General features: G+C 63.6%; 56 protein-coding genes (1 of these 56 running past the window's edge). 21 read left to right on the forward strand and 35 right to left on the reverse strand.

Going from position 1 to position 55595, the window contains the following annotated elements:
- Positions 1–31: 31 nt before the first annotated feature.
- Positions 32–1045, reverse strand: a complete 1014-nt coding sequence (locus tag AC04SH_RS04390; protein ID WP_488574072.1) for a substrate-binding domain-containing protein — start codon at positions 1043–1045, stop codon at positions 32–34.
- 203 nt (positions 1046–1248) lie between these two features.
- Here AC04SH_RS04390 and AC04SH_RS04395 point away from each other — a divergent pair, with 203 nt between their 5' ends.
- From AC04SH_RS04395 to AC04SH_RS04425, 7 genes are all read left to right on the forward strand, one after another.
- Positions 1249–3660 carry a glucan 1,4-alpha-glucosidase gene (locus AC04SH_RS04395; RefSeq protein ID WP_488574073.1) on the forward strand — a complete coding sequence of 804 codons (2412 nt, stop codon included), beginning with the start codon at positions 1249–1251 and terminating at the stop codon, positions 3658–3660.
- A gap of 90 nt (positions 3661–3750) precedes the next feature.
- Positions 3751–4764, forward strand: coding sequence for a phosphogluconate dehydrogenase (NAD(+)-dependent, decarboxylating) (gene gnd / locus AC04SH_RS04400; RefSeq protein ID WP_477235420.1), 1014 nt, complete (start codon positions 3751–3753; stop codon positions 4762–4764).
- A gap of 22 nt (positions 4765–4786) precedes the next feature.
- Entirely contained in the window at positions 4787–6163 is a 1377-nt protein-coding gene (gene zwf / locus AC04SH_RS04405) for a glucose-6-phosphate dehydrogenase (RefSeq protein WP_488574074.1), read from the forward strand.
- Positions 6164–6177: 14 nt separating this feature from the next.
- A complete protein-coding gene (locus AC04SH_RS04410) occupies positions 6178–6882 on the forward strand; it encodes an ROK family protein (protein WP_488574075.1) in 705 nt (234 codons plus the stop codon).
- Positions 6883–7096: 214 nt separating this feature from the next.
- Entirely contained in the window at positions 7097–7561 is a 465-nt protein-coding gene (locus tag AC04SH_RS04415; RefSeq protein ID WP_477235426.1) for a Ros/MucR family transcriptional regulator, read from the forward strand.
- Positions 7562–7685: 124 nt separating this feature from the next.
- Positions 7686–8786, forward strand: coding sequence for an aminotransferase class I/II-fold pyridoxal phosphate-dependent enzyme (locus AC04SH_RS04420; protein WP_488574076.1), 1101 nt, complete (start codon positions 7686–7688; stop codon positions 8784–8786).
- Between the two features lie 153 nt (positions 8787–8939).
- Positions 8940–10178, forward strand: coding sequence for an MFS transporter (locus AC04SH_RS04425; protein WP_488574077.1), 1239 nt, complete (start codon positions 8940–8942; stop codon positions 10176–10178).
- Between the two features lie 162 nt (positions 10179–10340).
- Here the strand turns inward: AC04SH_RS04425 and AC04SH_RS04430 are convergent, their stop codons facing one another.
- The 9 genes from AC04SH_RS04430 to hemC all read right to left on the reverse strand — a co-directional run bounded on the left by AC04SH_RS04430 (position 10341) and on the right by hemC (position 20768).
- On the reverse strand, positions 10341–11942 hold the full coding sequence (locus AC04SH_RS04430) for a DUF1963 domain-containing protein (protein WP_488574078.1): 1602 nt from the start codon (positions 11940–11942) through the stop codon (positions 10341–10343).
- A gap of 341 nt (positions 11943–12283) precedes the next feature.
- Positions 12284–12406, reverse strand: a complete 123-nt coding sequence (locus AC04SH_RS04435) for a hypothetical protein (protein WP_488574257.1) — start codon at positions 12404–12406, stop codon at positions 12284–12286.
- Positions 12396–14201 carry a TPR end-of-group domain-containing protein gene (locus tag AC04SH_RS04440; protein ID WP_488574249.1) on the reverse strand — a complete coding sequence of 602 codons (1806 nt, stop codon included), beginning with the start codon at positions 14199–14201 and terminating at the stop codon, positions 12396–12398. Before AC04SH_RS04440 ends, AC04SH_RS04435 begins: the two co-directional genes overlap by 11 nt.
- A 460-nt stretch (positions 14202–14661) precedes the next feature.
- Positions 14662–15378: a glutamine amidotransferase gene (locus AC04SH_RS04445; RefSeq protein WP_488574079.1), complete on the reverse strand. Its 717-nt coding sequence runs from the start codon at positions 15376–15378 to the stop codon at positions 14662–14664.
- A 14-nt stretch (positions 15379–15392) separates the two neighbouring features.
- Complete coding sequence (locus tag AC04SH_RS04450; protein ID WP_488574080.1) at positions 15393–15872, reverse strand: tellurite resistance TerB family protein; 480 nt, start codon at positions 15870–15872, stop codon at positions 15393–15395.
- A gap of 22 nt (positions 15873–15894) precedes the next feature.
- Positions 15895–17502 carry a heme biosynthesis HemY N-terminal domain-containing protein gene (locus AC04SH_RS04455; protein ID WP_488574081.1) on the reverse strand — a complete coding sequence of 536 codons (1608 nt, stop codon included), beginning with the start codon at positions 17500–17502 and terminating at the stop codon, positions 15895–15897.
- A gap of 10 nt (positions 17503–17512) precedes the next feature.
- A complete protein-coding gene (locus tag AC04SH_RS04460; RefSeq protein ID WP_488574082.1) occupies positions 17513–19018 on the reverse strand; it encodes a COG4223 family protein in 1506 nt (501 codons plus the stop codon).
- Between the two features lie 111 nt (positions 19019–19129).
- A complete protein-coding gene (locus AC04SH_RS04465; protein WP_488574083.1) occupies positions 19130–19843 on the reverse strand; it encodes a uroporphyrinogen-III synthase in 714 nt (237 codons plus the stop codon).
- A 1-nt stretch (position 19844) separates the two neighbouring features.
- Positions 19845–20768 carry a hydroxymethylbilane synthase gene (hemC, locus tag AC04SH_RS04470; protein WP_488574084.1) on the reverse strand — a complete coding sequence of 308 codons (924 nt, stop codon included), beginning with the start codon at positions 20766–20768 and terminating at the stop codon, positions 19845–19847.
- A gap of 120 nt (positions 20769–20888) precedes the next feature.
- On the opposite strand from hemC, the gene tsaD reads away from it, so the two are divergent.
- From tsaD to AC04SH_RS04500, 6 genes are all read left to right on the forward strand, one after another.
- Positions 20889–21974 carry a tRNA (adenosine(37)-N6)-threonylcarbamoyltransferase complex transferase subunit TsaD gene (gene tsaD / locus AC04SH_RS04475; RefSeq protein WP_488574250.1) on the forward strand — a complete coding sequence of 362 codons (1086 nt, stop codon included), beginning with the start codon at positions 20889–20891 and terminating at the stop codon, positions 21972–21974.
- Complete coding sequence (locus AC04SH_RS04480) at positions 21971–22972, forward strand: NAD(P)H-dependent glycerol-3-phosphate dehydrogenase (RefSeq protein ID WP_488574085.1); 1002 nt, start codon at positions 21971–21973, stop codon at positions 22970–22972. The genes tsaD and AC04SH_RS04480 overlap by 4 nt, the downstream gene beginning before the upstream one ends.
- Before the next feature lie 27 nt (positions 22973–22999).
- Positions 23000–23296, forward strand: a complete 297-nt coding sequence (locus AC04SH_RS04485; RefSeq protein WP_477235464.1) for a YciI-like protein — start codon at positions 23000–23002, stop codon at positions 23294–23296.
- A 29-nt stretch (positions 23297–23325) separates the two neighbouring features.
- Positions 23326–23751 carry an EVE domain-containing protein gene (locus AC04SH_RS04490; RefSeq protein ID WP_112621800.1) on the forward strand — a complete coding sequence of 142 codons (426 nt, stop codon included), beginning with the start codon at positions 23326–23328 and terminating at the stop codon, positions 23749–23751.
- A complete protein-coding gene (locus tag AC04SH_RS04495) occupies positions 23706–24404 on the forward strand; it encodes a class I SAM-dependent methyltransferase (RefSeq protein WP_488574086.1) in 699 nt (232 codons plus the stop codon). Before AC04SH_RS04490 ends, AC04SH_RS04495 begins: the two co-directional genes overlap by 46 nt.
- 108 nt (positions 24405–24512) lie before the next feature.
- Positions 24513–24935, forward strand: coding sequence for a DUF1761 domain-containing protein (locus tag AC04SH_RS04500; protein ID WP_488574087.1), 423 nt, complete (start codon positions 24513–24515; stop codon positions 24933–24935).
- A 25-nt stretch (positions 24936–24960) separates the two neighbouring features.
- Here the strand turns inward: AC04SH_RS04500 and gcvA are convergent, their stop codons facing one another.
- Positions 24961–25911, reverse strand: coding sequence for a transcriptional regulator GcvA (gene gcvA, locus AC04SH_RS04505; RefSeq protein WP_488574088.1), 951 nt, complete (start codon positions 25909–25911; stop codon positions 24961–24963).
- Positions 25912–26041: 130 nt separating this feature from the next.
- Here gcvA and AC04SH_RS04510 point away from each other — a divergent pair, with 130 nt between their 5' ends.
- A complete protein-coding gene (locus tag AC04SH_RS04510; RefSeq protein ID WP_352586498.1) occupies positions 26042–26296 on the forward strand; it encodes a hypothetical protein in 255 nt (84 codons plus the stop codon).
- Positions 26297–26346: 50 nt separating this feature from the next.
- Here AC04SH_RS04510 and AC04SH_RS04515 read toward each other — a convergent pair whose 3' ends face one another.
- Positions 26347–26883 (reverse strand): L,D-transpeptidase family protein, encoded by a 537-nt coding sequence (locus tag AC04SH_RS04515; protein ID WP_488574251.1) that lies wholly within the window; start codon positions 26881–26883, stop codon positions 26347–26349.
- Between the two features lie 145 nt (positions 26884–27028).
- Here AC04SH_RS04515 and AC04SH_RS04520 point away from each other — a divergent pair, with 145 nt between their 5' ends.
- Together AC04SH_RS04520 and AC04SH_RS04525 are read left to right on the forward strand one after the other, a co-directional pair.
- A complete protein-coding gene (locus AC04SH_RS04520) occupies positions 27029–27712 on the forward strand; it encodes a response regulator transcription factor (RefSeq protein WP_112561232.1) in 684 nt (227 codons plus the stop codon).
- 216 nt (positions 27713–27928) lie between these two features.
- Entirely contained in the window at positions 27929–28384 is a 456-nt protein-coding gene (locus tag AC04SH_RS04525) for a cyclic nucleotide-binding domain-containing protein (RefSeq protein ID WP_488574089.1), read from the forward strand.
- Between the two features lie 31 nt (positions 28385–28415).
- On the opposite strand, the gene AC04SH_RS04530 is transcribed toward AC04SH_RS04525, so the two are convergent.
- The 6 genes from AC04SH_RS04530 to tesB form a co-directional block, all read right to left on the reverse strand.
- On the reverse strand, positions 28416–29222 hold the full coding sequence (locus AC04SH_RS04530) for an exodeoxyribonuclease III (protein WP_488574090.1): 807 nt from the start codon (positions 29220–29222) through the stop codon (positions 28416–28418).
- A 159-nt stretch (positions 29223–29381) separates the two neighbouring features.
- Positions 29382–30053, reverse strand: coding sequence for an outer-membrane lipoprotein carrier protein LolA (locus AC04SH_RS04535; RefSeq protein ID WP_477235478.1), 672 nt, complete (start codon positions 30051–30053; stop codon positions 29382–29384).
- A gap of 140 nt (positions 30054–30193) precedes the next feature.
- On the reverse strand, positions 30194–32860 hold the full coding sequence (locus tag AC04SH_RS04540; protein WP_488574091.1) for a DNA translocase FtsK: 2667 nt from the start codon (positions 32858–32860) through the stop codon (positions 30194–30196).
- 551 nt (positions 32861–33411) lie between these two features.
- Positions 33412–34767, reverse strand: coding sequence for an ammonium transporter (locus tag AC04SH_RS04545; protein WP_477235482.1), 1356 nt, complete (start codon positions 34765–34767; stop codon positions 33412–33414).
- A 31-nt stretch (positions 34768–34798) separates the two neighbouring features.
- Positions 34799–35137, reverse strand: a complete 339-nt coding sequence (locus tag AC04SH_RS04550; protein ID WP_023670499.1) for a P-II family nitrogen regulator — start codon at positions 35135–35137, stop codon at positions 34799–34801.
- Between the two features lie 218 nt (positions 35138–35355).
- A complete protein-coding gene (tesB, locus tag AC04SH_RS04555; RefSeq protein ID WP_192254745.1) occupies positions 35356–36231 on the reverse strand; it encodes an acyl-CoA thioesterase II in 876 nt (291 codons plus the stop codon).
- Between the two features lie 113 nt (positions 36232–36344).
- Between tesB and AC04SH_RS04560 the strand changes: the two genes are divergently transcribed.
- The gene (locus tag AC04SH_RS04560) at positions 36345–37601 is read left to right on the forward strand and encodes a ubiquinone biosynthesis hydroxylase (protein WP_488574092.1); all 1257 of its coding nucleotides are present in this window, start codon (positions 36345–36347) and stop codon (positions 37599–37601) included.
- A gap of 268 nt (positions 37602–37869) precedes the next feature.
- Here the strand turns inward: AC04SH_RS04560 and AC04SH_RS04565 are convergent, their stop codons facing one another.
- Positions 37870–38400 carry a hypothetical protein gene (locus AC04SH_RS04565; protein WP_477235489.1) on the reverse strand — a complete coding sequence of 177 codons (531 nt, stop codon included), beginning with the start codon at positions 38398–38400 and terminating at the stop codon, positions 37870–37872.
- Between the two features lie 259 nt (positions 38401–38659).
- On the opposite strand from AC04SH_RS04565, the gene AC04SH_RS04570 reads away from it, so the two are divergent.
- The gene (locus tag AC04SH_RS04570) at positions 38660–40267 is read left to right on the forward strand and encodes a GMC family oxidoreductase (protein ID WP_488574093.1); all 1608 of its coding nucleotides are present in this window, start codon (positions 38660–38662) and stop codon (positions 40265–40267) included.
- A gap of 18 nt (positions 40268–40285) precedes the next feature.
- Here AC04SH_RS04570 and AC04SH_RS04575 read toward each other — a convergent pair whose 3' ends face one another.
- Together AC04SH_RS04575 and AC04SH_RS04580 are read right to left on the reverse strand one after the other, a co-directional pair.
- A complete protein-coding gene (locus AC04SH_RS04575) occupies positions 40286–40642 on the reverse strand; it encodes a YciI family protein (protein WP_488574094.1) in 357 nt (118 codons plus the stop codon).
- On the reverse strand, positions 40639–40848 hold the full coding sequence (locus AC04SH_RS04580) for a hypothetical protein (RefSeq protein ID WP_488574095.1): 210 nt from the start codon (positions 40846–40848) through the stop codon (positions 40639–40641). Before AC04SH_RS04580 ends, AC04SH_RS04575 begins: the two co-directional genes overlap by 4 nt.
- 220 nt (positions 40849–41068) lie before the next feature.
- Here AC04SH_RS04580 and AC04SH_RS04585 point away from each other — a divergent pair, with 220 nt between their 5' ends.
- Positions 41069–41494 carry an OsmC family protein gene (locus AC04SH_RS04585; RefSeq protein ID WP_112560053.1) on the forward strand — a complete coding sequence of 142 codons (426 nt, stop codon included), beginning with the start codon at positions 41069–41071 and terminating at the stop codon, positions 41492–41494.
- 216 nt (positions 41495–41710) lie between these two features.
- Here AC04SH_RS04585 and AC04SH_RS04590 read toward each other — a convergent pair whose 3' ends face one another.
- The 9 genes from AC04SH_RS04590 to AC04SH_RS04630 form a co-directional block, all read right to left on the reverse strand.
- The gene (locus tag AC04SH_RS04590; RefSeq protein WP_488574096.1) at positions 41711–42343 is read right to left on the reverse strand and encodes a YceH family protein; all 633 of its coding nucleotides are present in this window, start codon (positions 42341–42343) and stop codon (positions 41711–41713) included.
- Between the two features lie 13 nt (positions 42344–42356).
- Positions 42357–43136, reverse strand: coding sequence for a succinate dehydrogenase iron-sulfur subunit (locus AC04SH_RS04595; RefSeq protein ID WP_111548527.1), 780 nt, complete (start codon positions 43134–43136; stop codon positions 42357–42359).
- Positions 43136–43573, reverse strand: coding sequence for a DUF3052 family protein (locus tag AC04SH_RS04600; protein ID WP_488574097.1), 438 nt, complete (start codon positions 43571–43573; stop codon positions 43136–43138). Before AC04SH_RS04600 ends, AC04SH_RS04595 begins: the two co-directional genes overlap by 1 nt.
- 2 nt (positions 43574–43575) lie before the next feature.
- Positions 43576–45414: a succinate dehydrogenase flavoprotein subunit gene (gene sdhA, locus AC04SH_RS04605; RefSeq protein WP_488574098.1), complete on the reverse strand. Its 1839-nt coding sequence runs from the start codon at positions 45412–45414 to the stop codon at positions 43576–43578.
- Between the two features lies 1 nt (position 45415).
- Complete coding sequence (sdhD, locus tag AC04SH_RS04610; RefSeq protein ID WP_192254711.1) at positions 45416–45811, reverse strand: succinate dehydrogenase, hydrophobic membrane anchor protein; 396 nt, start codon at positions 45809–45811, stop codon at positions 45416–45418.
- Complete coding sequence (gene sdhC, locus AC04SH_RS04615; protein WP_477341360.1) at positions 45811–46230, reverse strand: succinate dehydrogenase, cytochrome b556 subunit; 420 nt, start codon at positions 46228–46230, stop codon at positions 45811–45813. The genes sdhD and sdhC overlap by 1 nt, the downstream gene beginning before the upstream one ends.
- Before the next feature lie 385 nt (positions 46231–46615).
- On the reverse strand, positions 46616–47215 hold the full coding sequence (locus AC04SH_RS04620; protein ID WP_488574099.1) for a DUF1236 domain-containing protein: 600 nt from the start codon (positions 47213–47215) through the stop codon (positions 46616–46618).
- A gap of 64 nt (positions 47216–47279) precedes the next feature.
- Positions 47280–48377: a zinc-binding metallopeptidase family protein gene (locus AC04SH_RS04625; RefSeq protein ID WP_488574100.1), complete on the reverse strand. Its 1098-nt coding sequence runs from the start codon at positions 48375–48377 to the stop codon at positions 47280–47282.
- A gap of 90 nt (positions 48378–48467) precedes the next feature.
- A complete protein-coding gene (locus tag AC04SH_RS04630; RefSeq protein WP_488574101.1) occupies positions 48468–49715 on the reverse strand; it encodes a flavin monoamine oxidase family protein in 1248 nt (415 codons plus the stop codon).
- Between the two features lie 141 nt (positions 49716–49856).
- Between AC04SH_RS04630 and AC04SH_RS04635 the strand changes: the two genes are divergently transcribed.
- Positions 49857–50654 (forward strand): lytic murein transglycosylase, encoded by a 798-nt coding sequence (locus AC04SH_RS04635; protein ID WP_477235515.1) that lies wholly within the window; start codon positions 49857–49859, stop codon positions 50652–50654.
- Between the two features lie 92 nt (positions 50655–50746).
- On the opposite strand, the gene AC04SH_RS04640 is transcribed toward AC04SH_RS04635, so the two are convergent.
- Positions 50747–51331 (reverse strand): hypothetical protein, encoded by a 585-nt coding sequence (locus AC04SH_RS04640; RefSeq protein ID WP_477235517.1) that lies wholly within the window; start codon positions 51329–51331, stop codon positions 50747–50749.
- A 150-nt stretch (positions 51332–51481) separates the two neighbouring features.
- Positions 51482–52705, reverse strand: a complete 1224-nt coding sequence (locus AC04SH_RS04645) for an argininosuccinate synthase (protein ID WP_142867235.1) — start codon at positions 52703–52705, stop codon at positions 51482–51484.
- A 227-nt stretch (positions 52706–52932) separates the two neighbouring features.
- Here AC04SH_RS04645 and AC04SH_RS04650 point away from each other — a divergent pair, with 227 nt between their 5' ends.
- Positions 52933–53574: a LysE family translocator gene (locus tag AC04SH_RS04650; RefSeq protein ID WP_488574102.1), complete on the forward strand. Its 642-nt coding sequence runs from the start codon at positions 52933–52935 to the stop codon at positions 53572–53574.
- Here the strand turns inward: AC04SH_RS04650 and AC04SH_RS04655 are convergent.
- The 3 genes from AC04SH_RS04655 to AC04SH_RS04665 form a co-directional block, all read right to left on the reverse strand.
- On the reverse strand, positions 53546–54019 hold the full coding sequence (locus tag AC04SH_RS04655) for a hypothetical protein (protein ID WP_477235521.1): 474 nt from the start codon (positions 54017–54019) through the stop codon (positions 53546–53548). The genes AC04SH_RS04650 and AC04SH_RS04655 overlap by 29 nt on opposite strands.
- On the reverse strand, positions 54016–55251 hold the full coding sequence (gene rlmN / locus AC04SH_RS04660) for a dual-specificity RNA methyltransferase RlmN (protein WP_488574103.1): 1236 nt from the start codon (positions 55249–55251) through the stop codon (positions 54016–54018). The genes AC04SH_RS04655 and rlmN overlap by 4 nt, the downstream gene beginning before the upstream one ends.
- A 106-nt stretch (positions 55252–55357) precedes the next feature.
- Positions 55358–55595, reverse strand: the 3' portion of a protein-coding gene (locus tag AC04SH_RS04665) for a hypothetical protein (protein WP_488574104.1). It continues 5 nt past the right edge of the window; 238 of the gene's 243 nt are visible here — the last part of the coding sequence; its start codon lies off the right edge, out of view; the stop codon is at positions 55358–55360.

Below are 55595 nucleotides of genomic sequence, written 5' to 3' on the forward strand. Positions count from 1 at the left end.
GGCGATGCGTACGGCAATGCGATCATCATTGTTATTTGATATTGGCCTTGATAGCGGCGATAGCCTCTTCCTGCGTGTATTCGTGGGTGGCGACGCCGCCTTCCTTGATCTTCGGCAGCGCGGCCTCGAAATCGTCCTGGGTGAAGGCGAGATAGGGAACCAGGAGGTCGTGCGGGATGTCCTTGCGGCCGTCGAGCACCTGCTGCGCCACCCAGAAGGCGAGCGTCGACACGCCGGGCGCGATCGAGGCCGACCAGGTCTTGTAGCCGTCCTTCTCCTTCTGCTCCTTCCACCACTTCAGCTCATCCTGGCGGTTACCCATGATGATGGTCGGGCGCGGCTTGCCGGCGGCGGCGAAGGCTTGCGCGGCGCCGTAGCCGTCACCGCCCTGGTCGACGATCCCGACGACATCGGGCAGCGACGGCAGGATGGTCGCGACCGCCTTCTGCGCCGTCGTCTGATCCCAGTCGCCGGTGACCGAACCGACGATCTTGAACTCGGGATGGGCAGCAATTCCCTCAAGGATGCCGGCGTGGATGGCATCGTCGATCGACGTGCCGGCCAGGCCGCGGATTTCCAGAAGATTGCCGCCCTTGGGCTGGAACTTGGCCATCTGCTCGACTTCCTGCTTGCCCATATCCTTGAAGTCGACGACGACGCGATAGGCGCAAGGTTCGGTGACGATGCCGTCGAAGGAGACGACGACGATGCCCGCGTCGCAGGCCTGCTTGATGGCGCCGTTGAGCGCATCCGGCGAGGCGGCGTTGATGACGATGGCGTCGTAGCCCTGCAGGATCAGGTTCTGCACCTGCGCTGCCTGGGTCGGCACTTCCTTGTCGGCCGTGGTGAAGATGTCGGCGGCGCCAACGATCTTGTCCTCGACCGCCTTCTTGGTGACGATGCCGTAGCTGTCGAGCATCGCCTGGCGCCACGAATTGCCGGCGTAGTTGTTGGAGAAGGCGATCTTCTTGCCGCTGGTGTCGGCGAGCGCAGTGCCCGAGGCGAGCATTGCCGCGAGCGCGCTCAGGACGAGCAGTTTCTTCATGTCATTATCCTCCCATGGATCGTCGGCCCCGCCGACTGTTGCTGATGGTTTTGGCGTTGGCTGCCTGTTTTTTATCTATTGTCAGACAAATGCAGATACGCCCGCTTGTCAACTGCGATCGGCCCCGCTTTGGCGATCAACTTCAGGTGCGATGATTGAAAAGCCTTCGTATGCTGGTCTAGGGAAGGTCCAGGAGAGCATGCATGGCAGCGACGCCGCCGACCCTAGCCGAAGGCGCGCCCGGAATTCCGGCGCGCTGGACGTCGAGCGCCAAGAGCGGCGTTGGCGCAGCGCTGTCGCCGGCGAGCCGCATGTGGTTCACGCTCAGCCACGGCATCGTAAACGAGGTCTATTATCCCGGCCTCGACAGCGCCTGCACGCGCGACATGGGGCTGCTGGTCACCGGCCCCGGCGGCTGGTTCTCCGAGGAGAAGCGCGACGCCACGCATGTCATCGACCCGTTCGAGGACGGCGTGCCCGCCTACCGGCTGGTCAACACCACGCTCCGCTACCGGATCGAAAAGCGCATCCTGGCCGATCCGGCGCGCCCGGCGCTGCTGCAGGAGACCAGCTTCACGCCGCTAAAGGGCAATGCCGCCGACTACCGCGTCTATGCCCTGCTGGCGCCGCATCTCGTCAATGCCGGCATGGGCAACACCGCCTGGGCCGGCGAGCACAAGGGCAAGCCGATGCTGTTCGCCTCCGGGCGCGGCACCTGCCTGGCGCTGGCCTCGTCGCTGCCCTGGGGCGATCGCTCGGCCGGCTATGTCGGCTTTTCCGACGGCTGGCAGCAGCTCAGCCGCGACGGCCGGCTCGATCCGGCCGACCAAAGAGCCGAGGACGGCAATGTCGCGCTGACCGGCGAGATCGGTTTTTCCTCAGGCAACAACACCGCCCTGTTGGCGCTCGGCTTCGGTTCGACCCCCGACGAAGCCGCCGAAAACGCCACCGCCAGCCTGAAGCGCGGGTTTGAGCCGGCGGCAAAGGCCTATGTCGCGAAATGGCAGAAATGGCAGGCTGGGCTGCTGCCGCTCGACCACCACGATGCATCCGGCCTCAACACCTACCGCGTCAGCACAGCGGTGCTGGCGACGCACCTGTCGCTGGCCAAGCCCGGTGCGGCCGTCGCCAGCCTGTCGATCCCGTGGGGGGCGAGCAAGGGCGATGACGACCTCGGCGGCTATCACCTTGTCTGGCCGCGTGACCTCGTTGAAACCGCGGGCGGCTTCCTCGCCGCCGGCGATCCCGCGCAGGCGTTGCAGATCCTCACCTATCTCCGTTCGATCCAGCAGCCGGACGGCCATTGGCCGCAGAATGTGTGGCTTGACGGCTCGCCCTATTGGCCAGGCATCCAGATGGACGAATGCGCCTTTCCGCTGCTGCTGGCCGATGCTTTGCACCGTGCCGGCCATCTGCCGCGCGCCAAACTCGCCGCTTTCATGCCGATGATCGAGAAGGCGGCGTCCTATGTCGTGCGCAACGGCCCCGTTACCGGGCAGGACCGCTGGGAAGAGGATGCCGGCTACAGCCCGTTCACGCTTGCCGTCGAGATATCGGCGCTGCTTGGCGCCGCCGATCTGTTCGAAGCCTCGGGCATGGCGGAGCCGGCTAACTATTTGCGCGAGGTCGCCGACTGCTGGAACGACCAGATCGAGCGCTGGACCTACGTCAGCGGCACGCCGGAGTGCCAGAAGACCGGCGTCGACGGCTACTATGTCCGCATCGCGCCGGCCGACGATGCTGGCGCTCCATCGCCGAAGGACGGTTTCGTGCCGATCAAGAACCGGCCGCCGGCCGATACCGACAAGCCCGCCGAGGCGATCGTCAGCCCGGACGCGCTGGCGCTGGTCCGCTTTGGCCTCAGAGCCGCGGATGATCCGCGCATCGTCGACACGGTCACGATCATCGACGCGCAATTGCGCTGCGACCTGCCGCAAGGACCTCTCTGGTATCGCTACACCAGCGACGGCTATGGCGAACACGCCGACGGCGCGCCCTTCGATGGCACCGGCGAGGGCCGCCCCTGGCCGCTGCTCGCCGGCGAACGCGCCCACTACGAATTGGCCGCCGGAAACAAGGACAAAGCGGCAAGCCTGCTGAGGACATTCGAGGCGTCCGCCGGGCAAGGCGGCCTGCTGCCGGAACAGGTCTGGGACGGCGCCGATTTGCCGGAACGCGAATTGTGGCTGGGCAAGCCGTCGGGCAGCGCCATGCCGCTGGTTTGGGCGCATTCCGAACACATCAAGCTGTTGCGTTCGCTGCGCGACGGCGCCGTCTTCGACATGCCGCCGCAAGGCGTCAAGCGCTACATCGAGGGCAAGACCGGCTCGCCGCTGAGGATATGGCGCTTCAACAACAAGCTGCGCACCATGGATGCCGGCAAGACGTTGCGTGTGGAATTGCTGCAGCCGGCGGTGATCCGCTGGAGCAGCGACCATTGGCAGACCATCCACGAAATCGACACAGCCGAAAACGCTCTGGGCGTTCATCTGGCTGACTTGCCCGTGGCCGATATTCCGCCAGGTAACACGATCATCTTCACTTTTTTCTGGCCCGACGGCGACCGTTGGGAGAATGTCGACTTCACCGTCGGCATTGAAGAACCAGGAGCATGATCCCGAAAAGTGGGGACCGGTTTTCGGAAAAGATCATGCTCAAACAAAAGAGCCAGTAATTTTCTTTCCTCCAGCGACTAGGACAACACCATGCAGATCGGAATGATGGGACTGGGCAGGATGGGCGCCAACATGGTGCGCCGCCTGATGCGCGACGGCCATGAATGCGTCGTCTACGACATCAACCCGGCAAGCGTTGCCGGCCTGGTCGCCGACGGCGCCATCGGCGCCGCCTCAATGGAGGAGTTCGTCGGCAAGCTGTCGAAGCCGCGCAGCGCCTGGCTGATGCTGCCGGCGGCGATCACCGGCAAGATCGCCGACCAGGTGGCGGCACTGATGGAACCCGGCGACATCATCATCGACGGCGGCAACTCCTACTACCACGACGCGGTCGACCAAGCGGCCGAGCTCGCGGCCAAGGGCCTGCACTATGTCGATGTCGGCACCAGCGGCGGCGTCTGGGGCCTGGAGCGCGGCTACTGCCTGATGATCGGTGGCCCCGACGTTGCGGTCAAACATCTGGATCCGATCTTCGCCACGCTGGCGCCCGGCGCCGATGCCGGCGCCACGCCGGACAAGGCTGCGGGGACCGCGCCGTTCGGCTATCTGCACTGCGGACCGAGCGGCGCCGGCCACTTCGTCAAGATGATCCACAACGGCATCGAATACGGCGTCATGGCCGCCTACGCCGAAGGCATGAACATCCTGAAATCGGCCAATGCCGGCAAAAGGCAGCGCACGGCAGACGCCGAAACCAGCCCGCTGGAAAACCCGCAATACTACCAGTTCGATATCGACCTGCCGCAGGTCGCCGAAGTCTGGCGCCATGGCAGCGTCATCGGCTCCTGGCTGCTCGACCTCACCGCGGGTGCGCTGAAGAGCGACCCGGGGCTGGCCCAGTTCGGCGGCCGCGTCTCGGATTCCGGCGAGGGACGCTGGACATTGAAGGCCGCGATCGACACCGGCGTGCCGGCGCCGGTGCTGTCCTCGGCGCTGTTCGACCGCTTCTCCTCGCAAGGCGAATCCGAATTCTCCGACAAGCTTTTGTCGGCCATGCGCTATGCCTTCGGCGGCCATGTCGAAAAGCCGAAGGCTGGCAAGTGAAGCCGACAGGGGAGACGAACGCATGAGCCAGGAACGGTCCGACACGCTGGTGCTCTTCGGAGCAACCGGCGACCTCGCCCACAAGAAGATTTTTCCGTCGCTTTACCAGATGGTCGCCAAGGGGACGCTGACCGAGCCGGTGATCGGCGTTGCCTTCGACGCCTGGGACATCAAGCAGTTGCAAGCACGCGCCCGCGACGGCATCGTCAACGTCGTCGGCAAGATCGACGAAAAGATCTTCGCCAAATTTGCCAATATGCTGCGCTATGTCAGCGGCGACTATCGCGACCCGGCGACGTTCGAGAAGCTGAAGACCGCGCTCGGCTCGGCGCAGCGGCCGCTGCACTACATGGCGGTGCCGCCGACCATGTTCGAGACCGTGGTCCAGGGCCTGGAGCAGTCGGGCACCGCGCATGGCGCGCGGCTGATGGTGGAAAAGCCGTTCGGTCACGATCTGCAATCGGCGCGCTGGCTGAACCGGGTGCTGCATCTGGTGTTCGACGAGCAGTCTATCTTCCGCATCGACCATTATCTCGGCAAGGAGGCGATCCAGAACCTGCTCTATTTCCGCTTCGCCAATTCCTTCCTCGAGCCGATCTGGAACCGCAACTTCGTCGAAAGCGTGCAGATCACCATGGCCGAGGATTTCGGCATCGATGGCCGCGGCAAATTCTACGACGATGTCGGCGCGATCCGCGACGTGATCGAGAACCATCTGCTCAACATCCTTTTGCTGCTGGCCATGGAGCCGCCGGTCGGCCGCTCCGCCGACGACCTGATCGACGAGAAGGTGCAGGTGCTGCGCGCCATCCGCACACTGACCAAGGATGATGTCGTGCGCGGCCAGTTCACCGGCTATCTCGCCGAGCCCGGCGTGAAGCCGAACTCGCCGGTCGAGACCTTTGCCGCGGTGCGCTTCATGGTCGACACATGGCGCTGGCAGGACGTTCCGTTCTTCATCCGCACCGGCAAGAACATGCCGGTGCATGTGACCGAGGTGATCGTGCGGCTGAAGCGGCCGCCGCTCGACGTCTTTGATCCGATCAAGCCGGGCGATGCCAATTACGTCCGCTTCCGCATCGACCCGCAGGTGGCGATCTCGATCGGCGCGCAGCGCAAGGCAGCTGGCGACGACATGGTCGGCGAGCAGGTCGAGCTCACCGCGCTCGACGACTCGAAAGGCAACATGCCGCCCTATGAGCGGCTGATCGGCGACGCCATGAACGGCAATGGCCAGCTGTTCACCCGCCAGGACGCCAGCGAGCTCGCCTGGCGCATCGTCGGCCCTGTCCTGGGCGACACCACGCCGCCGCACATCTATGAGCCGAAGACCTGGGGGCCGGCCGACGCCATGGCCAGCTTCGGCCCGCCCAACGGCTGGATCAATCCGACCAAGTGAGCGGAGGAAACGACATGGCCAAGGCCGCCAAGCCCGCGACAGCCGGGGCCGAACCGATCGTGCTGACGATCGATGTCGGCGGCTCGCATGTAAAGATCCTCACCAGCGCCGGCGGCGAGCCGCGCCGCGCCGATTCCGGACCGGACCTGACACCGCAACAGATGGTCGCCACGGTGAAGACGCTGGCCGAGGGGCTGGCCTATGATGTGATCTCGATGGGTTATCCCGGCCCTGTCAGGAACAACAAACCGTCGCTCGATCCTGCCAATCTCGGCAAGGGCTGGGACGGCTATGACTTCGCAGCCGCCTTCGGCAAGCCGGTCAAGGTCGTCAACGATGCGCTGCTGCAGGCGATCGGCAGCTACGATCGCGGACGCATGCTGTTTCTCGGCCTCGGCACCGGGCTCGGCGCGGCGATGATCCTCGACAATGTCGGCCAGCCGATGGAACTGGCGCATCTGCCCTACCGCAAGGGCCGCAGTTTCGAGGACTATCTCGGCGAGCGCGGCCTGGAGAAATACGGCAAGAAGAAATGGCGCAAATACGTCTTCGACGTCGTCGAGCGGCTGCGTGCGGCCCTGCAGCCGGACTACATCGTCATCGGCGGCGGCAATGTCGACAGACTGGATGAATTGCCCGCCAAATCCAGGCGCGGCGACAATACGCGCGCTTTCGAGGGCGGCTTTCGACTATGGCGCGACAGGGCGCTGATCGTCTGATAGTATTAAGATTCAGTATAGTTGTTCAAAATGACGTGTGATGCGACACGAAGTCATTGCGTTACGCAGATTTGGCGATTAGAGCGGTTGCACCGGATGGAATCATCTGGCGCAACCGTACAAATGCGGCAAGACAAATGACTAGAGCGGATTTCCGGCTCCGCTGGGACAGCTCTGGAAGTTTCCGCCACCCCCCTAGCGACGGAGAGATAAATTGGCCGACGACAGCAACGACTCTGGCAAGGACATTGACCTGCTCGAACTAACCGCCCACATCGTGTCCGCTTACGTCGAGAAGAACCGCTTGCCCGTTGCCGGCCTGAGCGATCTCATCGCCAGCGTTGCGGCGTCGATCGGCGGGCTCAGCCAGCCGCCGGCTCCGGTGGCGCCGCCGCAGATCCCGGCCGTCAATCCCAAGCGGTCGGTGACGGCGGACTACATCATCTGCCTCGAAGATGGCAAGAAATTCAAATCGCTGAAGCGCCATCTCGGCGTCCATTTCAACCTGACGCCGGAAGCCTACCGCACCAAATGGGGCCTGCCGGCCGATTATCCTATGGTTGCCCCCAACTATGCGGCGTCGCGCTCCGAACTGGCCAAGTCGATCGGCCTCGGCCGCAAGGCAGCCGTGGCCGCACCGGCCAAGGCCAAGGGCCGCAAGGCCAAGGTCCCGGCCTGATCCTCAGCGGCTCGGCGCTGAACCAACAGTTTGGATGACTGGAACAGAAGCCTGCCGGCGAATTTGCCTTGGCGGGCTTCATGCTTTTGTGGCTTGGATATCAGCGCAAGCCAGGGGAGCGGCCATGAACTACGCCAGAATGGTGATCGAGAAAGAGGCGCCGGAGGAATACGGCTACGACCGCATTCGGTTCAATCTCTCGGAAAGCTCGATCGCCGACCAGAAACTCTCCGACATCGGCCTGTCGCTGCCCGACCTTACGCTGTTCTATGGCGAGCATCGCGGCGACAAGGAGTTGCGCGCGCTGATCGCGGCGCAGGACCAAGGTATCTCCGCTGACGACGTGCTGGTCACGGCAGGCGCTGCGGGTGCCCTGTTCATCATCTCGACCTCGCTTCTGTCCGAGCGCGACCATCTCGTCGTCGTCAGGCCTAACTATGCCACCAACATCGAGACGCCCAAGGCGATCGGCTGCGCCATCTCCTATGTCGATCTCGACTTCGACGAAGGTTTTGCCGTCGATGTCGGCCGCGTCGCGGCCCAGCTGCAGCCAAATACCAGGCTGATCAGCGTCACCTGCCCGCACAACCCGACGGGCACGATGATGGGCCGAGCCGACCTCGATGCGCTGATTGCGCTGGCCGAAAGCCGCAACTGCCACCTGCTGGTCGACGAGACTTATCGCGACCTGTCCTACGGATCGCGCTTGCCTGCGGCGGCTTCGCTCAGTCCCAAGGCGATCAGCGTCTCGTCGCTGTCGAAAGCCTTTGGCATTCCCGGCATCCGCATCGGCTGGCTGATCAGCAGGGATGCCGAACTGCAGGAGCTCTTCCTCGCCGCCAAGGAGCAGATCGGTATTTGCGGCAGCGTCATCGACGAAGGCATTGCGCGCGGCATGCTGGAGCGCCGGGACGCTTTCCTGACCGCACTGCTGCCCAAAATGGCCAGGCGCCGCGAGATCGTCCAGGCCTGGATCGACCGCGAGCCGCTGGTCGATTGGGTGCGGCCGCAAGGGGGCGTCGTCGGTTTTCCCAGGCTGAATGTCGGCTCCGACTTCGACCTCGACCGTTTCTACGTCAATTTGCTGGAAAGCCACGGCACCTATGTCGGCCCGGGCCACTGGTTCGATATGCCGAAGCGGTTTTTCCGCGTCGGCTTCGGCTGGCCGAAAGAAGCGGAATTGCAGGGCGGTTTGCAGGCAATCTCCGCCGCACTGAGGGAATGATTTTCCAGTCCGTTCCGCCAAACGGACCGGAAATCCCTTGATCCCAGATTGATTCGGGCGCACATGCCCCGGCGAACTTAGTTCCCTGGCCGGAACAGCGCCCATCGTGGAAGTGCCCCCGCCGGCCAAGTCTTTGCAACGGGGCCTCTCTCCATGACAGCAGAACAAACGTCGCCGGACCAGCGCTACGCTGCCTTCCGTCACCGCTCCTTCCTGAGTTACTGGGCGGCGCGTTTCCTCACCACCTTCGCCACCATGATCGTGTCCGTCGCGGTCGGCTGGCAGGTCTACGATCTGACGCGCGATCCCTTCGATCTCGGCATTGTCGGCATCGTCCAATTCCTGCCGTCGCTGCTGCTGGTGCTGGTCACCGGCGTCGTCGCCGACCGTTTTGGGCGCCGCCTCATCATGGCGCTGGCGACGGTGACCGAGGCGGGCTGTGCGCTCGTTCTGTTGTACTTCACGCTGCGCGGCCTCGTCAGCCCGCTACCTATCTTCGTCGTGCTGGCGCTGTTCGGCATGGCGCGCGCCTTTTACGGCCCGGCCTCATCGTCGCTGTTCGCCAATCTGGTGCCGCCGGAGGATTTCGGCAATGCGATCGCTTGGAACTCATCGGCCTGGCAGACGGCGACCATTGTCGGCCCGGTCGCCGGCGGCCTGCTCTATGGCGTCTCCGCCGAAACCGCTTACGCCACCGCCTCCGCTCTGATGCTGGTGGCCGGCCTGCTGATCTTCACCATTCCCAAGCCCGCCCAGCGGAGCGCCACCGACAAGCCGACGATGGAGACACTGTTTGCCGGCTTCCGCTACATCTGGAGCGAGAAGATCGTGCTCGGCGCCATCTCGCTCGACCTCTTTGCCGTGCTTCTATCCGGCGCCTCGGCACTGCTGCCGGTCTATGCGCGCGACATTCTCGAACTCGGCCCCTGGGGTCTTGGCTTGCTGCGCTCGGCGCCCGGCATCGGCGCCATCTGCGTTGCGGTGTGGCTGGCCGGGCACCCGCTGCGCGACAATGCCGGCAAGATCATGCTCGGCTTCGTCGCAGGCTTTGGCGCCTTCACCGTGCTGTTCGGCGTATCCACCATCACCTGGCTGTCGATCCTGGCCCTTGCCGGTCTCGGCGCCACCGACATGTTCAGCGTCTATATCAGGGAGACGCTGATCCAGCTGTGGACCCCAGACGAGGTGCGCGGCCGCGTCAACGCCGTCAACCAGGTCTTCGTCGGCGCCTCCAACGAAGTCGGCGAATTCCGCGCCGGCACCATGGCGGCGCTGATCGGCACCGTGCCGGCCGTGGTGATCGGCGGCATCGGCGCGATTGCCGTCGCCGGCCTGTGGGCGGTGCTGTTTCCGCAGCTGCGCCGGGTGCGGCATCTCAACAGCCGCAACTGATCGAGCGCTGGATCCAAGCCACTGGATCCGACGCTCGGGACAATCAGCTTGCGACTATCCGCTTGGGCGGCTGAGATGGCCCGGAGCTGCAGGTCCGCTTTTAGTGCAGGAAAGAAAGATAGCGGACGTTAAACGGGGTGGCAAAGCCCCAACCAACATCAGTCAGTAGGCTTCGATTGTCAGAATTGCGTTCTGGAATCGCTTGGCCGCAAGGTCCTCTGGCGTAATCCAATATTGAAGCGGCCCCATCTCCCCGACGGTCCAGTTTAGCGCCATATCCGGACCAAGTTGGAGCAACAGCAGGTAGCGGTCCTTCATCTCGTCGGCCGCGACCTGGACGACTTCACCCTTGCCAAGCATCTGATGGGTACGAGACATGTGGCGGTGAGACAGGGCGGCAACGACGTCAGGACCGATGAGCGCTGCACCGGCCGAATCTGTCAGTCCCCCCTCGGCGCCTTCGATGGCCGCGAGCGAAAGCCAATCATTCATCACCTGCGGAAGCTTCCTATGATGCGGCCGCCGCACCGAGGATGACGGCATACCGTTGACATGCAAGTCTTCCAGAAAGGTAAGGATTTGCTGCTTCACCTCGGGAGGCGGTGCGTCATAATCCTTCAGTCCGGCATTGACCGTCGGAAAGAATGCGTTGAACATTTTCGAACCGAACGCTGACAATTCGCGCTGCACCGTCCGTAGCCGCCTGGCCTCCGGATCATCTTCGGCAACATCGCCAAGCGCCTTCAGTTGCGCCGTGACATCGGCCGCCTCTTCGCGGTGATATGCCTCCACAAGCTTCCGAACGATCCTCGCCGAATGCCAATTGGCCGGAAATCCCGGATACGGCGTCCAAAGCGTGTCTTTCGGCGCATGATGAGCGGAAAGCAGCGGATCAGGGACGACCAGCGGACCGTAGAAGGCCTCGACCCTTTCGGTCCGAATTTTGTCGGCGACTTCGAAAGCATGCCCTTCGTCCGCACGCGCCGCGACTTCGGCGTCGGTCGGCTCCTCGATCCAGGCAAACTCGACCTCGACCCGGTCATAGTGGGTTCGCTTACCCCGCAAGATTTCGTCCATGGGGTCCGATCCTTGGATCTTGGCGGTGGCCGGCATGTCAAGCGGCGCCCACTTCTGTGTCACCTGACGTGGTTCGTAGCGCGTCGCGAAGTGCATCGCGTCTGCCCCAAACGTGTCGGACATCGGCGCGAAGAAATAGAGATAGCCCTTTTCGGGCAGCAGATCCCGTCCTGGTCCCGGCGGCAGATCCGAACAGTCAATTTGCGCCATGAAATTGAGGCGCTCGAGCAATCCCTCCCGATTGTGAACTGTTGGCCAGTCGAATTCATCGGGGACAATCGGCAGCCCACCAAAATAGCTCATGCTTCGTTGGGGAAGACGCGGCGGAAAGACGTGCTTGATCGCAATGCGCGCGGCTTGCCCACGTTCGATCGCTTCGCGGCCATCGACAGAAATCGGCGGGATCTTGCGCTCGACATGCGCTTTGAACGCCACCTTGCGCTGGTCGTCGCTGTTCTTGGCCTGCTGCTGCATTTCGGCGATCAGCTTTTCTGCCGCAGAGTTAGGTTTGGGCGATATAGCGGGGGCCGCTTCAGAGGTTCGCGCACGGCTTGGCTGTGGCTTGTCTTTTTCTTTTGAAGACGAACCGGAAAACAGCCCGGCAATGCGTTTTGCCCCGCTGTAGATCAGGCTGCCAACGATCAGGAGCATCGCCCCGACCACAAACAGCGGCATCAGCTTTTCCATGACGCTTCCCCCCAACGCCGTCAGCTACGTCACTCCGTCCCGCAACCAAATTATTGCCGTCATATCAGGCGTTGCGCAAGCAAGGGGCCAACCGATCCGCGATTCGCGGCAATACCGGGCGCAGCTCGCGGCAGAGGCGCCGTCGGAGACGGCCGCCGAGTACGGTTGTGGGCATGGCTGTTTCCGCAGCTATGCCGGTTGCGGCATCTGAACAAGCCGCAACTGATCGAGCGCTGGATCTAAGTCGCTAAGTCCGACGCTCGGGCCAATCGCCTTGCGACAATCCGCTTGCGCGGCTGAGATAGGCCCGGAACTGCAGGTGGAGGAAACGATAGCGGACTTTAAATCTCTAGGATCTTGAGCGCCGACAGCATGCCGGCCTCGTCAAGCCCCATAAGCCTGGAGTAGCCGACCACGCCGGCGGCAAGGATGGCGGTAGCCGGCGTTCCATTGCTATCTCGCAAGCTCCAGCACCGTCTGCCAGCGCGGAAGGCTGTGCAGCGGCTCGAAGTCAGAGTCTTGCCGAGTCCATGCTTTTGTATCTTGATTGGCGTGCGGAAGCAGGCGCTCCAGGAGATCCAGCGCGCCATCGAATTCGCCGAACAGACAGTAGAGGCAAGCGATATTGTATTGGGTCAGAATATCGTCGGGATCGATGGCGAGCGCCCGCGAGGCCCAATCCCTTGCACGTTCAATGTTGCCAAGGACGGCGAGCGCATTCGCTCCCAAATAGGCAGGTCGTGGATTCTCCGGGTTGCGCGCCAGTTCGCGCTCGGCGCGCTCCACGGTTCTGCGAGCCGCGTCCTTCACCTGTTCTGGCCGCCCCAAGGATCGGTATGCCGCTTGGAGAAAGTTGACGGATTGAAAGTCTTCCGGCTTGATCTCGGCCGCACGCTCGTAATATCGAACGGCCTGCTCGGGCTTTCCCTGCACCAGGAAAGTGCGGGCGTAGAAATAGTGCGCTTCGAAAAGGTTCGGATTGTTGGCGATCGCCAGCTCGAATTCACGCTCTGCTTCGGCGTAGCGCCGGTTGATCGAGAGGGCAAGGCCACGTGAGGCGTGGGCTTCGGCAAGACCGCTCTCGAGGTCCAGCGCTTTGGCACTGTTCGCCAAAATGCCCTCGACGGAGACCTTCTCGTCATAACGAAGGAAGAGAAACGAATCGCAATCGGCAACGCCGGCATAGGCACGAGCGTAGAGCGGATCAAGTTCGATCGCCTTCGCAAACATGCGCTTGGCTAGCACATAATACGACTTCGACCCACGGTGGAAAAACTCGCGCCCTCTCAGATAGTAGGTGTAAGCCTCGACACTCTCGGTCGGCGCCTGCGTGATCGCCTTCTTTTCCTCCGGCAGCAGCCTGACCTTGAGCTGGTCGACAATGGTGTGGGTGATCTCGTCCTGAATCGCGAAGATGTCCGTCAGGTCGCGGTCATAACGATCGGCCCACAGATGCGTGCCGTCCTTGCCGTCGATCAACTGCGCGGTGATGCGCACGCGCTGGCCGGCCTTGCGGACGCTGCCTTCAAGCACCGTTGCGACATTGAAGCGCCGGCTGACCTCCTGCACGTCGACAGACTTGCCCTTGTAGGTGAACACCGAATTGCGGGCGATCACCGACAGGCCGGAAATCTTTGACAGATCGGTGATGATGTCCTCGGTGATACCGTCGGAGAAATACTCCTGCTCCGGATCGCCGCTCATGTTGTTAAACGGCAGCACGGCGATCGATGGCTTTTCCTTCGCCGGCGCTGGCCTGGCCGACGCTACGCCGTTCGTCGCGCGCGGTGGCGGAGTGCCGGCGAAGAGGTCGACGTTGTAGACACGGACCGGCTGGTCAATGTTCTTGAGGGTCTGCTCGCCGGTGTCCTCGAAGGCGAGGTCGAGCCGGTTGCCGACATTGTCGCGGACCGAGCCCGAGACGGCTACACCGCCTGGCCTGGCGATGCTCTCGATACGCGCCGCGATGTTAACGCCATCGCCGTAGATGTCGTTGTCCTCGAAGATGATGTCTCCGAGGTGCACGCCAATGCGGAATTCAATCCGCCTATCTTCAGGTATGTCAATGTTCCGCTCGCGCATCTTTCGCTGAATGTCGGCAGCGCATGCGACTGCGTTCACCACGCTCGGGAACTCGACCAGCATTCCGTCGCCGGTCAGCTTAACGATTCGCCCCCCGTGCTCGCCGATCTTGCCGTCTACCAGTTCCTTACGATGAAGTTTGAGCGCGGCAAGCGTGCCGACCTCGTTCACTCCCATGAGGCGGCTATACCCAACGACGTCGGCGGCAAGGATGGCTGCGAGTCGGCGCACAAAGTTACCTGTGGATATTGCCTAGTTTGAACCTTCAGTAGCAGGTTCTTGGCGCTACGCCCATGAGAAATCGAGAATCCAAGTTATTGTTCAGCGCCCATCTTGAATGTCTGGATAAGTAAACCTGCGCTCTCGCGTCGCAAAGCCGCGAAGAAGATTGCGCTGAATTGCCCATCATACACCTAATGTCGCCAGTGTTATCGTCTTGAGCGAATATGATCTTCGGAGTTTGGCAACCACCCTCGCTGCAATCAATGAGGTCGATTCTTCCGTTAGTAAAGTCTGCTAATACGCAGCTTTCAACTTATCTCTACGACCGGAATGCGTCGCAAAGCAATCGTCCACGCCTCCCGGACGTAAGTCGTCTTTGGTCAAGCTCGGCCGTTCAGAGTAATTGGACTTTACTCTATCCCGCAGCCGGCTTGCCGAAGATCAGACCCAAAAACTCGCTCAGCCAACGCTTGAGGTGCATGTCCCAGATCAGCCGGCCGCCGAGATGGTCGCGGCCGGGCTGCGCGCCGGGCAGTTCGAAACGGTGCGCTCCTCGCACCACCCAGCGCTGCATCATCATCCTGGTCAGTTCGCCATGGAACTGGATGCCCCAGGCATTGTCGCCATAGCGGAAGGCCTGGTTGGGGTAGGTTTCCGCCGTCGCCAGAAGCGTCGCGTCTTTCGGCAGTGAAAAACCTTCGCGGTGGAACTGGTAGACCATGTCGGGCCAAGGCAGCAGCTTTTTGCCGGCTTCGGTCGGCTTCAACGGATACCAGCCGATCTCGACCAGCCCTTCGCCATGGCCCTCGACCTTGCCGCCGAGATGGTTGGCCAGCATCTGCGCCCCAAGACAGATGCCGAGGAAGGGCCGGTTCTCGCGCAGCGGCACATTCAGCCAGTTGGTCTCGCGGCGGACGAATTCATCCTCGTCATTGGCGCTCATCGGCCCGCCGAACACGACGGCGCCGGCATGCCCTTCCAGCGTTTCCGGCAGGCTGTCGCCGAGCGGCGGCCGACGGATGTCGAGATCGAAACCTTCCTCGAGCAGCATGTGGCCGACCCGGCCGGGGCTCGAAGTCTCCTGATGCAGCACGATCAGGATTTGCGGTTTCGAGCTCGGTCTAGGCGGCATGGAGAGCTGGGATCCTATTCGTCGCTCGACGTTCCGCTGGCGCCCGGTGCTGCGGCCGCCGCCTTGCGGCGCGCCTCGATCCGGTCCTGCCGCTCGACGCCGATCAGTTCGGCGACGCGCCAGACCGTGTTGTCTTCCAGCTCGTGCAGTTCGCCATCGGCATAGACGATCTCCCACATCAGGCCGATGAAGGCCTTGCGCGCATCAGCATCGAGATGGCGTTTCAAGACGCTGGTAAAGGCATAGAGGTCGATCGCCTCATTGTCGGCGCGCTCACCAGCGGCAGCCAGCGCATCGAGCTCGGCGCCGCTGATCGAATAGCTCTGCGCCAGCACTTGCTTCAAGCGCTCCCACTCGACGTCCTGGCGCACGCCGTCAGCGCTCATCACATGATAGAGCAAAGCCGAAGCGGCAACGCGCGGATCGTCGGCATTGGCGCGAGCCCCCGCGCCGGCCGGCAGGTCTTTCAGAAAGGACAGAACGCGTTCGAACATAGTGCTCACATCAGGTCAGGGTTCAAAACAGGCGGAACCGGCGTGGTGATTTCTCCGCTTCGTCTTCGGGGTCGACGCCGGGGTCGTCTGGCAACCGGATAACCTCCTCGGCCGGCTCGACCGCTTCGCTATCCGTCGGCACGGCAGCAAAAGCCGCGGCGGTGACCGGCGTGACATGGTCGTCGCCCACCACCGACTTCGGCTCAATCGGCGCCTCGCTGATCGTTCTGGCGACGGCCGGATGGTCGACAACCTCAGCCTCCTTTGCCGGCTTGGCCGGTGCCGCAAGCACCGGCACCTCGGCTGCCGGCGCGTCCTCATGGCTGTCGATGAGCTGGCCGAGCCGTTCCATCGGTGCGCGCCAGGTGAAGGCGTCGAGCTTGCCGCTAACCGGAGACACCGGCGCCCAGCGCTCGGAGACGACGCCGTCGGCAACCCAGGCCGGATCGCGCGGCGCCCGGACGGCCTTGGACAGCAATTGCCGGATCTTGCCCTGATCGCCGGTCTCGGCCTCCTCGATATCGGCCAGGAGCAGGTAAGCGCCTTCCCGACGATCCATGCGCAGGGCGGCCTCGGCCTCGCGGCGGGCGGTGGAAAAATCCTGCGCGTCGAGCGCGGCGCGCGCCACCGTCATCGACGATTCGGCGTTGTTGCGCTTCAGCTCCTGCAGCTTCTTCGCCCGGTTCAGGCGGTCGACCACCGCATCGCCTGGCCTTGCATGCGTGTAGAGCTCCGAGATCTCCGGATGCGGCTCGGCCTTCCAGGCGGCTTCGAGGATCTTGGAGCCTTTGCGGACATCGTTCTGCTTGAACAAAAGGCTTGCAGCTGCAACCGCGGCCGGTGCGAAATCGGGCGCGAGCTTGTTGGCCTCGAGCGCGGCTGTCTTGGCCGCATTGGGATCGCTGTCGGTCAGCGCCTGCGCCTTGGCGGTCAACAGCACGGCGCGGCGGCGATTGGCGGCGTCGCGTTCGATCTGCCGCGTCGACTTCTGCGCCTCGACCAGCTTCAGCGCGCCGTCCCAGTCGCCGCGCCCGGTCAGGTCTTCGAGTGTCGATTCCGCTGCCCAGGCCAGTTGCGGCGCCACGGCAGCCGCGCGGCCGGCATAGTGGCGCGCCGCGTTGCGGTCGCCCAGCCGCTCGGCTTCGAGATAGAGCCCGCGCAAGCCGAGCAGCCGCATTTCGGGATCATCGAGCATGGCCTCGAATTTCTCGCGCGCGCCCTCATGGTCGCCTTCGAGCAGCGACGCTTGCGCTTCGAGCAGATGGATCAGCGGTTCCTGGTCGGACCGGATCAGCTTGGCCGCTTCCTTGGTCTTCTTGCGCGCCAGCGCGCCATCGCCGGCGCCGGCGGCGATCATGCCGGTCGACAGCGCCTGGTAGCCGCGGTCGCGGCGCCGCACGCGGAAATAGCGCGAGATCGTGTACGGGCTGTTCCACAGCGACTTGATCAGCCACCAGACGATCATCACCGCGGCGACGACGGCAACGATCGCCACCGCCGCCACCATCAGGCTGACTTGGTACAGGTAGCCGTTGAAGGTGACGACCATCTCGCCCGGACGGTCGGCCAGCCAGGCAAAGCCGAGGCCGAGCGCAAAGACGACGGCGAGGAAGATGAGAATACGGATCATCGTGTCGTCCTCATGCCTTCATTGCGCCTGCAATCAGCGCGTCGACCTGCGTCTCGACCTCGATGCGCGCCTTCAGTTTGCCGGCAAAGTCGGCGCCCGCCGCCTTGACCGCGTCCGGTAGCGTCGCATATTCGCTGAGCGCCTTGGCGTAGTCGCCCTGGTTGACTGCCACTTCCATGCGTGCCACGGTTTCGGGCGCGCCGGCACCCTCTACGGCGCCGATCGGCCGTACCTTGACCAGCGATTCGGCGCTCGACAAAAGGTTCTGGAAGAAGCCGGCATTTTCATCGACCGGGGTCGCGGCAGCGACCATCGCATTGGCTGCGGCATCTACCTCGCCGGCGATTTCGATGCGGGTGGGAACGCCTTTTTCGGCATAGGGACGGAGCGCCGCAATCTGCGGCGCATCGGGCGAGATCGCCGCGAAGGTTTCCAGTTCGGCGGCGAACGGCGCGCCGCGGTCGACCGCCGCCTTCAGCGCCGAAGCGGCGATGGCCATCGCGATCTTCGGCTGGGAGGCCTGTGACTCGACCTTGCCGGAGAGCTGCGTCACCGACTGTTCCAGCGCGGCGAGCCGGCCTTCCTGCGCCTTGGCCGCCTCGCCGGCCGATTTCACCAGTGCATCCAGACTCGAAAGCTTTTCGTTGAGCGGGCCGAGATCGACAGGACCGCCGGCCTGGCCGAGGGCCGCGACCGCCGTCTCGATCTGCTTGACCTTGTCGCCAAGCGCGGCAAGCCCGGCATTGTCGCCAGCGCCGCCCTGTTCGACCGCCGATTTCAGCGCTGCAACATCGGCCTTCACCTGATCCAGAGCCGATGACAGACCGTCCACCTTGGCCGTTGCGGCGCCACTGCCGCTGGCTTCCCTGAGGTCGGCGATTTCGCTCTTCAGCGAGGCGATCTCGCCATTGACGCCGTCGAGCGAGACCGTGCCACCGCCCGAACCCGGAGCACCGAGCACGCCGGCAAACTGCAGCCCGCCGGCGGCGGCCAGCGCGATGACACCGCCAATGATGCCGGCGGCAATGCCGTTGGAACGCTTCGGCTGCGCTGCCATGGGCTGGCTCCTCACCTCGGCTGTATCAGGCGTTTCCTTAGATGTACCCGGCTTGGGCGAGGCATCCTCGAAACTGTAATCGGAGGTCCTGGCGTGCGACGGCGCGTCCGAGGCGGCGGGATAAGGCCTTTCCGGTTCGCCGGACACCTTGGCCCCGGTGCTCTCCGGCGCGGCCTGCGCCGCGGCGTCGGAATGCTCCCACGGCTCGAGATCAGCTTGGTCAGCATGAACCGGCTCGTCAGGCGTCTCCGGCTGTGCATCGGCTGTGGCAGCCGCCTCCTCGTGCATGACCGATTCGGCCGAGGTCTCGGTCGCATCGGGGCTAGGGGATGCCGCCACGTCGGCATCAGACTTGGCGGCATCCGCATCGACGATACGCGAGACGGCGCCGGGTTCGAGCTCGATGGTCACCGGCTCCCGGCGGCTTTTCGAATGTCGCATCTTCGGCGTCTTGACCATGCCTGGGCTCCGCAAATCCTGCTTCGTCTCAACGCCTGACGGCGCGTGATGGTTTAAAAATGGTCTAGCACATCACCAAGCGGTGAAAAGGGGCGGCGTGATGACACGGGGTCAGGGGGCCGCACGCAACAGCTCAAGCAACGCCTCCTCCTGCGGTTCCAGGGCCACCACTATTTTTTTGCCGGCGGCATTGCCGAACGCAGCTGCTATGCGCTCGGACAGGGCAAAAACCCGCGCCTTTCCAAGGAGATCGCCCAATTCCGGCCGATTGACCAAGGTCTGCAACGCTGTCGCCGCCTTGGCCGAATAAAGCAGCATCGCATCGACCGCCTGACCGGACAGGCGCGCACGGATTTCATCGTCGGAATAGTTCAGTGAGACGGTGTCATAAGTCTCGATGGCGCGGACCTCGACACTGGCCTGCCGCAGCCGCGTCTCGAAAGCCGGAAACCGCACGCATCCCGTGAGATAGATGATCGCCTTGCCGGAAAGGCCGGCGGCAATCGTATCGGCCAGTTTCTCGGCATCGCCCGGGCCTTCACTAACCGACAAAAATCCTGCCGCGCGCGCCGCTTCAGCCGTCCTTGCGCCGACGGCATGGCAAGGCAAGTCGGCAAGCGCGGCGATGAGCCTTTTCGGCCCATGGCGCACGGCATTGGCGCTGGTCATCGCGACGGCCACGGCATTGTCGCCTGCAGCGCCAGCATCGACCGGCAGCCCTACTGTTTCGGTCAATGGCAGAAGGAGCGGCTCAAATCCCAGCTCCTGCAGCCGCCGCATGGTGCGCGACGCCCCGGGTTGCGGCCGCGTCACCAGGACACGCATATCAGACCCAGCCGTCGAAGAAGGTTTCGCCGGCCTTGGCCCGCACCGTCAAGGCGGCTTCCATGCCGATACGGGCGGCATCTTGCGCCGGACCCTCGGCCTTCACCTCATGGGATTGCGTGCCATCAGGCGAAATGATCAGCCCGGCGAAGACCAGCGTGCCGCCTGCTATCGTGGCATAGCCGGCGATCGGCGTGCGGCAGGAGCCGTCTAACGCCGCTAGGAAGGCGCGCTCGCAGGCCAGCGCCTGGCCCGTCGGCACATCGTGGATGGCCACCAGCATCTTTTCGACCGCACTATCGCCGATGCGGGTCTCGATGCCGATCGCACCTTGCCCCGGCGCCGGCGGAAAAGCGTCGAGCGGCATCAGATCGGTAACGACATGGCCGAGCCCCAGCCGCTTCAGCCCGGCATGGGCGAGGATGGTGCCTTCGGCGACGCCTTCCTCCAGCTTGCGCAGCCTGGTCTGCACATTGCCGCGGAACATCACCACGTCGAGGTCCGGCCGCATGCGCCGGATCAGCGCCTGGCGCCGCAGCGACGACGAGCCGACCTTGGCGCCCTGCGGCAGGTCGATGATGCGCTTTACCGCCTTGCCGATAAAGGCGTCGCGCGCATCCTCGCGCGGCAGGAAGGCGGAAAGCTCCAGCCCGTCGGGCAGCACCGTCGGCATATCCTTGGAGGAATGCACGGCGATGTCGATCGTGCCGGCCAGCAGCGCCTCTTCGATCTCCTTGGTGAACAGGCCCTTGCCGCCGGCTTCCGACAGCGGCCGGTCCTGGATGCGGTCGCCGCTGGTCGAGATGACGACCACCTCGAAGGCTTCGGCCGGCATGCCATGCGCTTCCATCAGCCGCGCCTGCGTCTCATGCGCCTGCGCCAAGGCCAGCGGGCTGCCGCGTGTTCCGATTTTCAAAGTTTGCATGGCGCGCGGTCCGTGATAACCCCCGGCTGGCTTTGCGTTTCCGGCACTCTCCCTAACGAGGCCCGCCTCTACTAACTAGGAAAGTCCGGCGACACAATCTCTGGAGACAGCGACGAATTGATCCGCGTTCTGGGCATTGAGACAAGTTGCGACGAGACCGCAGCCAGCGTGGTGACGCTGGATGGCGTCGCCGCGCCGGTCATTGCGTCCAACATCGTGCTCAGCCAGATCGAGGAGCATGCCGCCTTTGGCGGCGTCGTGCCGGAGATCGCCGCGCGCGCCCATGTCGAGGCGTTGGACGGCATCGTCGAGGCAGCCCTTGCCGATTCGGGCGTTGCCCTCGGCGACATCGACGCCATCGCCGCGACCGCCGGCCCCGGTCTGGTCGGCGGGCTGATCGTCGGCCTGATGACGGCCAAGGCAATTGCCGCCGCGGCCGGCAAGCCGCTGATCGCCATCAACCATCTTGAAGGCCATGCATTGACCGCCAGGCTGACGGACGGGCTCGACTTTCCCTATCTGCTGCTGCTGGTTTCCGGCGGCCACACGCAAATCGTCGCCGTGCGCGGCGTCGGCGACTATCAGCGCTGGGCGACGACCATCGACGACGCGCTCGGTGAGGCTTTCGACAAGACGGCGAAAATGCTCGGCCTGCCCTATCCCGGCGGCCCGAATGTCGAAAAGGCGGCAGCAACGGGCGATGCGACCCGCTTTGCCTTTCCACGGCCGATGAAGGGTTCGGCGCAACCCGATTTCTCCTTCTCCGGTTTGAAGACCGCCGTGCGTCAGGCGGCGACCGCCATTCAGCCGCTGAGCGAACAAGATGTCGCCGACATCTGCGCCTCGTTCCAGGCGGCAGTGGCCGATGCGCTGGGCGACCGCGTTGCCCGTGCGCTGGCCCGCTTTCGCCAAGAATTTCCGGACAAGGCCATGCCCTCGCTGGTCGTTGCCGGCGGCGTCGCCGCCAATCGCACGATCAAGGCGACGCTGCACAAACTGTGCGCCGAGGCCGGCTTCGCCTTCGTCGCGCCACCGCTGAAGCTGTGCACCGACAATGCGGCGATGATCGCTTGGGCGGGCATAGAGCGCCTGCGCGCCGGCATTGCCGACGAAAACGCCGCCGATTTCGTGCCGCGTTCGCGCTGGCCGTTGGACTCGATCTCGGCGCCGATGGTCGGCTCCGGCCGGCGCGGAGCGAAAGCATGAGCGCCCGGGAGAAGACCGGCTGGCGTGTTGCCGTGCTCGGAGGCGGCGCCTGGGGCACTGCACTGGCACTGGCCATGTTGCGCGCCGGCCACGATGTCCGGCTCTACGCCCGCGATGAGGAAACGGTCGCCGCCATCCACCGCGGTGAGAACCCGCGCTATCTCCCCGGCATCGCCATCGAGCCCGGCATCGCGGCGACGAGCGATATCGGCGCTGCGCTGACTGACGCCGATTGCGTGCTGGCCGTGGCGCCGGCGCAAGCGCTACGCGCCATGCTGACGACGACAAAGCCCCATATGCCGAAAGGCATTCCGCTGGTTCTTTGCGCCAAGGGCATTGAGCGCGACACCGGCGCGCTGTTGTCGGCAATCGTCGCGGACATTTTGCCGGAAACCCCGGTCGCAGCCTTGTCCGGCCCAAGCTTCGCCGCCGATGTCGCCAGGGGCCTGCCGACCGCAGTCGTGGTCGCCGCCCGTGATGACGCCCTGGCGGCCGCGCTTGCCGCCCGGTTTTCGGCGGAAAACCTGCGCTGCTATTCCAGCGACGATTTGATCGGCGTCGAGATCGGCGGCGCGCTGAAGAATGTCTTTGCCATCGCAGCCGGTGCAGTCACCGGCGCCGGGCTCGGCGCCAGCGCGCAGGCCGCCATGGTGACGCGCGGTTTCGTCGAATTGCGCCGCATCGGTGCGTCCTTCGGTGCAAAACCGGAGACGCTGATGGGGCTTTCCGGCCTCGGCGATTTGCTGCTGACCTGCTCGTCCGCCCAGTCGCGTAATTTCGCCTACGGCTTGGCCTTGGGACAAGGCAAACCGCTTGCCGGCCTGCCACTCGCCGAAGGCGTGCCGACGGCGGCGATCGCCGCCCGCATCGCCACCGAGCGCGACATCGACGCGCCGATCATTACTGCGGTGTCGGCGATACTGGACGGCACGATCACCATACGGCAGGCTGTGTCCGCCCTGATGACGCGGCCGCTGAAGACCGAAACCGACCTCTGATCCCGAACAACCCGGAGTTTTGAAAGCATGCTGTTTGCGTTGATTTGCAAGGACAAGCCCGGCAGCCTGCAGGTGCGCGTCGACACCCGGCCCGCCCACGTCGCCTTTCTCGAGGGCCTGAACGCCGACAAGAAACTGGCCTTTGCCGGTCCGTTCCTCGATGCCGACGGCAAGCCGAACGGCAGCCTCGTCGTCGTCGAGGCGCCTGACATGGCGGGTGCGCAGGCGCTATCGGCCGCCGATCCCTATGCCAAGGCCGGGTTGTTCGAAAGCGTCGAAATCCGCCAGTGGAACTGGACCTTCAACAAGCCGGCGGCTAGTTAATCGGGCAAGCCGTGAGGAGGAGCAAAGACATGAACTACTGGCTGTTCAAATCCGAACCTTCGGTCTTCTCCTTCGAAGCGTTGAAGGCGAAAGGCAAGGCTGGCACGCAATGGGACGGCGTGCGCAACTATGCGGCGCGCAACAACATGAAGGCGATGCAGATCGGCGATCTCGGCTTTTTCTACCATTCCAATGAGGGGCTGAACGTCGTCGGCATCGCCGAAGTCTGCGCGCTGGCGCATCCGGATAGCACGACCGACGATCCGCGCTGGGAATGTGTTGACATCCGCGCCTTCAAGGACGTGCCGAACCCGCCGACGCTGGAACAGGTCAAGGCCAATCCGAAACTCGCCGAGATGGCGCTGGTGCGGCTCGGGCGACTTTCCGTGCAGCCGGTGACTCCGGCCGAATGGAAGGAAGTCTGCCGCATGGGCGGCCTGACGCCCGCTCCGTGACGGTCCTCACGCCGAACAGCGCGAAAAAGTTCATTCTCGACAACACGGCGCTCGTGGCGCCGCCGCACGTGCCGGAAATTTTTCTGCGCCTTGCCGATGAGGCGCATGACCTCTGGCAGCGAACCGAGGACGAGTTGACCGAAATCGGCTTGCCGCCGCCCTTCTGGGCCTTTGCCTGGGCCGGTGGCCAGGGCCTTGCCCGCTATATCCTCGACAACCCGTCTGAAGTGCGCGGCAAACGCGTGCTCGACTTCGCTTCCGGCTCCGGGCTTGTCGCCATCGCCGCCGCGAAGGCCGGTGCTGCGCAAGTGATCGCCGCCGACATCGACCCGTTCTGCGAAACGGCGATTCGGCTCAACGCCGAGCCCAACGGTGTTGCCATCGAGTTTTGCGGCACGGACTGCATCGGGACCGATGCCGGCTGGGACATGGTGCTGGCCGGTGACGTCTTCTACGACAGATCCTTTGCCGACACGCTGATGCCGTGGTTTTCGACGCTGAAGGCGCGCGGCGCCGACATCCTCGTTGGCGATCCCGGCCGCTCCTACATGCCCAAGGCCGGACTGGAGCCTTTGGCCGTCTACGAAGTGGCGGTGACGCGGGCGCTCGAGGATGCGCTGGTCAAGCGCACCACGGTCTGGCGCTTCGCTTGACGGCGCTGCCGAACAGGCGTTCGATCGCGCATTGATTTGAAGAATATGCATGTCGTTATCCCAAGACCGCTCAACGCTTTCGGGCGACATGCTTGAGGGGAGGATTTTATGGATTTTTCAGCAGTGAACTGGCTGGCGGTCGTTGTCGCGGCCGTGGTGGCGTGGCTCTTCGGCGCCGTCTGGTACACGGCTCTGAGCAAGCCGTGGCTGAAGGCGGCCAAGCTCGATCCGGCGACGATGAGCAAGTCGAAGCTGCCCTTCGTCATCTCCTTCATTGCCGAACTCATCATGGCGCTGGTTGTTGCTCTGGTTGTCGGCGCGATGACCGGCGGCGAGCCGGCCCTTATCGCCGGCCTGGTCTTCGGCTTCGTCCTCTGGCTCGGCTTTGTCGCCACGACGCTGACGGCCAACCACCGCTATGAGAATTTCGGCTGGGACCTGACCCTGATCGACGGTGGTCACTGGCTCGGTGTGCTTTTGATCATCGGCGCGGTGATCGGCTGGTTCGGCGCACCGGTCGTCGCCGGCTGAAGCCCTTTCCAGAGTCGAGGATGATCTACAATTCGTCCCATGTCCGGCGTGTCGGGTCCGGCTGCGGGTTGTGGACTTCGCCCAGGATCCAGTCCTTGAACGCGATGATCCTGGCGTCGTTTGCCGATGCGGCTGGATAAACCAGGAAATAGGCGAACTCGGCCGCGACCTTGAGGCCGAGTTCGAATGGCCGCACCAGCCGTCCCTCCGACAGGTCGTTCGCCACCATGGCGAAATCGGCGAGCGCCACCGCATTACCGTCGAGCGCCGCCTGCACCGCATCTGACGAAGAGCCGAAAACGATGGTCCGGCTGTCATCAAAATCGTCGATGCCGGCCGCCGCCATCCACATGCGCCAGTTCGGCCAGGTCACGCCCTGGCGCGCCCATACGATATGGGCAAGCGTGTGCCGGAACAGATCGCGCGGCTCTCGAAGCGGCGGACCGGAGGTCAGCAAAGCCGGGCTACACACCGGAATGATTATGTTGTCGAACAGACGGTGGCTGACAATGCCCGGATATTTCCCGGTGCCGAAGCGAATGCCGATATCGACGTCGTCGCGATCGAAATCGCGCACCTCATAGGCGATGTCGAAGCGAAGTTCGATCCCAGGTTGATGCTTACGGAAATCGTCGACACGCCGCATCAGCCATTTGGTCGCAAACTGCGGGTCGAGCGTAATTCTCAGGAGCGCCATGCCGCGCGTCATCTTTTGCGCCCGCGACACCGCCCGGTTGAGCAGGTCGAGCGCATCGAGCGAGGCTTCGAACAGCACCGTGCCTGCCTCGGTCAACCGGATGGTCCGGCTGGTGCGGGTAAACAGAACGATGCCGAGCTGATCCTCGATTTCCTTGATCTGGTGGCTGACCGCGGCCGGCGTCAGCCCGAGCTCGTCCGCAGCCCGGGTGAAATTGAGGTGCCGGGCCGCCGCTTCCAGCGTCCTCAGTGCGCGGGTTCCGGGCAGCAGGCGGGCCAATCGATCTCCAAATAAAACTTGATGATATGGAGAAAACTACTCGTTTCTCCTTTGTCTTTCAATCCGACATGATGCGCGCAATCGAAACACCATCAAACCGGATTTGATATCCGGAGGAACGGATCACACCATGTCCACCGTCGCTTTTCATTCACCGATCGCCCGTCCGACCTGGTTGCGTGCAGTGCTCGACTGGCTTCGTCACGCCAGGGTCGCGATCCACCTCACCCAGCAAAATGTCGTCCACCAGGACGTCGAGGATCTCTCCGATCGCGAGCTGCGCGACATTGGCGGCGAACGCAAGGATGTCGCCCGCGCCATGGACCGGGAGTTGGGCAGGCTGGGACTGCTGGATATTGGCTGGCAGAGGAATAGGCAGTGGTGAATGGTGAGAGAGCAGCGAGTTCGTCCCTCATCACTATTCACTATTCACCGCTACCTCACCACCCTCACCACCGTCCTGTCCGAAATCAGCGGCAACAGCCGCGCCATCGTCCGCGCGGTTACCGCAACGCAGCCTTGCGTCGGCGTGAAGCCGGGACGCGCCAGGTGGAAGAAGATGGCGCTGCCGCGCCCGCGCCGGCGTGGCGCCATGTTCCAGTCGAGCACCAGGCAGGCGTCATAGAGGCGATCATCGCGCCGCATCCGTTCATGGCTGGCGCCGTAGGGGATTTTCACCGGCCGGTTGTAGTTGCGGTCGTCCGGCACCTCGCACCAGCCGAGATCTGGGCCGATCGGCGCCATTGCCAGCCGGGTTTTGCGGGCCACGGCGAAATGATCGCCCCGAAAATATCCCGATAGAATCCGCATCTCGCCAAGCGGCGTCGCGCCGTCGCCCTCGCGCTTGTTGGCGGAGATGCCGCCGCGTCCGAGCGCGCACGCAAACACCTTGCTGCCGGCCTGCAAAATCCCCTGGCTTGGGTTGCCGGGCCTCGCCCGTACCACCAGCACCCGCAGCCCTTTAGGCAAAATTGCGCCGGCTGCATTGCGAACGCGTTTTTTCTTGTATGATCGTGTCACGGAACAAATCACTGTGATCGGACTGTTGCGCCGGTCAGCTTCCGCATAAATGGGGGTCGGTCAACTGAAAATTCTTTTCAAAACAACGGATTGATCCATGACATCACGTACCATTCTTATCGTTGACGACGATGACGACCTGCGGGGAACCCTCGTCGAGCAACTCGCCCTTTACGAAGAATTCGACGTCCTGCAGGAAGCGACCGCCGCCAAAGGTGTTGCTGCTGCGCGTGGTGGGCTCATCGACCTGCTCATCATGGATGTCGGCCTGCCAGACATGGATGGCCGCGAGGCAGTGAAAATCCTGCGCAAGGGCGGCTACAAGGCGCCGATCATCATGCTGACCGGTCACGATACCGACTCCGACACGATTCTGGGCCTCGAGGCGGGCGCCAACGACTATGTCACCAAGCCGTTCCGCTTCGCCGTGCTGCTTGCCCGTATCCGCGCGCAACTGCGCCAGCACGAGCAGAGCGAGGACGCCACCTTCTCGGTCGGTCCCTATACGTTCAAGCCCAGCCAGAAGCTTCTGATCGACCAACGCGGCGCCAAGGTGCGGCTGACGGAGAAGGAAGCCTCGATCATCAAATATCTCTATCGCGCCGACCAGAAGGTGGTGACGCGCGACGTCTTGCTCGAGGAAGTGTGGGGCTACAATTCCGGCGTTACCACGCACACGCTGGAAACCCACGTCTACCGGCTGCGCCAGAAGATCGAGCGCGATCCTTCCAATGCTGAAATTCTTGTGACAGAAAGCGGCGGCTACAAGCTGGTTCCTTAAACATTTCATTATTCAATAGGCGGTCGGGGCGGGACTGTTTCGGGTACGATCCGGCTGGAGGGGCCTGGATCGATCCGCGCATCGGCCCAAAATCGATTCGGTTTTGGGGAAGAACGCTGCGCAAATTGAAAATGTTGGAGCGTCTTTGCGCGACCAGGAGGACGCGCGGCGCTCTAAGGGAGGGATTGGACTGACCGTTCGGGGACGCAGCTAGAGATGGCGTTGGATGACGACATCCGCATCCTGTCTGCCGTGAAGCTCTTTGAGGGTTTCACGCAGGAACAGCTGCGCCTGCTCGCCTTCGGCGCCGAGGCCACACATCTACAGGCCGAACGCAAGCTGTACCGCGAAGACGACGAAGCCGACTCAGCCTATATCGTGGTCAGTGGGAAGATCGTGCTCTACCGCGAGCAGGATGGCGACCGCATCCCGATCGGCACCGCCGGTCCTGGCACGATCCTCAGCGAACTGGCACTGATCGCCGACTCAAGGCGGCTGACCAGCGCCTCGGCCGAGACCGATTCGGAAGTGATAAGGCTGAGCCGCAAGATGTTCCGCCGCATCCTCGAGGAGTACCCCGACGTGGCGGTGAAACTGCACCAGCGCATCCTCGACGATTTCCAGGCCATGATCGCCCGCATCGAGAAGCTGGCGCCGCGGTTTGATGGGTAAGTCCAACCAGACAAGCGTTACACAGGCGTGACTAATCCAAGTCGAACCGTGCAATCACCGGTACATGGTCCGACGGCCGATCCCAGCCGCGTGCGGCGCGCAGGATTTCGTAGCCGGCAAAATCACGCACAAGGTTCGGCGACGACCAGACATGATCGAGCCGGCGGCCGCGGTTCGACGCTTCCCAGTCCTGCGCCCGGTAGCTCCACCAAGTGTAGAGCTTTTCTTCAAGCGGCACGTTGAGCCGCATCAGGTCGACCCAGTCGCCGGCGATCCGCATCGCCTCGAAATTTTCGGTCTCGACCGGCGTGTGGCTGACGACGTTGAGCAGTTGCTTGTGCGACCAGACATCGTGCTCCAGCGGCGCGATGTTGAGGTCGCCGACCAGGATCGCGGCCGACGCCTCGCTATGTTCAGCGCGGATGGCGTTCATCTCGGCGACGAAGTCGAGCTTGTGGCGGAACTTGCGGTTGATCTCGGGATCGGGCTCGTCGCCGCCGGCCGGCACATAGAAATTGTGGATCAGGATCGCCTTGCCGCCGGCTTGTACCTTGACCGACAAATGCCGACTGTCGTCGATCTCACAGAAGCGCCGCTTTTCGACCACCTCGATCGGCCGCCGCGCCACCGTCGCCACGCCGTGATAGCCCTTCTGGCCGTGGAAGGCGATGTGTTCGTAGCCCGCCTTGCGGAAGGCTTTTTCCGGAAACAGCTCGTCGGGAACCTTCGTCTCCTGCAGGCAAAGCACGTCCGGCGCCTGCTCGGCGAGCAGCCGCTCGACGATCGGCATGCGCAGGCGCACGGAGTTGATGTTCCAGGTGGCGATGGAAAAGGGCATGCAGGAGTCCGGTCCGAGGCAGCGAAAATCCTGCCGGGACAGCCCGACAGGACATTGTGCCTATGAATTTGGTCCTGGAACTACTGCCAGCCACACGATCTAAAAACAAGCAGGCGTTAGCCGCCAACGGCGCAGCAGGATGCCCGCAGCGGCAGAACGCTATCTCGTCTTGGTGTTCAGCTCACGGTTCGCCGTATAATCGATGGCAAAGGTATCCGGGGGGAAGCTGACACCTTCCTTGGTGTTGTAGATCATCACCGTGGTGTCCTTGCCCTGCGCGTCGGTGATGGTCCACTGGCGCAGATCATAGGATTTCGGATCGAACATCATGGTGATCTTCGAATTGCCGAACACCGACTTGTCGGCGAGCTGGATGGTGGTGAGGTCGCTCTCTTCCTTGATCGATTTGACGCGCCCGCCGGAGAGGTCGATCCGGTTGTCGAGCAGCAGCTTCAGCGGCGTCTTCGACAACGGATAGAGATCGGACGTGTTCAGCCGCTTGTTTAGGATGGCCACCGACTTGCCGTCGGAAATCACCCGGAAGTTCGACTTGCCGTCATAGTTGAAGCGGATCTTGCCCGGCCGCTCGAGGAAGAACTTGCCGCCGGTCTGCTGGTTGTTGGGGCCGAACTGGACGAACTCGCCGGACATCGACTTGACCGAGGAGAAGTGGTCGGCGATCTTTTGCGCCGTCGGCGGCACCGCCGCCTGCGCAGAGGCCAGAAGCTGGAACCCCGGCATGACATTGACGGCCGCGGCGCCGGCAAGAACCAGGCCAAGGCCGAGCAGCTGGCGGCGGTTTGGAGCGAAATCGCTGAGGTCGTTTTTCATGCCGGTCACTCTCGTGTGGTGTGTGTCTCGTTGCAGTCCGTGGACCCCCAGTTAGACTTAAGTTTGGCGGACCGGACAGCGCTCAGTCGCTGTAACGCACCAGAAGGTTCAAAGGTTGCCGCCAGGCGGTATTTGGCCAATCAGAACTTGTCGTCCTCCGTCGGCACCAGGATCTCGCGTTTGCCGGCATGGTTGGCCGGGCCGACAATGCCTTCCTTCTCCATCTTCTCGATGATCGACGCCGCGCGGTTGTAGCCGATGCCGAGCCGGCGCTGGATGTAGCTGGTCGAGGCCTTGCCGTCGCGCAGCACCACGGCCACCGCCTGGGCGTAGGGATCGTCGGAATCCTCGAAATTGCCGCCACCGCCGCCACCGCCCTTGCCTGACGGCTCGTCGTCATCGTCTTCGCCGTCATCTTCGGTGATGGCGTCGAGATATTCGGGCACGCCCTGCAGCTTCAGATGCGCGACGATCCTCTCGACCTCATCATCGGAAACGAACGGGCCGTGCACGCGCTGGATGCGGCCGCCGCCGGCCATGTAGAGCATGTCGCCCATGCCCAGCAGCTGCTCGGCGCCCTGCTCGCCCAGAATGGTGCGGCTGTCGATCTTCGACGTCACCTGGAAGGAGATGCGGGTCGGGAAATTGGCCTTGATGGTGCCGGTGATGACGTCGACGGACGGGCGCTGGGTGGCCATGATGACATGGATGCCGGCGGCGCGCGCCATCTGCGCCAGGCGCTGCACCGCGCCCTCGATATCCTTGCCGGCGACCATCATCAAATCGGCCATCTCGTCGATGATGACGACGATGTAAGGCATCGGCTCGAGGTCGAGATTCTCGGTTTCGTAGATCGCCTCGCCGGTCTGGCGGTCGAAGCCGGTCTGCACGGTGCGCGAGATTTTTTCGCCCTTCTTCTCGGCCAGTTGCACGCGGGCGTTGAAGCCGTCGATGTTGCGCACGCCGACCTTGGACATCTTGCGGTAGCGGTCTTCCATCTCGCGCACCGTCCATTTCAGCGCCACCACCGCCTTCTTCGGATCGGTGACGACCGGCGTCAAAAGGTGCGGGATGCCGTCATAGACCGAGAGTTCGAGCATCTTCGGATCGATCATGATCAGCCGGCAGTCCTGCGGCGTCAGCCGGTAGAGCAGCGACAGGATCATGGTGTTGATGGCGACCGACTTGCCGGAGCCGGTGGTGCCGGCAACCAGCACGTGCGGCATCTTGGCGATGTCGACGATGACCGCCTCGCCATTGATGGTCTTGCCCAGCGCCAGCGCCAGCTTGGCCTTGGTCGTTTCGAAATCGCGGCTGGCCATGATCTCCCTGAGATAGACGGTCTCGCGCTTGGCATTCGGCAGTTCGATGCCGATGGCGTTGCGGCCGGGCACCACCGCGACGCGGCAGGCAATGGCGCTCATCGAGCGGGCGATGTCGTCGGACAGGCCGATGACGCGCGACGATTTGATGCCGGGCGCCGGTTCCAGCTCATAGAGCGTGACCACCGGGCCGGGGCGCACTGCGATGATCTCGCCCTTGACGCCGAAATCTTCCAGCACGCCTTCGAGCAGGCGCGCATTCTGCTCCAGCGCGTCCTTGGAGAGGCTGGCGTCGCGCACCACATTCTTCGGTTCGGACAGGAAATGCAGCGACGGCATTTCGAACGTTTCCGAGCCGATCAGCGAGGTCTGCGCCTCGCGCTGGACGCGGGCGCCAGGAGCGGGACGCGGCGCAGGTGCTGCAACACGGGTCGCAGCATCGGAGCGGAAGTTCTGCACCTTGGCATTCGGCGCGGCACGGCGTTGGACCGGTTCGTCGTCGAGATCGACCTCTTCGTCACCATTGTCGAACCCGGCATCGAGGACGTCGTCATCGTCCGGATCGACGGAAACGCTGCGATCATTGACCATGGCGGCGAAGAATTCCGGCTCGACGCGGGCGCGCCCATCCGGGCTCATCCGCGCTTCGGCGAACTCGGCCGATTCGACCCGTTCAGCGGCACGGCGCCATGCGGTGGAGCGCTGCTCCATCTCCGGTTCGTACTCGTCGCGCTCCTGCTGGCGGCGCACAGCCCGGCGGTGCATCCAGGCACGGAAGGAGAGCCACCAGTGCGTAATTGCGCCGAGCGCCAATATGCCTTCGTCGCCCTCGTCCTCGTCTTCGTCGAAGAGCAGGTCGTCCTCTCGGGGATCGGGCTCGGCAGTGCGCTCCATGACGGCAAAGCCGTTCTTGCGCGCAATCAGCGCCGAGCCATAGGCAAACAGCCACAGCGCCGGCGCGATGAGCAGTATCGCAATGATGCTGGCAACGAGGCCGGTCGGGTAGCCGCCAATGAGCAGGCCCGGGATGTTGAGCACCATGTCGCCGAACACGCCGCCGAGGCCGGTCGGCAGCGGCCAGGTCTTGGGGGGCACCACGCAGCCGGCCATCGCTGCTGCAAGCAGCGCGAAGCCGAACCAGGCGAGGCCGCGCTTCGGCAGCCTGTCGACGCCACGCGCCGAAAACAGGAGGAAGCCCCAGATCACCGCCGGCACCAGCGCGGCAACCGCGGCAAGGCCGAAGAACTGCATGGCGAGGTCGGAGAACACCGCGCCGGCATAGCCCATGGCGTTGGTGACGATGTTGTCGGTTGCGTGCGAAAAGCTCGGGTCGGCAACGTTCCAGGTGGCCAGCGCCGCAACCCCAGAGGCGACCAGCACAAACAGGCCGGCGCCCACCAGCCGTCCGACCTGGCGCCGCGCGAATGCCTGGATGCCGTGCCCCGTATCGGTCAGCGCGAGCGGTGCTGAAGCCCCTGAACGCATGCTCTTCCCCGTCTGTTTTTGCCTGGCCGGGCGCAGGACGCACTCCGGCAGATTCGAACGTCAGACTATCGGGGGGAAGGTTAAGGCCGCATTAACTATAAGGACGTGGGCAACGATCTTGAACAGAGCGCGCCACGGCCGTTTCGCCTCATGCCTGCTGCGATAAAGGGATGCCAGCGGTGACACGGGACAGTTTTTCACGCTTTGACAGCGTCGGCTTCTCATAGGCTTTTTTCATGGTGAGACGTCCTGTTCGAGTGAGGTCGCGAATCTCGCGATCTTCCACGAGGTGTCACACCGGTCCGGCGCCTGCATCCCCCGCGCGGGGGATGCGGCCGACAATGGTGAGTCCCGGCCCGCCGCAACAGTTTGCAAAAAAAAGAGGCCCGGAATGAACCGGGCCTCAAGGCGTGAGCCCTTTTCGGGAGCGTCACGACGGGATTTCTCCAGGCAACTCCAGGAAAAGTGTTCAGCGGCTTTCCCAGGAGTTGCATAACCGGAAAAGGGGACCGGCGGGAGGAGGGTTCCGCCGGTCCCGTTGGCAGGTGGCCTTACGGAACCACCTCGCCATGCTGGGTGACGTCGAGGCCCTCGACTTCTTCCTGGGTGCTGGGCCGCAGGCCGACCAGTGCCTTGACGATGTAGAGGATCACGAAGGTAGCAATGGCCGTCCACACGATGGTGACGGCAACGCCGTAGACCTGCTTGCCGAGCGAGGCGCCCGACGACAGGCTGTTGATTGCCGGATCGGCGAGGACGCCGGTGAGCAGCGCACCGATGATGCCGCCGATGCCATGCACGCCGAAGGCGTCGAGCGAGTCGTCATAGCCGAACATGTGCTTCACCTTGACCGCCGAGATGTAGCAGAGCACGCCGGCGACGATGCCGACGATGAAGGCGCCGGTCGGGTTGACGAAGCCGGAAGCCGGCGTCACCGCGACGAGGCCGGCAACCGCACCCGAGATGATGCCGAGCACGGAAGGCTTCTTGGCAACGATCCATTCGGCAAACATCCAGGCCAGCGCCGCCGCGGCGGTGGCAACCTGGGTGTTGAGCATGGCAGCACCGGCAAGGCCGTCAGCCGCCAGTTCCGAACCGGCGTTGAAGCCGAACCAGCCGACCCACAGCAGCGAAGCGCCGATCACCGAATAGACCAGGTTGTGCGGCGCCATGTTGACGGTGCCGTAGCCTTCGCGCTTGCCGAGAACCAGGGCGCAGATCAGGCCCGCGACACCTGCGTTGATGTGGACGACCGTGCCGCCGGCGAAGTCGAGCACGCCAGCCGTACCGAGGAAGCCGCCACCCCAGACCCAATGCGCGACCGGCACGTAGACGACCAGCAGCCACAGCGCCATGAAGATCAGCAGCGCCGAGAATTTCATGCGTTCGGCGAAGGCGCCGGCGATCAGTGCCGGGGTAATGATGGCGAAGGTCATCTGGAACATCGAGAAGACGAACTCGGGAATGTTCGCCACGCCGGGCAACCACAGCGACGAGGTGGTGATGCCATGGTGGAAGAATTTCGAGGCGCCGCCGATAAAGCTGTTCAAGCTCGCCGAATCATTGGTGGAGAAGGCCAGCGAATAGCCGAACATGAACCACAGGATCGTCACCAGGCAGGTGATGGCGAAGCTCTGCATGACGGTGGCGAGCACGTTCTTCTTGCGCACCATGCCGCCGTAGAACAGGGCGAGGCCGGGAATGGTCATCATCAGCACCAGCGCTGTCGAAGTCAGCATCCAGGCGGTGTTGCCGGTATCGAGCACGGGCGTCGGCGCCGCCGGGGCAGCAGCGGCCGCGGGGGCTGCTTCCTGCGCGAAGGCGGCGACGCTGCCCCATGCTGCGAGAGCGAGCGAGCCGAGTGCGGCCGCGCGTCCCGTCGTCTTCAAGGTGGAAGGAATATTCATTGAACTCTCCATTGGAATACGTGTTCGCCGCTCAGAGCGCGTCGGTGTCTGTTTCGCCGGTACGGATGCGCACCGCCTGATCGATGCCGAAGACGAAGATCTTGCCGTCGCCGATCTGGCCGGTCTTGGCCGCCGCCGTGATGGCTTCGACGGCCTTGTCGACCAGGTCGGTGCTGACCGCGACTTCGATCTTGATTTTCGGCAGGAAACTGACCGCGTATTCCGCACCGCGATAGATTTCCGTGTGTCCCTTCTGACGCCCGTAGCCTTTGACTTCGGTGACGGTCAGGCCCTGGATGCCGACGGCGGTGAGCGCTTCGCGCACCTCGTCGAGCTTGAACGGCTTGATGATTGCCATCACGATTTTCATAAGGTTTCACCCTTTGCTGTTGCGGTCCCCCGCGTTTGCACACCTTCACCGATCCCAAAGAGCCCGGAGAGTGCCCGACAGGATTCAAGCTCCGTGCCAGTTGCCGAAGCAGTGCGTTAACTCATTGTAAATAAACGGATTGCCCGGGCCGCAGCAGCGCGGTGCACATTGTCATCGGACAGTCACTGATTAAAAAATAGGCAATTTTCAGAAAATGCCTATTCGGCAGGCGGGCGCTTCAGGCGGATCAGGCCTTCCTGGGCAACCGAAGCGATCAGCGTGCCGTCACGGGCAAACAGCGAGCCGCGGGTGAAGCCGCGCGACCCTTGCGTCGACGGGCTGTCCTGCGTGTACAGGATCCAGTCGTCGAGCGGATGGCTGCGGTGGAACCACATGGCGTGGTCGAGGCTCGCCGCCTGGATGTCGCGGTCGAAAATGGCGCGGCCGTGCGCAAAGGTCGAGGTGTCCAGCAACGTCATGTCGGAGAGGTAGGCAAGCACCGCAGCCTGTATGCCGCGGTCGGCCGGCACCGGGCCGGTGGTGCGGATCCAGATGTTCTGCTGCGGCTCCAGCTTTTCGCGGCTGGTGTAGTGTTTCAGCATCACCGGCTTCATCTCGATCGGCCGGTCGCGCTCCCAGTAGCGCCTGATGCCTTCCGGCACCGCCTCGCCGAATTTGCCCAGCAATTCGCGCTGCGACAACAGGCTGTCGGGCGCCGGCACGTCGCGCGGCATCGGCAGTTGATGCTCAAGCCCGACCTCATCCTGCTGGAACGAGGCTTCCAGCGAAAAGATCGCCTGGCCATGCTGGATCGCCACCACGCGGCGCGTGGTGAAGGAGCCGCCGTCCCGGATGCGGTCGACCTCGTAGACGATCGGCACCTTGGTGTCGCCCGGCCGCATGAAATAGCCGTGCAGCGAATGCACATGACGCTCGGGCTCGACCGTGCGCTGCGCGGCGACCAGCGCCTGGGCGATGGTCTGGCCGCCGAAGACGCGCTGCCAGTCGAGCTTGGGGCTGCGACCACGGTACAGATTGTGTTCCAGCTGCTCGAGGTCGAGAATGCTGAGAAGCTCGTCCATGGCCGCTGTCATGCTTCGTGACCTCGCCTTAAGATGCTATGGCGGTTTCCGACAGGAATGGCGGGCAGTCAAGGCCGCAATGTCCCCGTGGAGGCAGGACGGTCACGGCTTCGAAAGGAATTGACATGGCAGACCGCAAGACGGACGCAAAAAACTCGCTCGACGTGCTGATCGCCGGCGCCGGCTATGTCGGCCTCGCCGCGGCCGTGTCGCTGAAACAGGCGCGGCCGAACCTGGCGGTCGCCGTCGTTGATGCAGCCCCTGCCGGCGTCTGGCAGCAGGACGGCCGCGCCTCGGCGATCGCCGCCGCCGCCTGCCGCATGCTCGACCAGCTCGGCGTCTGGCAGGAAATCGTCGGCCACTCGCAAGCCATCACCGAAATGATCGTCACCGATTCGCGCACCGCCGATCCGGTGCGCCCGGTGTTCCTCACCTTCGACGGCGAGGTCGCGCCGGGCGAACCGTTCGCCCACATGGTCGCCAACCGGGATCTGAACGGCGCCTTGCGCCGCCGCGCGCAAAAGCTTGGCATCGATATCATCGAAGGTGTCGCGGTCAGCGCCTTCGACACGAACGGCGCCGGCGTCACCGTGCATCTGGCCGACGGCGCGACACTGAAGGCGCGGCTGCTGGTCGCCGCCGACGGCGTCAATTCGAAATTGCGCGACATGGCCGGCATCAAGACGGTGAAATGGGAATACGGCCAGTCCGGCATCGTCTGCACGGTGGCGCATGAGCGCCCGCACAATGGCCGCGCCGAGGAGCATTTCCTGCCCGCCGGCCCGTTTGCCACTTTGCCGCTGAAACCGACCGAGGACGGCACCAACCGTTCATCGCTGGTCTGGGTCGAACGCTCCGAGGATGCCGAGAAACTGGTTTCGGGCGACGACCTCGTCTTCGAGCATGAGCTGGAATTGCGCTTCGGCCTCAAGCTCGGCGAGATCCGCGTCACCGACAAGCCGCGCGCTTGGCCGCTCGGCCTGACCATCGCGCGCGCTTTCGTCGCCCCACGCATCGCGCTTGCCGGCGACGCCGCCCACGGCATCCACCCGATCGCCGGCCAGGGCCTCAATCTCGGCTTCAAGGATGTGGCGGCGCTGGCCGAAGTGATTGTCGAGGCCGATCGCCTGGGGCAGGACATCGGTGCGCTCGACGTACTCGAGCGCTACCAGCAATGGCGCCGCTTCGACACCGTGCAGATGGGCGTCACCACCGACGTGCTGAACCGGCTGTTCTCCAACGACATCGGCCCGCTGCGCCAGCTCCGCGACATCGGCCTCGGCCTCGTCGAGCGCATGCCCCGGCTGAAGGAGTTCTTCATCCGCCAGGCGTCGGGACTATCCGGCGACACGCCGCGGCTATTGAAGGGCGAGGCGATTTAGCGGTTTGGCGTCGTCCCCCGCTTCATCATCCTAGGGCGGAGCAAGGAGCGGAGCGACGCGCGCAGACCCTAGGATCCATTCCGTGACGCTAAGGCGTTGCAACGGTTACAGAATTATTCTGCCCCGCTGCATCTTTCGATCGAGGTCACGGAATGGATCCTCGGGTCTTCGCGACGCCGCTTCGCGGCTGCTCCGCCCGTGGATGACGAAGCTGGGATGCATCCGCCAATCGCCGAAGCAGGCGGCTTGCCGATGTTGCACGTGAATTCTAGTTCACCTCGAAACCCAGCTTTTGCCGCAGCCGCAGCATGCGCTGATCGGCGACCTTGAACTTCTGCTCGCCACCTTGCGCGACGCGGTTCAGCATCTGCAGCAGATCCTCCCGCTCGTGCGGATCGAGGCGCTCGCGCAGGAAGGGCGCCAGCTTGTCGATGACGATGGTCGTGTCGTCGATCTGCGCCGAGGCCCACTTGGCGTAGACGACGGCCTCATCGGTTTTCTTCTGGTTCTCGGCGATCTGCGAAATCACCTCACGGATGACGGTTTCGCGCTTCGGCAGGATCGGGCCGTGCTCCGCAGCCATGGCAGTGATCAGCGTTGCCGCCGCCACGACCGGGTCGTCGATCGCCGTCAGCGGTGACAACGCCGCCTGCTTGCGCAGCTTCTTGCGGCGGATGTTGCCCTGGACGCGCCCGACGACGTCGGCCACCTCGCGCGCGGCGTCGTTCATGGCCTTCATGCGGTACCACCAGAACGCAGCCGCTCCCAGCGCGCCGAGAAGAGCAATCAGGAAAGGCATGTCGAAAATTCCCCCGAAAATCCCGGCGACGATAAGAGAACTCCGACGTTGCTTCAACACGCAAGAATTGCGGCTGGTTAAGAAACACAGCCGTTTCCCTCAAGCTTCCACACTCCGAGGTCCCGGGCCTCGCGCCGCCGATCGTTCGGACCGCCGATGCGAGATCAATACAACAGGCGTTATCGCGCCTATTGCGGCCTCGCCGATACGCTGCGATCGTTCTGGCCGAACAGGCCGCAGGACCGAGTAGAACACCGCAATGACCCAACGGCTCGATGGCGACTACGACTACATCATCGTCGGTGCAGGCACCGCCGGCTGCGTGCTGGCCAATCGCCTGAGCGAAGACCCGGGCACACGCGTGCTGCTGCTCGAAGCCGGCGGCAGCGACAATTACCACTGGGTGCATATCCCCGTCGGCTATCTCTATTGCATCGGCAATCCGCGCACCGACTGGATGATGAAGACCGCCCCGGAAGCAGGTCTGAACGGCCGCTCGCTGGTCTATCCCCGGGGCAAGGTGCTGGGTGGCTGCACCTCGGTCAACGGCATGATCTACATGCGCGGCCAGGCGGCGGACTATGATGGCTGGCGGCAGATGGGCAATGTCGGCTGGGGCTGGGACGATGTGCTGCCTTATTTCCTCAAATCCGAGGATCACCATGGCGGCAAGACGAAGCTGCATGGCGCCGGCGGCGAATGGAAAGTGGCGCGGCAACGCCTGTCCTGGCCGATCCTCAACACGGTGCAGGAAGCCGCGAAGGAATTCGGCATCATGCCGCGCGAGGATTTTAATGACGGCGACAATGAAGGGTCCGGCTTCTTCGAAGTGAACCAGAACAAGGGCGTGCGCTGGAACACCGCCAAGGCCTTCCTGCGCCCGGCGCTGCGGCGGCCCAGCCTTCGGCTGGTCGTCAACGCCCATGTCGAGAAGGTGTTGTTCGACGGCAAGCGGGCGACAGGCGTCCGCTATCTCGTGGGCGGCGAAGCCATAGAGGCAAAGGCCGGAAGTGAGGTGCTGCTGACGGCAGGCTCGATCAACACGCCGAAGCTGCTCGAGCTTTCCGGTGTCGGCCAGCCGGACCGCCTCGCCGCATTGGGCATCGATGTGGTTCACGCCAGCTTCGATGTCGGCGAAAACCTGCAGGACCACCTGCAGATCCGCACCGTCTACAAAGTGTCGTCGGCGCTGACCCTCAACACCCTTGCCAACAGCCTGAGCGGCAAGGCGCGCATCGCCCTGCAATATGCCTTTGCCCGCTCTGGCCCGATGTCGATGGCGCCGAGCCAGTTCGGCATGTTCAGCAAATCCGATCCGTCGATGGCGACGCCGGACCTGGAATACCATGTCCAGCCGCTGTCGACGGACCGGCTGGGCGACCCGCTGCACCCGTTCCCGGCGATCACCATGTCGGTCTGCAATCTGCGCCCCGACAGCGTCGGCTCGGTGCACGCCACGACGCGCGAACTAGCCGTGCAGCCGGAGATCCGGCTGAATTATCTGTCCACGGTGCGCGACCGCGAGATCGCATTGCGCTCGGTACGCCAAGCGCGCTCGATCATGACCGCCAAGGTGCTTGAAGCCTTCCATCCGGAAGAGATCTTGCCCGGTCTCGCGCACCAGTCCGACGATGATCTGCTGCACCAGATCGGCTCGATCGCGACGACGATCTTCCACCCGGTCGGCACTTGCCGGATGGGCGTCGACGACCGCGCCGTCGTCAGCCCGGACCTGCGCGTCGCCGGCGTCGAGAGCCTGCGCGTCATCGACGCCTCGATCATGCCGCGCATCGTCTCCGGCAACACCGCTTCGCCGGTGGTGATGATCGCCGAGAAGGCGGCGGATATGATCCGCCGGCCTGCATGAGCCCGTCGATGTGCGACTCTATGACCCCGGCACGTCGTAGATCGCCCTGACCTCGATGGTGCCGATCTCGGCCAGCGGGATCTCGCCGGCGATCTCCAGCGCCTGTTCGAGAGTGTCGGCCTCGATCATGACGAACCCGAGCAACTGCTCCTTGGTCTCGGCAAAGGGGCCGTCGGTGATCAGCCGCTTGCCCTGGCGCCGCCGGACCGTCTTCGACGTCTTCACCGATTGCAGCGCCTGCGCGATGATCAGCTTGCCTTGCTGGTCCAGCGACCGGTCATAGGCCATCGAATCGGCGTCGAGCTTGGCCAGACGCTGCGGCGTCATGGCATGGAGATCTTTTTCCTCGCCATAGACCAGACAGACATATTTCATTTCCAGCTCCCTTGCTCGGACGAACCATAGGCGATCAGCGTGCCGGTTGCAGCCTTGCCGGCGGAGACGTGGTCGAGCACGCAGACCGCAAGACCGATGATGGCGATCGCCAAAAGCAGCCGGCCGAAGCCGGAGGGTCGCGAGCAGTCGATGTTTCGCGGCCTTTCGCTGGGGCCGTTCCAATGGGCAGAAAACAGATTGTTCATGGGTACCTCCATCCGCCACGAGAATCCGTGGCCGCCCGCAGGACGGTCGGCGCAGATGCAAGTCGACATTTTTGCACGCAGATTTTTTCAAAAAGATTCGGCAGGGCTCGGCGGCGCCGCAATCACGCCAAAACAGCGCGGTGGCCTTCCCCTGCCGCCGCGCTATAGTTGAAGGGAACGCCGCCAGGCCGGCGCTATCGCTGCAATCAAGGAGGATTTTATGGACCGTACCGCAAACGCCGTCTGGAAAGGCAATCTGAAAGAGGGCAACGGCACGCTCGACACGCAGAGCGGCGCCTTGAAGGGCACGCCCTATTCGTTCAAGGCTCGTTTCGAGGACGAGAGCGGCAAATCCGGCACCAATCCCGAAGAGTTGATCGCCGCCGCGCATGCCGGCTGCTACGCCATGCAGCTGTCGCATTTCCTGGCCGAGAACGGCACGCCGGCCACCGAACTCGACGCCAAGGCGGTGGTGACGCTGGTGCCCGGCACCGGCATCACCGGCAGCGCCATCACTTTGGTCGGCAAGGTGCCGGGCATCGATGCGGCGAAATTCAAGGAATTGGCCGAGAAGGCCAAGGCAGAGTGCCCGGTGTCGAAGGCGCTGGGCGCGATCAAGGTTTCGCTCGACGCGAAATTGGGGTGAAGTAGCGATCTTGCTCGGGTAGCGATCTGTCGCGCCCCCCTCTGCCCTACTGGGCATCCCCCCGCAAGGGGGGGAGGTCAGCAGCTTCGCTGCCCGGCCTTTTCTGAAACGTTCGGAGATTAGCGAAAGCGGCGATACATCTGATCTCCCCCCTCGTGGGGGAGATGTCCGGCAGGACAAAGGGGGGCGCTGTCCCGCCAACGTCTCGGCTGACTATCAGGCACCCAACGCGTCGAGCCGGGCGCGGAGTGCTGCCACTTCCTGTTCGAGCGATTCCACCCTCGCTTCCAGATCGGAAGCAGGCATGACATGCGCGCTCCGCTGCGCCGACAGCGCAGCGACATCCACCGGTCCAGCAAGCAGATGCACAAAACGGTCCTCGCGCTGGCCCGGCCCGCGCGGTATCTCTTGGATCAGCGGCGGCCTACGGCCGATCAGCATGTCGAGTTCGGCCCGCAGATCCTCGATCGACGAAAAACGCGCCATGCGCTCGGCTCGCGCCAACAGCTCATGCGCCGTCTGTGGTCCGCGCAACAGGAGCAGACCGACCAACGCGGTCTGCGGCGTGGTCAGTGAGAAACGCTGCGCCATCTGATACTCGTAGCGCTCGACGCGCGAGCCGAACATCTGCCGCACCAGCCCCTTCTGCTCGAGCAGCTTCAGCCCGCGGTGCACCTCCGTCTGCTCCAGCGCCATCACAGGCTCGCGCGCCGTCTTCTGGTTGGCGGCGGCAAGAGCCGCATTCAGCGTCAGCGGGTAGACGTCAGGCGTCAGCTCCTTCTTCTCGATCAGGCAGCCGAGCACACGGGCTTCGACGGGAGAAAGAACGGGCAATTCGGTATCTGTCATAATGATCGGCTCGCTATACCCGCCGCTCCACCATCATCTTCTTGATCTCGGCAATCGCCTTGGCCGGGTTCAGCCCCTTGGGACAGGTCTGCGCGCAGTTCATGATGGTGTGGCAGCGATAGAGGCGGAACGGGTCTTCGAGATTGTCGAGCCGCTCGCCCTTGGCCTCGTCGCGGCTGTCGATCAGCCAGCGATAGGCCTGCAGTAGCGTTGCCGGGCCGAGATAGCGGTCGCCATTCCACCAATAGCTCGGGCACGAGGTCGAGCAGCAGGCGCACAAGATGCATTCGTAGAGCCCGTCGAGTTTCTCGCGGTCTTCGTGGCTCTGCAGCCATTCCTTAGCCGGCTCCGGCGACACCGTCTTCAGCCAGGGCTGGATCGATGCGTGCTGGGCGTAGAAATTGGTGAGGTCGGGCACCAGGTCCTTGACCACCTGCATATGCGGCAGCGGATAGACCTTGACCGCGCCGGAAATGTCGTCGCAGCCCTTGGTACAGGCCAGCGTGTTGGAGCCGTCGATGTTCATGGCGCAGGAGCCGCAAATGCCTTCGCGGCAGGAGCGGCGCAAGGTCAGCGTCGGGTCGATCTTGTTCTTGATCCACAGCAGCGCGTCGAGCACCATCGGCCCACAATCGTCCATGTCGACGAAATAGGTGTCGATGCGCGGGTTCTCGTCATCGTCCGGCGACCAGCGATAGATGCGGTACTCGCGCAAATTGGTGGCGCCCTCCGGCTTCGGCCAGGTCTTGCCCTGCTTGATCTGCGAATTCTTGGGGAGCGTCAGTTCGACCATTACCTGCGGTCCTTTCGGATGACGAGCTTCAGCCCGGACCAGATTTCATTCACGGCGGCGACCTTGACGTCGACAAGATCGAGCTTCAGCGCCTCGGCGCGAACGACGCCCTCGGTGACGTCGGTCGGCACTTTCGATGCCTTCTTCGGCCAGGAGACCCAGACCATGCCCTCGCGCTTGATGGCCGCCTCGATATCGACCAGGCGGTCCTCAATCTCGGCACGCCGCCGGGCGAAGGCATGAACGGCATCATATTTCTGGCGAATACCCGAAATCTCCGACCAGTCCGGCAGCCTGTCGACTTGAGCGAAGTCAACGGCGTCGGCGAGATCGTCGAGGTCGTGGGGCAGCGCGATGAAGGCGGCGGTCATGCCGTCCTTCAGGCCGAGCTTGGCCGGAAGGGGCGTGCCCGAATATCCAGAGGCCGCCAGCGCCATCGTCAATACACCCTGGCCTTCGGCGCGATCTTGGCCGGGTTGATACCACCGTCGGCTTCCTTGAGCAGCAGTTCGGTGTGCACCGGCCGATAGCTCAGTTCCACCTCGCCGGCCTCGTTGAGCCGCGCGAGCGTGTGCTTGCGCCAGGTCGCGTCGTCGCGCGCCGAAAAATCTTCCCGCGCATGCGCGCCACGGCTCTCCTTGCGCGCCGCGGCGCCATAGACGGTGGTGATAGCGTTGGCCATCAGGTTTTCCAGCTCCAGCGTCTCGACCAGGTCGGAGTTCCAGATCATCGAGCGGTCGAACACCTTGATGTCCTTGAGCTCGGTCCAGATCTGCGAAATGCGCTTGCAGCCACTGTCCAGCGATTCCTGGGTGCGGAACACCGCCGCGTCTTCCTGCATCGCCTTCTGCATCTTCTCGCGCAGAACGGCGGTTGGCGTCGAACCGTTGGCGTGGCGCAACCGGTCGAAACGATCCATGATCCTCCCAACCGAGGCTTCGTTGGGCGAAGGGATCGCCGAGTTGCGGTCAATCACCTGGCCGGCCCTGATCGCCGCCGCGCGGCCGAACACGACCAGATCGATCAGCGAGTTCGAGCCAAGCCGGTTGGCGCCGTGCACGGAGGCGCAGCCGGCCTCGCCGACGGCCATCAGCCCGGGTGACACCTGATCTGGATTTTCGGCCGTGGGATTGAGCACTTCGCCCCAGTAGTTGGTCGGCACGCCGCCCATATTGTAGTGCACCGTCGGCAGCACCGGGATCGGTTCCTTGGTCAGGTCGACGCCAGCGAAGATCTTGGCCGATTCCGAAATGCCGGGCAGCCGCTCATGCAGGACGGCCGGGTCGAGATGGTCGAGATGCAGGAAGATATGATCCTTCTTCGGACCGACGCCGCGGCCTTCGCGGATTTCCAGCGTCATACAGCGCGACACCACATCGCGCGAGGCAAGGTCCTTGGCCGACGGCGCATAGCGCTCCATGAAGCGCTCGCCCTCGGAATTGACGAGATAGCCGCCCTCGCCGCGCGCGCCCTCGGTGATCAGGCAGCCCGCGCCGTAGATGCCCGTCGGATGGAACTGCACGAACTCCATGTCCTGCAGCGCCAGGCCGGCGCGGGAGGCCATGCCGCCGCCATCGCCGGTGCAGGTGTGCGCCGAGGTGGCCGAGAAATAGGCGCGGCCATAGCCGCCGGTCGCCAGCACCACCATCTTGGCCGAGAAGCGGTGGATGGTGCCGTCATCGAGGTTCCAGGCGACGACGCCGGTGCAGGTGCCGTCCGGCTCCATGATCAGGTCGAGCGCGAAATACTCGATGAAGAACTGCGCGTTGTGCTTCAGCGACTGGCCATAGAGCGTGTGCAGCATGGCATGGCCGGTACGGTCGGCGGCGGCGCATGTGCGCTGCACCGGCGGGCCTTCGCCGAAATTCATCATCATGCCACCGAACGGCCGCTGATAAATCTTACCCTCTTCGGTGCGCGAGAACGGCACGCCGTAATGTTCGAGCTCGTAGACGGCGGCCGGCGCCTGCTGGACCATGTATTCCTGCGCATCGATGTCGCCCAGCCAGTCCGAACCCTTGACGGTGTCGAAGAGATGCCATTGCCAGTTGTCGGGGCCCATGTTGGCAAGCGAAGCAGCAATGCCGCCCTGCGCCGCCACCGTGTGCGACCGGGTCGGGAACACCTTGGTGATGCAGGCGGTGCGCAGGCCCTGTTCGGCCATTCCGAGGGTGGCGCGCAGGCCGGCGCCGCCGGCGCCGACGACCACCACGTCGAATTTGTGGTCGACATAGGTGTAGGCCGATGCCGGGTTGGCTGATTTTGCGTCCTTGGCCAACTCAGCCTCCGAATGCGAGCTTGAGCAGGGCGAAGATCGAGGCGACGCCGACCGCTATGGTGAAAAATGTGCTGAGCGCGATCGTCAGCAGCTTCAGGCCTTCGCTGATCACATAGTCCTCGATGATCACCTGCATGCCGAGCCGCATATGGTAAAGCCCGGAAATCAGGAAAAGGATCATCACCAGCGCCACGAACGGATTGGCCAGCGCTGCCCGCACCTCGGTATAGCCGGCGCCGTTGAGCGCGATGAGGAAGCCGACGAAGAACAGTGTCAGTGGAATGTTGGCGAGCGCCGTCAGCCGCTGGCGCCAGAAATGCTGTGTCCCCTCGTGGGACGAGCCGAGACCACGGACTTTCGCCAGCGGCGTGCGCATGTCGTTGTTGCTGCCGCTCATCACAGGGCTCCCCGCGCCATATAGCCGGCAACCCAGATCAGCAGCGTGAGCGCAACCGAGCCGGCGAGCGTCGTCCAGGCGATCTTCGATGCCGTATGTTTCTCGAGCCCGGCGCCCGTGTCCCAGACGAGATGGCGCACGCCACCCAGCATATGGTGCATCAGCGCCCAAGTGTAGCCGAACAGGATGAGGCGGCCGAGCCAGGTGCCGAAGGCCCAGTTGACCCAATCGAAAGTCGCTTGCGAACTCGCCGCCGCCATCAGCCAGGCCGCGACCAGGAGCGTGCCGAAATACAGCGCCCCGCCGGTGATGCGATGGATGATCGACATCGTCATGGTGATCGGCGGGCGGTAGATCGTCAGATGCGGCGAGAGCGGCCGTTCACGTCTGGCGGTTCGGGTGGCTGGTGATTTGCTCATGGCTGCCCCAGTTCGAAGTCCGGAGCCGCGATGGAATGCGGCGTTGCCGCCTTCATGTATGACTTCAGACAGCCGGTTTCTAATGCTCTTTTTGCACCGCGTCAAAGCCAGAAAATCGTTTTGGAAACGTCATTTAGTCTGACAAAAAGGCCGGCGATTGCTTCAATCGATTAGGGGCCGGCTCGAAGCCGGCGCAACGTTCGCTGCAGTGCGGAATAATCCGTTCCGTGACGGGGTTCTGGATGAACATGCAGGCGAGCTATGACCTCGCCGTCGAGAGCAAGGCCAGGAAGGCCGAGATCGACAGAGCAGCTCCAACCGGCCTGGCCGGGCCGACACCGGGGAGAAGGCGGCCGCCGGATGGGGACCGCCTTCGGGGACTCAATCAGCGCACGACGTACATGATGCGCCGTGTCTGCGGGTCGACCAGCGCAGGCTGGCCGTTCACATAGACATAGCGGTAGCGATAATCGGGGATTTCGCGCAGTTCGACGGTGTCGGGCAAGGTAGCACCTGTCACCACCTCGCCGTCGAGATAGACCGGGTCGAGCCGGTGCGTGCTGACATAGGTGCCGACTTCCGCCGGCGGCCTGTCGATGGCGTCGATGGGGCCGTCGTCGGAAAGGATCGCGCCGGTATAGGTGTCGGGATAATCATCCTGCGGCGGTGCAACGACGGTGATGGCGGCGTCGGCGGGGCGGCGTGTCAGCACGACGCGGCTGCCGCCGAAATCGGCCGTCACATAATCGGAATAGACCCAGCCCTGGCCGCCGGCTTCGGCGATGGTGCACCATTTGCTGTTTTCGATGCAGCCATTGAGCGTCGCCGACTGGCCGGCGGCAAGCACACCGATCACCGGATATTGCGGGCCGGGGCCGGCGCGCACATTAAGATCGGCGACGGCCGAGACGGCGGTATCGGCCAATGCCGCACCCGACATGGCGACAAGCGCCCCGGCGACGGCCGGAAACAGTATGCGTCTCATGGTTTCTCTCCGTTTTCATGGTCCCCTCGCGACCCCAAACGAAAACAGAGCGCATGCGTTCCGGCTAAAATGCCTGTGCCGGCTCACGATTTGTTCCGGTTTCTTTCGGCAAACCCGTCAGAAGCCCATGTACGAAGGCGAGTTTCTGCGCCGTCACGTCAGAAATGACGAAGGGATAGAGGTCGGGCAGGCCCATGCAGCGGTTGATGGAGTTGGAGGCTTCCGACAGCACCAGCCAGCGGGCGAGAATCTTTTCGAACGGCTCGGGCACGGCTTCAGGCTCGGCCGGGGCGGGCTGCAGGCGGCCGCCGGTGTCGCCCTGCGGCAGCACATTGGCCTCCATCGTCTCCAGCTGGCCGAGCGGAAAGTTCAGCGCGTGCACCATCTCCAGCGTGTCGGTGATGTGCAGATAGTGCGCCCAGGTCTCCGCCCAGTCCTCCCACGGATGCGATGTCGCATAGGCCGAGATGTGGTTCTGCTGCCAGTCGGGCGCCGCGCCATTGGCGTAGTAGGTCTGCAGCGCCTGTTCGTAATCGGCGCGCTCGTCGCCGAACAGCGCCCGGAAGGCGTCAAGCCGTTGCGGGTCGTCGCGGATCAGCCGGTCCCAATAATAGTGGCCGAGCTCATGGCGGAAATGGCCGAGCAGCGTGCGGTAGTTCTCGCCCATCTCAACGCGCCGTCGCTCGCGCTCGGCCGAGTCCGCCTCAGCGACATTGAGGGTGATCAGGCCGTTGTCGTGGCCAGTCAGGATGCGTTCGCCGCCGGGACCGCCGCCGATCGGATCGGCCAGAAAGTCGAAGGCAAGGCCGATCTCGTCGCCGGGGGCCTGCTTGGGCGCCACCGGCAGACCGAAGGCGAGCAGCGAATAGATGGCGCGCTTCTTGGCCGCCTCGACGCGGATCCAGCGGCGGCGGTTGCCGTCGACGGAGAGGTTGGGGATCAGCTGGTTCAGCACGCAGGCGCGGCAGAAGGGGTGGCCCGGCTCGGCCATCCAGTTGCAGGCGCATTCATCGGCGTTGGTGCAGTGGAAGATGTCGTCGACACCAGACAAGGCAAAGCGCGCATGCTCCGGGTCGTAGAGCACGAGGTTCGAGCAGCTCAGGCACTGCGCGTTCTCGAAATAGAGCCGGTGGCCGCAATGCGGACAGTCGAACAGTTTCATCTTGGCCTCAAATCGTCACGGCAGTTATATGGTACGCGCGGCGCGCGGCCCAAAACGCCAGTGACCGGCGGGCGTTCCCCTTTGCCGGGGCTATTTCACGGCCAGCCGGGCGATCACCTGCCGCGCCACGTTCTCACCCGACAGGCGCGCGCCGCCGCAGGTCTGGATCAGCGGTCCGGCCAGATGCTCGCCGGCGAAGAAGATCTTTTCCGCCACCGGCTGCATCAGCGTCGCGCGGGCGTGCGAGCGTCCGGGGCGGGCCGCCGCATAGGCGCCGCGCACGAAGCGCTCTTCACCCCAATTGGTCATCATGGCGCGCGCCACATGCTTTCTGGTGTCGCTGCCGAAAATGCCGCACAGCCGGTCGACGACGAAGTCGATGCCGGCAGCCTCGCCCGCCGCCGACATTTCCCAGGCGAAGTCGCCGCCGACGAAACCGACCATCAGATCGAGGTCGAAGGGAAAGCACAGGAAATAGATGTCGTGCCGCGCCATGCGTTCGATCAACAGGTCGTCGAAGGGCTCCAGGCCGAGCCTAGTGCCGCGGATCTCCACCGGCAGCTTGGTCAGCATGCCCATCGGCAGGTCGAAGAAGGCGCCAAAATGCGCGTCGGGAAGTGCAGGCGAGAATTCGATCTCCTCGAAGGCGAGCACGGCCGGCGAGGCGGTAACGATCACCGCCTTGGCGCGCACGGTACCGCGATCGGTGACGCAGGCGACGCCCGGCACATCCCACAGAATCTTGCGCACCGGCGTCGACAGTTCAACCGGCAGGTCAGCGCCGAAGCGGGCGACCAGCGCGCCGAAGCCTTCCTTGCTGAAATAGTTCGGGTCGAGATCCGCGGCGGCCTGGAAGTCGCGGATCGAGATCTCGTCCTCGTCGGCGCCGAAATCCATCGGTCCGGCGAAAGTGGCGGCGGCGCGCGGCGCCTGGCCCTTGGCGAGCAGCGTCGAAAGCCGGTCGTCGTCGCCCTCTTCGACCTGATGCGTGGCCAGCAGCTCGAACAGCCGCGCATCGGCGGCCTTCATCTCGGCCTCCTCCTGCTCGCTCGCCTTGCGCTGACGGTAGTAGAGATGGTCGACATTCATGTCGTGGTGATGCAGCGTCCAGCCGGCGGCTTGCGCCTCGGGAAAATAGGGATTGCGGTCGGCCGCATGCAGCCAGGCGCAGCCAATGTCGAACGGGATGCCGAAATGCTGGTCGCTGGTCCAGGCGCGCCCGCCGATGCGGCCCATGGCTTCCAGCAGCTTGAAGGAAAGGCCTGCGGCACGAATGGTCCTGGCAGCAGCTAAGCCCGCTGAACCGGCGCCGATGATGACGACATCAACGTCTTCCATGGTTTCCCCGCCACAATAAGCACTTGATCGTAGGCAAATTCCGCTGCATTGGCCAGCACAGCGCCGGGCGTACGGTGACAATGGCGCGTTTCACTGGCAAGTTCACAACCGGGACGTGATTCAGGCAATCAGGAGAGAAGCATGGCATTGTTTGCCAAGGGAAAGATTTTTGCGGCCACGGTGGTGGCGGTGCTTGCGCTGGCGACGGGCGCGCAGGCGGCGGCCAGCTGCGGCAAGACCGGCGCGGGTTTCGAGGCGTGGAAGCCGGAGTTCGCCGCAGAGGCCAGGTCTGAAGGCGTCGGCCCCAAGGGCCTGGCCGCTCTGGCCGGTGCCAACTACGCGACCAAGACGATCTCCGTCGACCGCGCCATCCACAAGGCGTTCAGCGGCTCGGTGGATGCTTTCATGAAGCGTCGTGGCGGGGCTGCGATCATTTCCAAGGGCCGTGCGCTGAAGAAGTCGAACGCGGCCATGTTCGAGAGGATCGAGAGCAATTACGGCGTCTCGCCGGGCGTGCTGCTCGCCATCTGGGGCATGGAGACCGGCTTCGGTGCCTCCCTGGGCAACCAGAACACGGTCTCGGCCATTCTCACGCTTGCCTATGATTGCCGCCGCCCGGGGTTCTTCTACCCGCATGCCATTGCGGCGCTGAAACTGGTCGATCGCGGTGCGCTGAGCGCCTCGTCGGTGGGTGCCGCGCATGGCGAGATCGGCCATACGCAGTTCCTGCCCGGCAATGTCCTGAAGTATGGCGTCGGCAACGCAAATCTGCGCGACAAGGCGACCGCGCTGGCGTCCACCGCCAACTTCCTCAAGGCTCATGGCTGGCGGGCGGGTGCCAGTGCAAGCGCAAATATGGGCGCAATTGCCGGCTGGAATTCCGCCAGCGTCTACCAGCAGGCCATCGCCCAGATCGCCGACGCGATCGACGGCGATTGAGCGACAATCCCATTCAACGGAAAGCCCGGCCATGTGCCGGGCTTTTTTGTCGGTGCGTGTGGCACGCCAAGAGCGGCGAGCCCCCTGGGTTCTCAGTTGTCCACGTAACCACCGGCCACGGGGCATCTCTTCGAAGCGGGAACCTCGAAGGAGCCGCCGTAAAGGTTCGAGCAGGTACGGAACTTGGAGTTCCTGGGCGTTGGAGGAGCCGCCTTTGGCCTACCCTCGATCACCGTCGGGACTCCGGCAGCTTGCGAGTAGCTGCCGCCCAAGGGGCATTTCTCGGAAGCGGCAACCTCGAAGGAGCCCGTAATAACATTTGAGCAGGTACGGAATCTGGAGTTCCGCGGCGCCGGGGCTCGCGCCGCAGCCTTTGACTTGCCCTTGATGACCAGCCAGATTTCGGTCGATTGGTCGAGCTGCAGCCGGTTCAAGTCGGAGTAGCTGATCCGCCCGCTGCGTATCCCTTCGCCAAGGCGCTGGCAGAACAAGGCCGGCATGCGCTCCTGCGAGACGCCCATGAAAGAGGCGATTTCGTGCTTGAACGAGATGCTCCATAAATGGACGGCGGAGATGCACCCATCTGAATTCTGCTCGCGTTTCGCGGCCGCCTGCGAGGACTGGCCTCCGGTAAAAACGATGACCGCCGCAAGCAGAAGAAAAATGGCTTTTTTCACTATCAGAATCCCCCGGTCCCGCGAAGGAATTTAGATGAAGCCTTTAAAAGGTCAACAGCATCAATCTTGGCTGGTTTGACTTTCGTATATTAGAGATGCCAAATAAAAACCCGGCGTCTCCGCCGGGTTTTCCTGGAATAGTAGTTGGGCTCAACCCTTGCGGTTGCGTGCCGCAAGTGTCCTCAGTCGCAACGCGTTGAGGCGGATGAAACCGGCGGCGTCCTTCTGGTCGTAGGCGCCGCGGTCGTCCTCGAAGGTGACCAATGCGTCCGAATAGAGCGTCTTCTTCGACTTGCGGCCGGTGACCATGACATTGCCCTTGTAGAGTTTCAGGCGCACCGTGCCTTCGACATCTTCCTGGCTCTTGTCGATCATCGCCTGCAGCATCAGCCGTTCGGGCGAGAACCAGAAGCCGTTGTAGATCAGCTCGGCATAGCGCGGCATGAACTCGTCCTTGAGGTGGCCTGCACCCCTGTCGAGTGTGATCGATTCGATGGCGCGGTGGGCGACGATCAGGATGGTGCCGCCGGGCGTCTCGTAGACGCCGCGCGACTTCATGCCGACGAAGCGGTTCTCGACCAGGTCGAGCCGGCCGATGCCGTTGTCGCGGCCAAGATCGTTGAGGGCCGTCAGCATCGCAGCCGGCGACAGCTTCTTGCCGTTGAGCGCGATCGGATCGCCCTTCAAAAATTCGATCTCGATCTCGGTGACCTTGTCCGGCGCGTCCATCGGCGAGACGGTGCGCTGGTGGACGAATTCCGGCGGTTCGCTCCACGGGTCTTCCAGCACCTTGCCCTCGGAAGAGGAGTGCAAGAGGTTGGCATCGACCGAGAAGGGTGCCTCGCCGCGCTTGTCCTTCGCCACCGGGATCTGGTGCTGCTCGGCGAAGTTGATCAGGTCGGTGCGCGACTTGAACGACCAGTCGCGCCACGGCGCAATGACCTTGATGTCGGGGTTCAGCGCATAGGCCGAAAGCTCGAAGCGGACCTGGTCGTTGCCCTTGCCGGTGGCGCCGTGGGCAATCGCGTCGGCGCCGGTTTCTTTGGCAATCTCGACTAAGTGCTTGGAGATCAGCGGCCGGGCGATCGAGGTGCCGAGCAGATAGGTGCCTTCGTATACGGCGTTGGCGCGAAACATCGGGAAGACGAAGTCGGACACGAACTCCTCGCGGACATCGACGACACGGATATCCTTGATGCCCATCATCTCGGCCTTCTTGCGTGCCGGCTCCAATTCGCCGCCCTGGCCGAGATCGGCGGTGAAGGTGACGACTTCGGCGCCGAGTTCGGTCTGCAGCCATTTCAGGATGATGGAGGTGTCGAGGCCGCCGGAATAGGCGAGCACGACCTTCTTGACGTCTTTGGTCTTCGACATTGTTGGCGGTTCCGCGACAAGGGTTCTTCGCGGGCGAGGTATCACGGGCTTTCTGGCCAACGCAAGGGACGAACGCCGATCAAGGCTGGACCAGATGCTGCGGCTGACAGAAGCTGGCCTGGGCGCGGGGCCTGCGCTATAGGCTGTGCTTCCTTCTTGTTTAAGCATCGGATTCTCCCAAAACCGGCTTCCACTTTTGAGTCCGATGCTCTGCCTTGGGGCCACCAATGTCCATCATTCCCGACACCACGACGCTGATCCCGTTCGCCATCGCCACCATGATCCTGGCGATCACGCCGGGGCCTGACATGACGCTGTTCGTCTCGCGCACGCTGAGCCAGGGCCGCGCCGCCGGCTTTGCCTCGTTGGCCGGGGCGCTCACCGGCACACTGATCCACACCACTTTGGTGGCGGTCGGCATCTCGGCTCTGATCGTGGCTTCGCCGATGGCCTTCCTCGTGCTGAAAATCTTCGGTGCCGCCTATCTCGTCTTCCTCGCCTGGCAGGCGCTCGCCAAAGGCTCGGCGTTCTCGCCGCAGAAGAAGAGCGGCCCTGAGATTTCGCTGTTCCGCAGCTGGGTCGCCGGGCTCGGCGTCAATCTGCTCAACCCAAAGATCATCCTGTTTTTCATGACGTTTCTGCCGCAATTCGTCTCGGCACATGACCCGAACGCGCCGGGACAACTGTTTTTCCTCGGCGTCATGTTCATCGTGCTGTCGATCCCGGTGACGACGCCGATGGTGTTTGCCGCGGAAAAGTTTTCGGCGGCGATGAAGGCCAGCCCGCGCGTGACGCGGGTGGTCGACTATCTCTTTGCCGGGGTGTTTTCGGCCTTCGCGCTCAAGATTCTGACCGCTCAGGCGAAGTAGCCGCCTGCCACCAGCTTCCGGCCCAGCGGCCGGCGGAAAGCCAGTAGAAGATGCCGCCGACCATGCCGCAGCCGATCACGGCGGCGATGGCGCGCGGATCGGTGACATCGAAATTGATATCGGCATTCTGGTGGACGAAGCCGAGGAACACCGCAGCCACGATGCCGCCCGCAAGCGCATAGAACAGCCAGTCGCGGCGGCTGAGTATCTCCGAGATCAAGATGACGATGGCCGCCGGCATGAAGGCGAAATAAGCGATGAACAGCGCCACGAAGGGGATCGAGAAATACAGCGATGCGGTTGCCGTCGGATGGGCATGTTCCGGCGCGTAACCGAGCGAGGCCAGGAACAGGACGTTGAGAAAGGCGCTCGCCGCCAGCGAGGCGACGATATAGCCGAACAGGATGACGGCGAAGCGGACGAGATAGGCGATGACGCGGCTCACGCCTCGCCGTGCCCCGCAATCATCATCGCTTCCAGCGCCAGCCGGTCGACCTTGCGCATGCGTTCGGAGTCCGACTTGAGCTGGCCGCAGGCCGCGAGGATGTCGCGGCCGCGGGGCGTACGGATCGGCGAAGCGTAGCCGGCATTGTTGATGTAATCGGCAAACTTCTCGATCGTTTCCCAGTCGGAGCACTGATAGTTGGTGCCCGGCCACGGGTTGAACGGGATCAAATTGATCTTGGCCGGAATGCCCTTGAGCAGCTTGATCAGCCCCTTGGCATCCTCGATGGAATCGTTGACGTCCTTCAGCATCACATATTCGAAGGTGATGCGCTTGGCGTTGGACAGGCCGGGATAGGCGCGGCACGCCGCGATCAGTTCCTTCAGCGGGTACTTCTTGTTGATCGGCACCAGGAGGTCGCGCAGGTCGTCATTGGTGGCGTGCAGCGAGATCGCCAGCATGACGCCGATTTCTTCGCCGGTGCGCAGGATTTCCGGCACCACACCAGAGGTCGACAGCGTGATGCGGCGCTTGGACAGCGAAAGCCCGTCGCCGTCGGAGGCGATCAGCAGCGCCTTCTTCACCGCCTCGAAATTGTAGAGCGGCTCGCCCATGCCCATCATGACGATGTTGGACACTTTGCGGCCCTCGGCCGGCACGATGGCGCCGTCGGGCGTGTCGCGGTCGGGGAAATCGCCGAGCCGGTCGCGGGCGGTGAGCAATTGCGCCAGGATTTCCTCGGCAGTCAGATTGCGCACCAGCTTCTGCGTGCCGGTGTGGCAGAACGAGCAGGTCAGCGTGCAGCCGACCTGCGAGGAGATGCACAGCGTGCCGCGGCCTTCCTCGGGGATGTAGACGGTCTCGATCTCGACCGGACGGCCGGCGCCGCGCGGCGGAAAGCGGAACAGCCACTTGCGCGTGCCGTCGGACGAAATCTGTTCCTCGACGATTTCAGGCCGGGCGACGGTGAAATGCTTGTCGAGCTCGCCGCGCAAATCCTTGGAGATGTTGAACATGCCGGCGAAATCGGAGACACCGCGCACATACATCCAGTGCCACAGCTGCTGGGCGCGCATTTTCGCCTGGCGCTCGGGCACGATGCCGGCACTGATGAGGGCTTCGCCGAGTTCGGCCCGGGTCAGGCCGACCAGCGACGGCTTCTCGGCCGATGTGGCACGGGCGCGCAACGCATCGCGTGCGCCCTCAGTGGTGAGATCGAAGGAAAGGGTCATATCAGCGCCAATATAAGCGAATTGCGGCCGATTTCATCCATCGTGCCGAAAAGAAGCGCGGCGCATAGCACAGGTTGGAGGCAGAGTCATGCGGGGAGCGCCGCGCCTATTTTCCAGGCTGCGCTTCCGGGAGGCGAACTTCACTATGGCGCCACAGGGAAAGGTCGCCTTGGCCTTCAAGACGGCCTTGAGATGCGAGGGCGTAAATGCGTTCTGCTATGTCGTCGACAGACGCCTCGATTTTCGACGCGCGAAGGCCCTGTTCCGATTTAACGATAATCATGGCGGTCTTCTGCCATCGCGTCAGCGCGAAACTGAGGATCGCAGCATCAATGTCTTCAACC

The organism is Mesorhizobium sp. CNPSo 4688 (assembly GCF_057784295.1).

Bases quoted from the DNA above. Each gene is read 5' to 3' on its own strand.
- gnd (WP_477235420.1), top strand. From the start codon at position 3,751: ATGCAGATCGGAATGATGGGACTGGGCAGGATGGGCGCCAACATGGTG.
- AC04SH_RS04445 (WP_488574079.1), bottom strand. From the start codon at position 15,378: ATGCCGCCTAGACCGAGCTCGAAACCGCAAATCCTGATCGTGCTGCAT.
- AC04SH_RS04525 (WP_488574089.1), top strand. From the start codon at position 27,929: ATGGCGTTGGATGACGACATCCGCATCCTGTCTGCCGTGAAGCTCTTT.
- AC04SH_RS04420 (WP_488574076.1), top strand. From the start codon at position 7,686: ATGAACTACGCCAGAATGGTGATCGAGAAAGAGGCGCCGGAGGAATAC.
- AC04SH_RS04500 (WP_488574087.1), top strand. From the start codon at position 24,513: ATGGATTTTTCAGCAGTGAACTGGCTGGCGGTCGTTGTCGCGGCCGTG.
- AC04SH_RS04595 (WP_111548527.1), bottom strand. From the start codon at position 43,136: ATGGTCGAACTGACGCTCCCCAAGAATTCGCAGATCAAGCAGGGCAAG.
- AC04SH_RS04520 (WP_112561232.1), top strand. From the start codon at position 27,029: ATGACATCACGTACCATTCTTATCGTTGACGACGATGACGACCTGCGG.
- AC04SH_RS04540 (WP_488574091.1), bottom strand. From the start codon at position 32,860: ATGCGTTCAGGGGCTTCAGCACCGCTCGCGCTGACCGATACGGGGCAC.
- AC04SH_RS04630 (WP_488574101.1), bottom strand. From the start codon at position 49,715: ATGGAAGACGTTGATGTCGTCATCATCGGCGCCGGTTCAGCGGGCTTA.
- AC04SH_RS04575 (WP_488574094.1), bottom strand. From the start codon at position 40,642: ATGAAATATGTCTGTCTGGTCTATGGCGAGGAAAAAGATCTCCATGCC.
- AC04SH_RS04465 (WP_488574083.1), bottom strand. From the start codon at position 19,843: ATGCGTGTCCTGGTGACGCGGCCGCAACCCGGGGCGTCGCGCACCATG.
- sdhD (WP_192254711.1), bottom strand. From the start codon at position 45,811: ATGAGCGGCAGCAACAACGACATGCGCACGCCGCTGGCGAAAGTCCGT.
- AC04SH_RS04620 (WP_488574099.1), bottom strand. From the start codon at position 47,215: ATGAGACGCATACTGTTTCCGGCCGTCGCCGGGGCGCTTGTCGCCATG.
- AC04SH_RS04580 (WP_488574095.1), bottom strand. From the start codon at position 40,848: ATGAACAATCTGTTTTCTGCCCATTGGAACGGCCCCAGCGAAAGGCCG.
- sdhC (WP_477341360.1), bottom strand. From the start codon at position 46,230: ATGAGCAAATCACCAGCCACCCGAACCGCCAGACGTGAACGGCCGCTC.
- AC04SH_RS04395 (WP_488574073.1), top strand. From the start codon at position 1,249: ATGGCAGCGACGCCGCCGACCCTAGCCGAAGGCGCGCCCGGAATTCCG.
- AC04SH_RS04535 (WP_477235478.1), bottom strand. From the start codon at position 30,053: ATGAAAAACGACCTCAGCGATTTCGCTCCAAACCGCCGCCAGCTGCTC.
- AC04SH_RS04570 (WP_488574093.1), top strand. From the start codon at position 38,660: ATGACCCAACGGCTCGATGGCGACTACGACTACATCATCGTCGGTGCA.
- AC04SH_RS04635 (WP_477235515.1), top strand. From the start codon at position 49,857: ATGGCATTGTTTGCCAAGGGAAAGATTTTTGCGGCCACGGTGGTGGCG.
- AC04SH_RS04450 (WP_488574080.1), bottom strand. From the start codon at position 15,872: ATGTTCGAACGCGTTCTGTCCTTTCTGAAAGACCTGCCGGCCGGCGCG.
- AC04SH_RS04460 (WP_488574082.1), bottom strand. From the start codon at position 19,018: ATGGTCAAGACGCCGAAGATGCGACATTCGAAAAGCCGCCGGGAGCCG.
- AC04SH_RS04530 (WP_488574090.1), bottom strand. From the start codon at position 29,222: ATGCCCTTTTCCATCGCCACCTGGAACATCAACTCCGTGCGCCTGCGC.
- hemC (WP_488574084.1), bottom strand. From the start codon at position 20,768: ATGCAAACTTTGAAAATCGGAACACGCGGCAGCCCGCTGGCCTTGGCG.
- AC04SH_RS04440 (WP_488574249.1), bottom strand. From the start codon at position 14,201: ATGGGAGTGAACGAGGTCGGCACGCTTGCCGCGCTCAAACTTCATCGT.
- AC04SH_RS04480 (WP_488574085.1), top strand. From the start codon at position 21,971: ATGAGCGCCCGGGAGAAGACCGGCTGGCGTGTTGCCGTGCTCGGAGGC.
- AC04SH_RS04585 (WP_112560053.1), top strand. From the start codon at position 41,069: ATGGACCGTACCGCAAACGCCGTCTGGAAAGGCAATCTGAAAGAGGGC.
- AC04SH_RS04600 (WP_488574097.1), bottom strand. From the start codon at position 43,573: ATGGCGCTGGCGGCCTCTGGATATTCGGGCACGCCCCTTCCGGCCAAG.
- AC04SH_RS04625 (WP_488574100.1), bottom strand. From the start codon at position 48,377: ATGAAACTGTTCGACTGTCCGCATTGCGGCCACCGGCTCTATTTCGAG.
- AC04SH_RS04430 (WP_488574078.1), bottom strand. From the start codon at position 11,942: ATGGAAAAGCTGATGCCGCTGTTTGTGGTCGGGGCGATGCTCCTGATC.
- AC04SH_RS04590 (WP_488574096.1), bottom strand. From the start codon at position 42,343: ATGACAGATACCGAATTGCCCGTTCTTTCTCCCGTCGAAGCCCGTGTG.
- AC04SH_RS04650 (WP_488574102.1), top strand. From the start codon at position 52,933: ATGTCCATCATTCCCGACACCACGACGCTGATCCCGTTCGCCATCGCC.
- AC04SH_RS04645 (WP_142867235.1), bottom strand. From the start codon at position 52,705: ATGTCGAAGACCAAAGACGTCAAGAAGGTCGTGCTCGCCTATTCCGGC.
- AC04SH_RS04390 (WP_488574072.1), bottom strand. From the start codon at position 1,045: ATGAAGAAACTGCTCGTCCTGAGCGCGCTCGCGGCAATGCTCGCCTCG.
- AC04SH_RS04425 (WP_488574077.1), top strand. From the start codon at position 8,940: ATGACAGCAGAACAAACGTCGCCGGACCAGCGCTACGCTGCCTTCCGT.
- AC04SH_RS04550 (WP_023670499.1), bottom strand. From the start codon at position 35,137: ATGAAAATCGTGATGGCAATCATCAAGCCGTTCAAGCTCGACGAGGTG.
- zwf (WP_488574074.1), top strand. From the start codon at position 4,787: ATGAGCCAGGAACGGTCCGACACGCTGGTGCTCTTCGGAGCAACCGGC.
- AC04SH_RS04560 (WP_488574092.1), top strand. From the start codon at position 36,345: ATGGCAGACCGCAAGACGGACGCAAAAAACTCGCTCGACGTGCTGATC.
- tesB (WP_192254745.1), bottom strand. From the start codon at position 36,231: ATGACAGCGGCCATGGACGAGCTTCTCAGCATTCTCGACCTCGAGCAG.
- AC04SH_RS04545 (WP_477235482.1), bottom strand. From the start codon at position 34,767: ATGAATATTCCTTCCACCTTGAAGACGACGGGACGCGCGGCCGCACTC.
- AC04SH_RS04455 (WP_488574081.1), bottom strand. From the start codon at position 17,502: ATGATCCGTATTCTCATCTTCCTCGCCGTCGTCTTTGCGCTCGGCCTC.
- AC04SH_RS04410 (WP_488574075.1), top strand. From the start codon at position 6,178: ATGGCCAAGGCCGCCAAGCCCGCGACAGCCGGGGCCGAACCGATCGTG.
- AC04SH_RS04485 (WP_477235464.1), top strand. From the start codon at position 23,000: ATGCTGTTTGCGTTGATTTGCAAGGACAAGCCCGGCAGCCTGCAGGTG.
- AC04SH_RS04565 (WP_477235489.1), bottom strand. From the start codon at position 38,400: ATGCCTTTCCTGATTGCTCTTCTCGGCGCGCTGGGAGCGGCTGCGTTC.
- AC04SH_RS04495 (WP_488574086.1), top strand. From the start codon at position 23,706: ATGGAAGGAAGTCTGCCGCATGGGCGGCCTGACGCCCGCTCCGTGACG.
- rlmN (WP_488574103.1), bottom strand. From the start codon at position 55,251: ATGACCCTTTCCTTCGATCTCACCACTGAGGGCGCACGCGATGCGTTG.
- AC04SH_RS04490 (WP_112621800.1), top strand. From the start codon at position 23,326: ATGAACTACTGGCTGTTCAAATCCGAACCTTCGGTCTTCTCCTTCGAA.
- AC04SH_RS04510 (WP_352586498.1), top strand. From the start codon at position 26,042: ATGTCCACCGTCGCTTTTCATTCACCGATCGCCCGTCCGACCTGGTTG.